This is a genomic window from Xanthomonas sp. CPBF 426, from assembly GCF_903989465.1.
Classification (GTDB): Bacteria; Pseudomonadota; Gammaproteobacteria; order Xanthomonadales; family Xanthomonadaceae; genus Xanthomonas; species Xanthomonas euroxanthea.
In genome coordinates this window covers 4,825,172-4,882,842 of the sequence record NZ_LR861805.1, presented here as the reverse complement: position 1 = coordinate 4,882,842, position 57,671 = coordinate 4,825,172, and the positions used below count along the sequence as shown (strand labels likewise).

Below are 57,671 nucleotides of genomic sequence, written 5' to 3'. Positions count from 1 at the left end.
GTCCCTAACGTGAACGCATCGAACCCGTGCAGGCGATTTCCTCGCTCTGCGCGGGTTCGTACGCGTGCGCAATATACGGTCGTTTTCGATACGGCACGTCGTACCTCGGACCCGTTGCTCAGCCTGCACTGGCGGACCGGCGATACGCCGCCGCGCCTGGGCATGGCAGTGTCGCGCAAGGTCGATACGCGTGCGGTGGGCCGTAACCGGATCAAACGCGTCCTGCGCGATGCCATGCGCCATCTGCTGCCCGAGCTTGCCGGCGGCGACTACGTGATTGTGGCGCGCTCGGCGGCCGCAAAAGCGACCAATCCACAGATTCGCGATGCCTTCGTGCGTCTGCTGCGCCGTGCTGGCGCATTGCCCCTGCCTGCCGCGCCCGGCACAATGCCGCCCGCCAGGACGATGCACCCATCCTCCCTTTCCCCGACAGAGCCGGAACCCAGTTCCGACTGAGCGAGTTGCTGCCCGATGAACCAGACCCGTGTTTTCCTGATTTTTGCCTGGCTGATGGTCGCGGCGCTGCTGTGGATGGAGTGGGGCAAGGACAAGGCGGCCGCCAATGCGCCGGTGGCCGCGGCGACCCAGTCGGTGCCGGCCGCGCGTGACCTGGACGCAGCTGCGACCGCGGCCAATGTGCCGGCGGCACAGGCCATTCCGCAGGCAGGCGTGCCGGGCGCCGTGCCGGCGACCAGTACCACTGCTGCGACGCCGGCCGCTGCCGGCGCTGCGCCGGTGATCACCCTGACCTCGGACGTGCTGCGCCTGAAACTGGACGGCCGCAGCGTGCTCGATGCCGAATTGCTGCAGTTTCCGCAGACCAAGGACGGCACCGCGCCGGTCAGCCTGCTGACCGAAGATGCCGCACACCCCTACAACGCCACCAGCGGCTGGGCCAGCGAGCATTCGCCAGTGCCTGGCGTGGGCGGCTTCCGCGCCGAACAGCCGGGCACCGCGTTCGCACTGGCCAAGGGCCAGAACACCCTGGTGGTGCCGTTCGTGTGGAATGGCCCCAACGGCGTGTCGATCCGCCGCACCTTCACCCTGGAACGCGGGCGCTACGCGATCTCGATCAAGGACGAGGTGATCAACAACAGTGGCGCGCCGTGGAACGGCTACGTGTTCCGCAAGCTGAGCCGGGTGCCGACCATCCTCAGCCGCGGCATGACCAACCCGGATTCCTTCAGCTTCAACGGGGCGACCTGGTACAGCCCGCAGGAAGGCTACGAGCGTCGCGCGTTCAAGGACTACATGGACGACGGCGGCCTCAATCGCCAGATCACCGGCGGCTGGGTGGCGCTGCTGCAGCACCATTTCTTCACCGCGTGGATTCCGCAGAAGGACCAGGCCTCGCTGTATGTGCTGAACCAGGACGGCCCGCGTGACGTGGCCGAACTGCGTGGCCCGGCCTTCACTGTCGCGCCGGGTCAGACCGCCACCACCGAGGCACGCCTGTGGGTCGGCCCGAAACTGGTCAGCCTGATCGCCAAGGAAGACGTGAAGGGGCTGGACCGTGTGGTCGACTACAGCCGCTTCTCGATCATGGCCATCATCGGCCAGGGCCTGTTCTGGGTGCTGAGCCATCTGCACAGCTTCCTGCACAACTGGGGCTGGGCCATCATCGGCCTGGTGGTGTTGCTGCGCCTGGCGCTGTATCCGTTGTCGGCGGCGCAGTACAAGTCCGGCGCCAAGATGCGCCGCTTCCAGCCGCGCCTGGCGCAGCTGAAGGAGCGCTACGGCGATGATCGCGTCAAGTACCAGCAGGCGACGATGGAGTTGTTCAAGAAGGAAAAGATCAACCCGATGGGCGGCTGCCTGCCGCTGCTGATCCAGATGCCGATCTTCTTCGCGCTGTACTGGGTGCTGGTGGAATCGGTGGAACTGCGTCAGGCGCCGTGGCTGGGCTGGATCCAGGATCTGACCGCGCGCGATCCGTACTTCATCCTGCCGCTGCTCAACATCGCCATCATGTGGGCCACGCAGAAGCTGACCCCGACCCCGGGCATGGACCCGATGCAGGCCAAGATGATGCAGTTCATGCCGCTGGTGTTCGGCGTCATGATGGCCTTCATGCCGGCCGGCCTGGTGCTGTACTGGGTAGTCAACGGCGGGCTGGGGTTGCTGATCCAGTGGTGGATGATCCGCCAGCACGGCGAGAAGCCGAGCAAGATCATCCAGGCCAACGCCAAGTAAGCAGTTGCACAGAGCCCGCCGCAAGGCGGGCTTTGTGTATGTGCGCCCGGATGGCGTTTTTTTAGCTATGCCACGGATGCTGTCGTGATGTCATCGCTGTTGCATCGCTTGCGATGCACCTCGTTGCGCCAGCGTGTTGGCGTGGCCGGCTATCGCAAGCAGCGTGCAGGCAACACTGGATCGTGTCTTGAAGATCGATCCATCGTGCGCAAGGCTTACGGCATATCCGTGAAATGCAGCCATACCGCCGCCACGCCCGCAGGCGCATGCAAGCCACGTCTTTGACCACACGCCTTACCATCTGCCTATGTCTTCTTCGCCATCGACCATTGTTGCCATCGCCAGCGCCGCCGGAACCGGAGGCATCGGCATCGTGCGTCTGTCCGGGCCGCAGGCCGCGCAGATCGCCGCCGAGTTGGGTGTCCCGACTCTGCAACCACGGCAGGCGAGATACGCACGCTTTCGCGATGCGCGGGGCGAGGTGATCGACGATGGCATCGCCTTGTGGTTTCCGGCGCCGCACAGCTTCACCGGCGAAGCGGTGGTGGAGTTGCAGGGCCATGGCAGCCCGGTGCTGCTGCGGCAGCTGGTGAGCCGCTGCATTGCGCTGGGCGCGCGCCAGGCACGCGCGGGCGAGTTCAGCGAACGGGCCTTTCTCAACGGCAAGCTCGATCTGGCGCAGGCCGAGGCGATCGCCGATCTGATCGCCGCCGGCGATCTGCGTGCGGCACGTGCTGCGCGCAGATCGCTGGACGGTGTGTTTTCGCAACGTGTCGATACGGTCAGCGACGGCCTCACCCGGCTGCGCATCCACGTGGAAGCAGCCATCGACTTTGCCGACGAGCCGCTGGACACGCTGGGCGGGGCGCAGGTGCGCGATGGATTGACCCAGGCTCGCAGCCTGCTCGCGCAGTTGCTGCGCGATGCCGAGCGCGGGCGCAAGCTGCGCGACGGCCTGCATGCGGTGCTGATCGGCCCGCCCAACGCCGGCAAGAGTTCCTTGCTCAATGCACTGGCCGGCAGCGAGCGCGCCATCGTCACCGATGTCGCCGGCACCACCCGCGACACCTTGCAGGAAGCCATCCAGCTCGATGGCTTCGACCTGACCTTGGTCGACACCGCCGGCTTGCGCGAGGGTGGCGATGCGATCGAGCGCGAGGGCATGCGTCGCGCACGTGTCGAACTGCAGCGCGCCGATCTGGCGCTGGTGGTGCTGGACGCACGCAACCCGCAGGCCGCACGCGACGCGATCGGCGATGCCATCGATGCGGTGCCGCGTCGGCTGTGGATCCACAACAAATGCGATCTTCTGGCCGAACCCGCAGCGCTCGATCGCGACGCGATCGCAGTATCGGCAGTGACCGGGCAGGGACTGGAGCAGTTGCACGCCCGGTTGCGCGAACTCGCGCTGGGCGATGGAATGGAAAGCGTGGAAGGTGAATTCTCCGCACGCACGCGGCATGTCGACGCACTGCGTCGTGCCGAACAGCACGCAGATGCGGCGGATCTGGAGCTGGGTTTCGAACAACTCGAACTGGCCGCCGAGGAACTGCGTCTGGCACAGGAAGCCCTCGGCGAGATCACCGGCAAGCTGAGCGCCGACGAGTTGCTGGGCAAGATCTTCTCGAGTTTTTGTATCGGCAAGTGAGGCAGTACGGCGCAACGTGCCGCGACTTCGCTACATCGGTTGATAAAAAAAAACCGGCCCCTTTCGAGGCCGGATTTCGTAATGCCATCGTTGAACCAGCGAACAATCAGAAATCGTACCGTGCAGTCAAACGGAACGAGCGCGGCGTCTGATAATTGACGTCGTTCAGATAGTTCGGGCTGATCACGTCGCGAGATGCTTCACTGAACTCGTTGTACTCGGTAACCCTGTCGTTGTTGAAAAGGTTGAAGACATCGAGCTTGATACGCAGCTTGTTGTCGGCCCAGTTGGGGATGTACGCCGCTGCCAGATCGAACGTCCAGGTCCAGGGTGTCCGCCCCTCGTCGCCACGCTGCCGCAGCACGCGCGTGCCTTCAGCGTTCAAGCAATAAAAGCTCGAGCCGCTGTAACCGCTGAGGTTGCCCTGGTCAGGCTGAGGGATGTCGTCCAGCGGGATATAGCCCTGGCAATTGATCGGGCGCCCGGACTGCAGGACCAAATTTCCGCCAAGCTGCCATTCCGGCGTGATCGTATAAGCACCGAAAAGCTTGAGCGTGTGCTGACGATCGTTCGGGGTCGGCCCATAGGTGCCATCGGTGAACAGACGGTGGTCGAAGTCCTGGGTGAGGCCGGCATCCTCCTGTTCCAGCGTGGAATTGACGTAGCCCTCGACGTTGCCGCGTGTCCTGGCAAACGTATAGGAGCCCTGGAAGTTGAACTTCTCGCCGGTGCGCTCCCAGAAAAATTCCAGAGCGGTATGCAGGCGGCGATATTCCGGCAGGCCAAGATACGAGGCCGGCAAGGTTGCCAGTTCCAGTTCGCCATCGCCATTGAGATCGACGTTGATGGTCACGTCGCTGCCCGGATTCAAGAAGTAGCAGCTAGGCACAGAGCCCGGATCGAAATCGGGGTAGCCGTTGTCCGCCGCCCAGTCGATCCAGGGATTGGTGGTGCAGGTGTCGTCCATCCCGGACTTCACTTCGCGGCGGATCATACGCACACCCGCCATCCAGTTTTCCGTCAACTGCAGTTGGCCACCGAGAATGACCTCGTCCTGGTACATCGGCGACAGGTTGGTGGACGCGACAGAGGCTGGATTCGGCGCAGTGAGCGAGCCGTTGGTCTGGGTCTGGCCAATCTGCGCACCTTGGCCAACCGGCGTGCCATCGGCTTCGCTCCAGCCATTGACGAAGTACCAGCTGGACACGGTCGATTCGGCGCCGGTTGCGCGGATACTGGAGTTTGTCGCCACCGGGATGTAGTAGCGGCCTGCGGTACCGAACAGCTTCAAGCTGGAATCACCCAGCACGTCCCAGGAGAAGCCTAAGCGCGGCGCCATTTTATAATCGGATTCGATCCAGGCAATGCCGTCGCCGTTCTTGTTTTCGAACTTCTCACCGCGCAAGCCGAGCACGGCGAGGAAGTTTTCGGTGACCTGCCAGTTGTCTTCCAGATAAAACGCGCTATTGGTGTTTTCGTACGTGGAGCTGCTGCTCTGGAACACGCGCGAACGCGCGTACAGCGCATTGCGCGGCACCAGTTGGCCGTTGACCGTGCGTCCAGGCAGGCCTGCAAACGCGCCGGTGGCTACCGAATTGCCGGGCACCGTGTAATACGCCCAGTTGATGCCACCGGCGTAGGTCTGGCCACGGTGGCTGGATTCGTACTTTTCCTGATCCACGCCGAAGCGCAACCGGTGATCGCCCAGCACCCATTCGCCATCGACCCGGAACGCTTTGCGGATGTCCTCGTCCGGCTCCGCATCGCGGTCGGCGATCATGGAGATCGTGCCCGGGTTGCAGCCAATGTATCGGTCGACCACGCTAGTGGTCAGGCCGAAGCTGTAGGCCCAAGGGCATTCGCTCCCAGCCGGATCGGCCGGCAGGCGGGAGTCGATCAGATTGCTCAGGTAGCCGTACTGCGCCGACAGCGTGAAGTTATCGGTGAAGTAACCGGTGTATTTGAGGATGCCGATCTTGCCGCCATTCTCCATCTCGTACTGCTCGATCGGCACTTCGTGCCGGCCGACGTTGTAGCGGTTATCGCCATTGGCGTCGGGGGCGTATTCGTAGGTGCGGTACTTGGTCTTGGCCTGGTTGTAGATGCCGGTGAATTCGACCAGGTTGCTGTCGTTGATATACCAATCGAGCTTGACCAAGCCCTGGGGGGTCGTGTCACTGACGCGCCGGCTGGTCAGCGCGTAAAAGTTGTCTTCAGTTTCCTGGCGGCCTTCCACCATTGCAAAGAAGAACAAGCGGTCCTTGACGATCGGGCCGCTGGCATACGCAGAGTAAATGGTGCTGTCGAACTGATCGTCGCTGCGGTATTGGTACAGCGGGTCTGACGCATCGGGGTCGCGTTCGCGGACGTTTTTACCTGCCGCCGCGCCCCAGTCCGGTGCCCACTCCACGCTGCCGCCGTAGTGCCATTCGTTGGAGCCGGCCTTGGTGACGATGCTGACGATGCCGCCCAGCGAGCGGCCGTATTCTGCACCATACCCGCCGGTCTTGATCTGCAGCTGACCAATGCTCTGGAACGGCAGATTGGCGAACGACAGGAACGTGCGCATGTTCGTGACGTCGAAGCCATTGATGTAGTAGCCGTTCTCGGCCACCGACGATCCGCCGAACGAGGCAAGATTGCCCGCACCGAGCCCGCTGTCGCCCCGGACCGCGCCAGGCGCGAGTAGCGCGACCGAAGACACATCGCTGGCCACCGGCAGCGAGACCATCTGGTCGGCAGTGAATACCGTGGTCGATTCCACCGAAGAGACGTCGATGGGGTTGAACGCCTGCGCGCCGACCACTTCCACCCGATCCAGCGTAGTGGCATTGCTACCCAGCGAGACCTGCGCGCCGCTGCCCACCTTGACCTCGACCTCTCGGGTCAGCCCGTTGGAGGTAATGATGTATTTGCCCGGAGGAAGTTGGCTGAAGCTGAATCTGCCATCTGCAGCGGCGGTGGCCGAGCGGCTCACGCCCGTTTGCGGGCTCTGGATGGCGATGGTGCTGCCAGGCTGCCCACTACCGAAAATGGAGCCGACCGCGCTCTGGGCCTGGACACCGCCGGCAACGCACATGCTCAGCGCAATGCTCAAGGCACTGCGTGTGATGTTCTTGGACAAAGACCTACGAACCCCTGGACGTGTCATTCCTCTTTCTCCTGATGAAGTACCTTCACAACGCCTGCAAACCGTGGGACCCAACTGCACTGCGGCGCAGTTGAGGTGGGGAGCCACTTCGAGGGAACGCCGACCAGCCCGGCGCATCACTTTCCTGAAGGGAGTCTGAATATTAACCCAAGATTTACAGATATGTCATTTTCCGGGAACTTTTTTATGAAACAGGGCTATCGGACCAGGACCTGGTCAGCTGTTTCGTGTAGGGATGCTTATCTGATCGAACACAACCGGTTGCGATTCGCGCCTGGTGAGGGCGATGAGCACGCGTCTGACCATCCCGATAGGGAGGGCGGCTCGATCAGCAGGCGCAGCTTTGCCGCGACGGGGTCTTCGCGGTGCGGGCAGGGAGTGAGATGGCGGTCGCCGTGAACAGGCAAGCGCTACGCCGGCTGTCAGGGCTGGCGGCTAAGGGCCTGCATCGGTCATGCAGAGCGTATGCAAGCAACCGGCGGCGGGCGGACGCATAGAGTGATCCAGACCAGATGGTCTCAATCGGCGCGTGGCCGAGTTACCCGATGCGTTTGCGGCCACTCAGTATCCAGCCAGGAGAGACGTGGCCAGGGACTCGGAGAAAAACGAATGATGTACAGGCGACAGATCGCTGGCGCACGTTGTTTGTAGCAGGTGCAGGAGCCTGACTTGCTACATCACCCCAGGCAGGACGGTCTGCAGTGCAGCGTTCTCTGCCGCGCAGGCTGGCGATTCCGCCAGCGCGACCGGCTGCTTCGCACGTGCCTTGGCGATCTCGCGACGTGCGGCGGTGAGATCCTTCTGGAACTCGGCATTGTCGTGCAACGCGGCGACGGTGGCGGCGCCCATGATGCGGCCCTGCAGGACATCACTCTGCCAGTGCACGTTGCAGACCAGGCGGCTGTCGCCGAAGGCGCGGCCGCGGGCGAGCAGGGCATCGCGTTGTGCGGGGGCCAGCTCGGCCAGGATCAGGCCCCAGCTCCAGCCGATGGCAGTGTGGCCGGAGGGATAGGAGCCGTTCTTGCGCAGTGCCGCGTCGTCGTCGGGCGTGCACATCGGTTGGTCGTTGCGCATGAACGGGCGCGGGCGTTGGTAGCGCGCCTTCGCCGCGCTGGTGCTGGTACTGGCATCGCGCATGCTGCGCTCCAGCAGGCGCAGCAGGTGCGGGGTGTGGGCCTGGTCGATCTGGATGCCGAGCGCGCAGCTGAAGTGGGTGGCGGCTGCGGGAAACCCCAGCGCGGCGTCCCGTGTGGCCAAGTCCCAGCGCGGTGTGCCGCGCAGGGCGAGCATGGACGTGGCGATGGCCTGATCGTTGGCGAGCGCGGCGCTGCCGTCCTGCGGCGGCGGCGGCACCAGGCGCAGGCTGTCGGGCACGTGTGTCTTTTCCAGGTAGCCATGTGCATCGGTGGCGATCACCGAGCCTGTCGCGGCGACGTTATCCCGCGCGCTGGCGATGCCGCATCCCCAGGCCAATACGGCGATGGCGGCGCCGGTCAGCGTCCGGGAACAAGCGCGGGCAATGCGATGGGACATGGACCAACCCTCGGACAACACAGATGGATGAGGTCGCAGATTACGACGCGCAGATGACATCTGCATGCAAGCGCGGCGCAGCGCTTTCGAGGGATGCACTGCGACTGTCGCGGCACTGTCACCTGGCCGTCGCATCGGCGCAAGACAGCTGTCGCACGCTTGCCGTCATCTTTTGACTCGTTCCCTGCCGCCCATGCCCAAGACCCATCTCTTAAGTGCCGCTGTCCTCACCGCGCTCGTGCTGTCGCCGGCCGCCCATGCTGCCGACCCCGACGTGACTGCCGACACCGGCACGACCGTGCAGCAGCTCGATGCGGTCTCGGTGATCGGGCAGGGCGAAACGCGTCAGGTGCAGCGCATCACCCAGCAGGACATCCCGGTGTTGCCGCCGGGTACCAGCATCCAGAAGCTGCTCAACCGCATGCCGGGCGTGAACGTGCAATCCAACGATGCCTTCGGTGCCAACGAGGAGTCGCAGACGATCAGCCTGCGCGGCTTCAACGGCACGCGCCTGGGCTATACGCTGGACGGCCTGCCGCTGGGCGACAACGCCTACGGCAACTACAACGGCCTCAACATCAGCCGCGCCCTGATTGCGGAAAACTTCGGCGGCGTGGAGCTGGCCTCGGGCATCGGCGCGCTGGGCACTGCATCCACCAGCAACCTGGGCGGCACCATCCAGTACTACTCGGCGGATCCGTCCAGCGTGTTCGGCGGGCAGCTGTCGCAGACGGTGGGCTCGGACGCCAATCGCCGCACCTTCCTGCGTGTGGATACCGGCGACTACAACGGCTTTTCGGCCTATCTGTCCGGCATCAATGCCGAAGCCGACATGTGGACGCGCCCGGACTCGCCGACCACCACGCGGCAGTTCAATGCCAAGGGCGTGTACCAGTTCGACGGCGGCAAGCTGACCGCATTTGCCGATACCTCGCGCACCTCGCAGGCGGACTATGCGTATCTGTCCAAGAGCGGCATGGCGCGTGGCCTGGGCTGGGACTGGAACCTGTACGCACCGGACTGGAACCGCGCGTTGGCCGCGGCGTACTGCGCACCGGCCACGCGCAATGCGGCGCGCTGCGGTTTCAGCGGTGGCGTGGACAATGTCGACGATGCCTACTACCAGAGCCGCGCGTTGCGCGACGACGATCTGTTCTACGTGGCCGGCGACTTCCAGCCCAACGATGCGATCAGCCTGCACACCCAGGTCTATCACCACGAAAACAAGGGGCAGGGCCACTGGTGGTCGCCGGGCCAGGCATCCAATCCGGGGACGCCGCAGGCGCTGCCGATCTCGATCCGCAGCACCAACTACTGGATCAACCGCACCGGCGGCATCGCGTCGCTCGGCTGGAACCTGGGCGCGCATCACCTCGAAGCCGGGCTGTGGTACGAGCGCAATCATCACGATGTGGAGCGCAATTTCTACTGGATCGACGGGCCGGTCAGCGACGACAAGTTCCTGCAGGATCCGGATCGCCGGCTGTTCTCGCAGAACTACATCATCACCACGCGGCAGTTCTATGTGCAGGGCAACTTCAAGTTCCTCGACGAGCGCCTGAGCGTGGATCTGGGCATCAAGAGCCCCAGCACCGAAATGACCGCGCGCGAGACGCCGGGGCTGGCGGTGGAAGCACCGGTGGCGACCGGCTCGATCAAGGCCAGCGAGTCGGTGCTGCCGCAGGTCGGCCTGGGTTATCGCATCGCCGACGGGCAGGAGGTGTTTGCCTCGTACGCGGAAAACATCGCCGCGTTCCAGGGCGGCGGCGCCGGTGGCCCGTTGCTGGTGACGCAGGCCTCGTTCGATGCCAGTGTCGGTGCGCTGGAGCCGGAAAAGTCGCGCACCATGGAGGCCGGTTATCGCTTCGTGCGTGACCGCTTCGAAGCCTCGCTGGTCGGCTACGACGTCACCTTCGACAACCGCCTGCTCTCGCTCAATCCCTGCGCCAGCATCCAGCAGGGCACCACGCCGGCCTGCACCACACGCTTCTTCAACGTGGGTTCGGTGAGCAGCCGCGGTGGCGAACTGACGGTGATCTGGAAGCCGACCAGCTACCTGCAGTGGTACAACTCGGCCTCGATCAACCGTTCGACCTACGACGACAACTATGTGCAGAACGGGGTGACCATCCCCACCGCCGGCAAGACCACGGTGGATACGCCCAAGCGCATGTTCGCCAGCGAAATCGCGTTCAACTACGCCAACTGGAACATCAATCTGCGCGGCAAGTACACCGGCCAGCGCTACTACACCTACACCAACGATCAGGGCTTTGGCGGCTACACCTCGTTCGACGCAGGCGCCGGCTACGACTTCGGCCAGGCCGGCGTGCTGCAGGGGCTCAAGCTCTCGCTCAACGTCACCAACCTCACCGACAAGCGGTACGCGTCCAACCTCACCGCGTTCGCCAACAGCGATCCGACTGGCCGCCAGCTGGCGTTCCATGCCAGCGCGCCGCGGCAGGTGTTTTTGACGCTGGATGCCAAGTTCTGAGGATGGGAATTGGGAATCGGGATTCGGGAATCGTAAAAGCGGGTCTTGTTGCTGTTTAGGAATTCCCGATGCCGGATGATGCTGGGCGTCTTCGTGGTTGGCAAACGTTGTGACGCGTCGTTAGGTGGGCATCGACCGTGCTCGGCAACGCAGCGCATCAGCGATCCATGAGACGGTAACCAGCACCTGCCACGCCGGCTTGACGATCAGGGCCAGCGTTTGATGGCAACACTCAGTTGGAGAAAGGCATGATGCAGTTCCACCGTATCTGGCTGTTGGGGGCAATGATGGTCGGTATGAGCGGGCCCGCGTTGGCAGAGGCGCCGTTGGCGAAGACGGTGCGGATCTTTGCGCACCGTGGCGCCAGCGCACTGCGCCCGGAACACACCTTGGCCGCGTATGCCAGAGCGATTGTCGATGGCGCCGATTTTGTCGAGCCGGACCTGGTGTCCACCAGGGATGGCGTGCTGGTGGCGCGCCATGAGAACGAGATCGGCGGTACGACCGACGTGGCCAGTCACCCGGAGTTCGCTGCGCGCAAGACCCGCAAGACCATCGATGGCCAGGCGATGGAAGGCTGGTTCACCGAGGATTTCACGCTGGCCGAATTGAAGACGCTGCGCGCGCGCGAGCGTCTGCCGCAGTTGCGCGGCACGCGCTGGGATGGGCAGTTTCAGATCGTCACCTTCGACGAGATCATCGATTTTGTCGCAGCCGAATCGGCGGCAACCGGGCGCAGCATCGGGCTGATTCCGGAGATCAAGCACCCGAGCTATTTCAGCCGGCTGCATCTGGCGATGGAAGACAAGTTGCTGGCGAGCCTGCGTGCGCATGCCTACACGCAGACCGCGCCGGTGGTGATCCAGTCGTTCGAGACCGGCAACCTGCGTTATTTGCGCGGCAAGATCGGGCGCAGCAGCAACATTCGCCTGCTGCAGTTGCTGGCCGGCGCGCAGATGGCGTTGCCCGATGCGGGCGTGGGCAGCGCGCCGCGGACCTACGGGCAGATGATCACGCCCGAGGGGTTGACGCAGGTCGCCAGCTACGCCGATGCGATCGGCCCGGACATCCGCAGCATCATTCCGCTGGATGCGCAGCAACGCCTGGGCACGCCGACCAGCCTGGTGCACGACGCGCATGCGGCAGGACTGCAGGTGCAGCCGTACACGTTCCGCCCGGAGAACTACTTCTTGGCTGCCGAAAACCGCAGCAGCGGCGCGGTGACCGAGCGTAACGACGCCGGTGCACTGGCCGAACTCAAGACCTATCTGGACGCCGGCATCGATGCCTTCTTCGCCGACGACCCGGGCCTGGCACGGCGCGCATTGCAGGGGCAAGCATCGCGCTAGGCAGCGCTTTTGTAGGAGCGTGCCTGCGCGCGATGGGGCGGTCCCGGTGATGCCCTGTCGCGCGCAGGCACGCTCCTACGGGAACCAGCGGCCGTTTTGGTCGTTGCTCCATGCAGGCACTAGCTGCCCGGTGGGCGCTCGCGCGGTTGGAAGTGCAGCACCACGTTGTGCGAGCCGTCTTCCTGGCGCTGCCACAGCACCGGCACCTGGCGCGGCGGTGGCGGTTCCAGCACGTCGTGCTCGCCATTGCTCACTTCCCACGCAGCATCTTCGTCTTCGTCCTCCCAGCTGTAGCGCGGCCTGGCCTGTTGCGGGTCGCGCAGGCGCAGCAGCAACGCGGCGATCAGGCCGGCCACCGCGCCGCCCAGATGCGATTGCCAGGACACGCCGGCTTCGTGCGGCAGGATGGTCAGCAACATGCCGCCATAGAACAGGAAGGCGATCATGCTGGTGGCAATCGCCGGGCGGTCGCGGCGCAGCAGGCCCAGCACGAACACCAGGAACATCAGCCCGTGGGTGACGCCGCTGGCGCCCAGATGCCGGCTGCCGGGCTCGCCCAGCAACCACGCGCCCAGGCCCGAGCCCAGCCACAACAACGGCAGCGCCAGGGCGGTGGCACGCGGATACACGCTGCCGGCCAGCGTGCCCAGGATCAGTAGCGCGGCGGCGTTGGCGCCCAGATGCGCGAGCGAGCCATGCAGCAGCGGTGCGGTGAGGATGCCGAGCAGGCCGTCTGCCTGCAGCGGTGCCACCGCCCAGGCGCGCCAGTCGAACATGCTCTGGGCGGTGAACACCGCCACCAGCAGCAGCACGGCGGCCAGGCTGAAGTTGAAGGCACGCAGCACCCGGGAACGATCCAGGCGGTCTTGCGCGGTGGCGTCGGCGGCGGCAACAGGAGGCGGTGTCATACCTTCACGGATGGCGTCGCGCGGATTTTTTACAAGTTATCCGCCTCGGGATAAGCAGGCCCGACGACGGGATAATCCAGCCCCGCCGCCGAACATTGGCGCAGCGGCCGCACGGCACCATGCAGGTGACCGGGGCGCGACACGAACAAGCGCGGCATCACGCCCTCGCCAGTTCGGCCCGGGAACGCCCCAGCGACCTGGCGCCTGAAATCCCGGCGGCCTTGAGAGGGGATTGAACGGTGTGGATGCCTCGGTCGTAGGGCAGACGATCTGCGGCTTGGCTGCAGGGCCCTTGCCCGCCCACCGTCGCGGGACACGCCGCAAGTACGTCCATGTAGGCTCTTACGCGGCATCCATGCCGCGTAAGGTCCCGCGACGGTGAGCAGGCAAGGGCCCGTCGAGTTGGTCGGTGCGCTTGGTTGTGAGCAGTGCATGCAGCGCGGCCGTTCCCGAATCCCAATTGCAGACTCCGGACTCCCAGCCCGTCAATGCGGGGGCCGGCTTGGGTGGCCGCACCAAACTCAGCAGATGGTGACGACCAGGATCTCGGGTAGCCAGGCTCTGGCGCGGCATCCATGCCGCTCAAGGGCCCGCGACGGTGAGCGCAGGGACCTGTCGAGATGGTCGGTGCGCTCGGATGCCAGCAACACACGCGGCGCTACCGTCCCCGAATCCCGATTCCCGAATCCCGAATCCCGAATCCCGAATCCCAGCCCCTCAGTGCCTGGCCGGCTTGGGCGGCCGCAGCAGGCTCAGCACGATGGTGAAGACCAGGATCACGATCACCACTGCCAGCGAGACCAGCACCGGGATCTTGTACAGATCGATGATCATCATCTTGGTGCCGATGAACACCAGGATCACTGCCAGCCCATACGGCAGCAGGTGGAAGCGGTCGGCCATGCCGGCCAGCAGGAAGAACATCGCACGCAGGCCCAGCACCGCGAACACGTTGGAGGTCAGCACGATGAACGGGTCGGTGGTGATCGCGAAGATCGCCGGGATGCTGTCCACCGCAAAGATCACGTCGATCACCGCAATCAGGATCAGCACCACGAACAGCGGGGTGAACCAGCGCTTGCCGTCCTTGATCACGCTAAGCGCATGGCCGTGGTATTGCGGACTCAGGCGCAGATGCCCGCGCATCCAGCGCAGCACCGGGTTGGCTTCCAGATCCGGCTCCTTGCCGGCGGAGAACCACATCTTGATGCCGGTCAGCAGCAGGAACGCGCCGAACACATACAGCAGCCAATGGAACTTGGTCAGCAGCACCGAGCCGGCAAAGATCATGATCGCGCGCAGCACGATCGCGCCCAGCACGCCGATGATCAGCACGCGCTGGCGCTGTTCCTCGGGCACGCCGAAGTAGGTCATCACCATCAGGAACACGAAGATGTTGTCGACCGCCAGCGATTTCTCGACCAGGTAGCCGGTCAGGAACTCCAGCCCGATGCGGTCGGCTGCCGCGTCGCCCATGCTGCCCTGCAGGTACCACCACAGGCCGGCGTTGAAGGCCAGCGCCAGCAGCACCCAGCCAATGCTCCACCAGGTGGCTTCCTTGAAGGTGACCTTGTGGGCACCGCCGTGGCGCATCAGCACCAGATCGACCAACAGCGCCACGATCACCACGATCGCGAAGCCGCCCCATAACCAGACATTGCCAATGGTTTGCATAAAAGAATCCCGATAGTGAAACGACCTGGACAGCCGGTGGGCTGAGGCCTTGTGACACGGAAATCGTGGATTCCGGGTGACGGACCTTCGCCTGCGCGGCGAAGGTCTCGCTCACAACCGGCCGGGCCGGTTGCCGTTGCACCGGAGCCTGGCTGGCAGGACTCGTCATGACGGCGACAACGCTGGGAGCTACTCCCCTTCTGCGCCTGATTCTGCGTGCCGGAGGGCAGGCACGTCAATCCAGCCGGATACAATGGGCGGATGAATACTCCAGTCCCCGTCGTCCGACTCAAGAATGCCTGGCGCTCCAGCCACCCGTGGATCTTCCAGAAGCTGGTGGAAAAGCCCGCCGCCAAGCCCAAACCCGGCACCATCGTCGATGTGGTCGGCGTGGACGGGGAGTGGGTCGGCCGCGGCTTCTACAACGGCCACTCGCGCATCGCCGTGCGCATCCTGGAAACCGACCAGTCGGTGCCGGTGGATGCGGGCTGGTTCTCGCGCAAGATCGCCGCGGCAGTGAGCCTGCGCCGCGACTGGCTCAAGCTCGACGCGGTGTCCGATGCCTGGCGCGTGGTGCACAGCGAAGGCGACGGCCTGTCCGGCCTGGTGGTGGACCGCTATGGCGACCTGGTGGTGGTGGAGTTCTTCGCCGCCGGCATGTTCCGCCACCGCGAGTGGATCTACGAGGCGCTGCGCGCGCAGTTCCCGGGCTGCCGCTTCCACAGCTTTGCCGACGAACACGTGCAGAAGCAGGAAAGCTTCGATTTCCACGGCAATACCACCACCGAAGCATCGGTGATCACCGAGTACGGCATCAGGTTCCGCGCCGACCCGGCCGGTGCGCACAAGACCGGCTTCTTCGCCGACCAGCGCGAGAACCGCCAGTGGTTGAGCGAGCAGGTCGAGGGCAAGAGCGTGCTGGACCTGTGCTGCAACACCGGCGGCTTTGCGGTGTATGCGGCCGCGCGCGGTGCGTCCGAGGTGCTGGGCGTGGACATCGACGAGGACGTGATCGCCATCGCCAAGGGCAACGCCAAGCTCAACAACGTACGGCCCAAGTTCGTGCAGGCCGACATCTTCCCGTGGCTGCGCGATGCGTCCAATCGCGGCGAGCAGTTCGATGTGGTGATCCTGGACCCGGCCAAGATGACCCGCGACCGCGAGCAGGTGATCCCGGCGCTGAAGAAGTACCTGGACATGAACAAGCTGGCGCTGGGCGTGGTCAAGCCCGGCGGCCTGTTCGCCACCTTCTCGTGCACCGGGCTGGTGGCCGAGCAGGAGTTTCTGGACATGCTGCGGCGCGCCTCGTATTTCTCCGGGCGCACCATCCAGATCCTGAAGGTGGCCGGTGCCGGTCCGGATCACCCGTTCATGGCGCACGTGCAGGAATCGCGCTACCTGAAGGCTGTTTTCTGCCGCGTGATCTAGCGCGGCGACCAATCCGTGGAGCGGCCAGTCGATGACACCGGACGATGAGGAACGCAAGGCGCTGACCCGGTTGCTGCGCGAGATAGAGCGGCCCCATGCCAGCCTGCTGGCCAGCAACTGGCCGGTGTTCGGCGTGTGGCTGCTGTTTTCCGGGGCCTTCATGTATCTGTTCCAGACCGGCAGCGGCTCGCCGTTGCATCCGTTGACGCTGGCGCTGGGCTCGACCTGTCTGGGCGTGTTCGGTGCCTGGATCGTGTTGCGCTCGGTGTGGGCGCGGCAGTGGCTGCACCTGCGCGAGCACGTCGATGTGGAGAGCGTTCGCGCGCGCCTGTCCGAACTGGGCGACTGAACACGGCGCGTGCGATGGATTTCTTGCAGGCCAGATCAAATCGTTTGCGTGCTGCGTGCTGCCAACTGCGCACGCCCGATCGCTTCTGCCAGCCGCTCGAAGGACCACCGGCCAGGCCATCTTCGGCCTGCGCGTATCGGGCCCATCCGCCGATGACCTGCGGCTGGTTGCAGCGGCAACCGATCACCAACCCGCCGGCCCTGCGGTGATGTCCGGCACCGCAGGGCGCAGATCGGCCCCCGAAGCGGACTTTGTCACGGTCTCCGGATCGACATCGCCACAGCACGCCCGGCCCCCATAAACACCGTACTCGCTAGCGCATCGGCGCCGCTCGTCGTGGCCGGATGCCACACAGTCGGACCGCCAGATACTGCAGTGCCCTGCACGGCGGCGCCCACCGCCGTGGAGTTGCCATTCGCGTTGCCATTGGCGTGGCGGCGCGCCCGTGTGCGCGGCGCGCCTGCATAACCCAAGGCAGTCAGGTCATTGCCAGCGGTCATTTCGTTGGCCGCATCCGACCGGACATCGTCGATGTCCGGCGCGCGCTGCGCGGGTAGTGCCATCGCAGCGGGCCACCCGTCGGAGGGCATGGCGGAGTTGCGCCGCTGGCGCATCGTGACTTCAAGAGCAGGCCCTTCGCTCGAACCCCCGGAGAACGCAATGACTTCCTCACTTCGACGTGCGGGCACGTCAGCGGCCGCGTCCTAGATGCCGGCCATCGATTCCCAGCGCGCCGCCTGGCTGGCGACGCAGGTCCTGCCGCACGAGCCGGCGCTGCGGCGCTGGCTGCGCAAGCACGCCCCCGGCAACGTCGATTGCGACGACGTCATCCAGGAGACCTACGCCATCCTGGCCGGGCTGGGCGAGGTGGGTCATATCGCCAATCCGCGCGCCTATCTGTTCACCGCTGCGCAGTCGGTGCTCCTGCAGCAGGTGCGCCGCGCCAGGATCGTGTCGATCGAGAGCGTGGCGGAAATCGAGCGCCTGGACATCACACAGGACGAGCGCTCACCCGAGCGCCACGCCATTGCCGGTCAGGAGCTGCGCCGCATCGGCGAAGCGCTGGCGGCACTGCCGGACAAATGCCGCCAGGTGTTTCTGCTGCGCAAGGTCGACGGCCTGTCGCAGCGCGAGATCGCCGCGCGGCTCGGAATCAGCGAGAACACCGTGGAAAAACACATCGTGAAGGGATTGCGTCTGCTGATGGCACGCATGGGCCGCACGCCCGCATCGGCACCGGCCGCGGGCCACGCCGCGCCGGCCACGCGCCTGGCCGATCCGCAGCGCGGCAGCTGAGCATGCGCAGCATCGACGACATTGCCGCCGCCTGGGTGGGACGCGAGGACCGCGATCCGCTCACGCCGGCCGAGCGCGTGCAGCGCGACCGCTGGTTGGCCGAAGACGTGCGCCATCGCGGCGCCTATGCACGGGCGCACGCGGTGCATCTGCATTTCGATCGTGCGCGCGCGCTGGGGCAGGACTTTGCCGCGGAAGCGACGTGTTCGCGGCGCACGCATCGACGCGGCAGGTGGCTGGCCGCACTTGCCGCCTGCGTGGTCGCTGCGGCTACCGGCATGCTGGCATTGCAGCCCGCCGTCCCCGACACCGGCGCGCCCGGCAGCGGCCATCACCTCACCCGCATCGGCGAGGTGTTGCGCCTGCCGTTGGCAGACGGCTCGGCGGTGACGCTGAATTCCGGCTCGGAAGTGGTGGTGGAGTTCAGCGCCGACCGTCGCCAGATCCAGTTGCTGCGTGGCGAGGCCTTGTTCGATGTGACCAAGGACCGTCATCGCCCGTTCGTGGTGATGGCGGCCGGCGCGGAAGTGCGCGCGGTCGGCACCAGTTTCAGCGTGCGTCGGCGGCAGGACGATGCGGTCAAGGTCGTCGTGCGCGAAGGCACCGTCGACGTGGAGGCCGACCGGCGCGCACCGCAGCGGGTGGCCGCCAACATGCTGGCCATGGTCAGCCCGACGCAGGCGGTGCAGGTGCAGCCGCTGCCAGCACGGCGCGTGCAGCAGTTGCTGGTCTGGCGCGAGGGCATGATCGCCTTCGACGGCGACACCTTGGCGCAAGCCGCGGCCGAATTCGCCCGCTACAACGACATGCGCATCCTGATCGACGACCCCGCGGTGGCGCGGCGCACCGTGGTCGGCCTGTATTCGGCCAACGATCCGGAAGGCTTCGCACGCTCCGTTGCGCTGAGCATGGGCCTGCAGATCGAACACACCCGTGGCGGCATCCACTTGCGCGGCGCGCTCGCGCAGTGAGGTGCACCGCTGTACGTCACCACCCGCGATGTCGATGGCGGAAAAGCGGCGGCCACGCATCCAACAGACAGGGGGCCACACAGCAACGGTGACGACGACCGGACAGCGGCGCACGCGCGCCAGCGGAGAGCAGTGATGCAGGCAGCAAGCAGGCGTTTGAGCAAGGCCATCGGCACGGCCGTGGCGATGATGGCAGCGGGAGTTTCCTTGGCAGCCTCGCCGCAGGGGCGCACGTTCTCGCTCCCCGAGAGCAATGCGGTGGTGGCGTTGCCGGAATTTGCGCGGCAGGCCGGCGTGCAGATCGTGGCACCCGGCGAATACCTGCAGCAGGTACGCACGCCGGCGGTGCAGGGCACGCTGGAATCGCGCGTGGCATTGCGGCAGTTGCTGGCCGGCACCGGATTGAGCGTGGTTCAAGACGATGGCGAACGCATCACGCTGGCCTCGGCGCAGCCGATGACGGCCGCGTTGCACGGATATCCCGCTGTGGGCTACGCACAGGTGGACGCATCCGCACCGACGCCACCAGCCGCTGCGCCGCCAGCCGATGCCGCAGTCGGCAACCTGGATGCGGTGGTGGTCACCGGCGCACGCGGCGTGCAGCGCACCGTCACCGAAAGCCCCACCCCGATCGATGTGATCGGCGCGGCGGAACTGGAAAAGACCGGTCGCCCAGGCCTGCTGTCGGCACTCAACGATCTGGTGCCCTCGTTCAATGCACCGGCCAAATCCGGCAACGGCACCTCGTATGTGATCGCCACCGGCGGGCTGCGCGGGCTCAATCCGGATCACACCCTGGTGCTGGTCAACGGCAAGCGCCGCCACCGCACCGCCAGCATCAACATCGCCGGCATCGTTGGGCGCGGTTCGGTGCCGGTGGACATGAGCCTGATCCCGGTCTCGGCGGTGGACCACATCGAGGTGCTGCGCGACGGCGCCGCCGCGCAGTACGGCTCGGACGCAATCGCCGGCGTCATCAACATCCTGCTCAAGTCCGATGCCGAGGGCGGCAAGGCCGACCTGCTGTGGGGCCAGAACATCGACCGCGCCGATGGCGACAGCAGCAGTGCCAGCATCGGCAAGGGTCTGGCGCTGGGCAGCGACGGCTTCGTCTATCTGGCCGCCGACGCCAGGTACCAGCAGACCTCCAATCGCGCAGTGCCGGTGGCCGACGACTACCGGCTGTACTACCCGGTCAACGGCCAGCCGGACCCGCGCGAGGCCACCGCCAACCGCCTGATCACGCGCAACTTCGGCCAGCCCTGGCAGAAGGGCGCCAACCTGTCCTACAACGCCGAACTGGGCCTGGGCGGCGAGCTGCGTGGGTATTCCTACGCCACCTACAGCCGCCGCCTGAGCGACCTGGAATGGTCGTTCCGCAATCCCAACGCCAACAACACCCTGCAGGAGATCTATCCGGACGGGTACAGCCCGCGCCTGCGCATCGACGAGACCGATTACGAGTTCACCGCCGGCATCAAGGGCCTGTGGGGCCAATGGGATTGGGACCTGGCCACCAGCTACGGCAGCAACGCCTCCGAACGCGACGGCCTGCACACGCTCAACGCCAGCCTGGGGCCGACCAGCCCCACAGCGTTCTATCTCGGCCAGCTGACCTCCACCGACTGGACCACCAGCCTGGACATCACCCGCGGCCTGCAACTGGCCGAGCGCCCGCTGCAGGTGTCGTTGGGTGTGCAGCATCGCTACGAAAAATACGAGATCCAGGCCGGCGAGCAGGCGGCCTATGCGGCCGGCAACTACGTGTTCCCGGCCGGGCATCCGCGCGCCGGGCAGGCGCCGCCGCCCGGCGCGCAGGGCGCGATCACCTTCCAGCCCGACGAAGCCGGCAGCCTGGATCGCAACAGCGGCGCGGCCTATGTCGACCTGACCTGGGACGTGGCCGACAGCGTGTCGCTGGGCCTGGCCGGCCGCTACGAGCGCTTCGACGATTCGGCCGGCGACACCGCGGTGGGCAAGTTCACCGCGCGCTGGGCCATTACCCCGACCTTCGCGCTGCGTGGCGCGGCCAGCACCGGCTTCCGTGCGCCGGCCCTGGCGCAGGCCCTGTACGCGGCCACCAACAGCAGCTGGCGCACGCTGGACAACGGCGACCGCGAGCTGTTCCTGGCCAAGACGCTGCCGGTGGATTCCCCCGCCGCGCTGGCACTGGGGGCCGAACCGCTGAAGCCGGAAGAATCCACCAACACCAGCATCGGCTTCACCTATAACCCCACGCGCGCGCTCAGCCTCACCGTGGATGCCTACCGCATCGATCTGGACGACCGCATCGGCATGACCGGCTACATCACCGGTGCGGCGATCACCGACCTGCTCACCCGCGCCGGCGTGTCCGGCGTCGACAGCGCGCAGTACTTCACCAACGCCATCGATACCCGCACCGACGGCGTGGACGTGGTGGCGACCTGGCGCATGGAGGCCGGCGACTGGGGCCGGGTCAACTGGAACCTGGGCTACAACTACAACAAAACCGAGATCACCCGCATCGCCGACAACCCGGCCGCGCTGGACTCGCTGGGCGCCGGCTACGAATTGTTCGACCGCGCCTCGCGCGGCTATCTGTCGCGCACCCCGCGCAGCAAGCTGCTGCTGGGTGGCAACTGGGTGATCGGCGACTTCGCGCTCAACCTGCGCGTCAATCGCTTCGGCAGTTTCGACGTGCTGGAGAACAACCCGGCCAACGACGAGCACGTGCCGGCCAAATGGATCACCGATCTGGAAGCGTCCTACGCACTGTCCGGGCGCATCACCTGGACGCTCGGCGCCAACAACCTGTTCAACCAGTACCCGAACAACATCGGCGCGGTCGCCAGTACCGGCAGCGGTTTCTATGTGACCAGCGTGCCGTACGGCTTCACCGGCGGGTCCTACTACACCAAGTTGACCTACACCTTTTGAGGAGTGATCCAGTGCCGCGACTTTCTTCGATGCGGGCGCATGCGCGCAGCGCTTCCATCTGCGCAGGGCTGTTGATCGCAGTGCTCTGCGCTCCGACGGCGGCGCTTGCCGGCGCCGGCAAGGACACCGGCGAGATCCTGTGGGACCGCTACGGCGTGCCGCATGTCTATGCCAGGACCGAAGCGGGCACCTTCTACGGCTTCGGTTGGGCGCAGACCCACAGCCATGGCAATCTGCTGCTGCATCTGTATGGCGAAGCGCGCGGCCGCGCGGCCGAATACTGGGGCGAGAAGTACGCCGAGCAGGATCGCTGGCTGGTCAGCAACGATGTCTACCCACGCGCGCAGCAGTGGTACCGGCAGCAGGCCCCGGGCTTTCGTGCCGACCTGGACGCATTCGCCCAAGGCATCAACGCCTACGCGGCCGCACACCCGGAGGCCCTGGACGCCAACGTCAAGGTGGTGCTGCCGATCACCGGCGTGGACGTGGTGGCGCACGCGCACCGGCTGATGAATTACGCCTACATCGCCTCGCCGGCCAAGGTGCTGGGCGAGCCTCCCAAGGACGGCCAGGCCCGCGATGGGTCCAACGCCTGGGCGCTGATGCCGAGCAAGACCCGCGACGGCCACGCCATGCTGCTGGCCAACCCGCACCTGCCCTGGGGCAGCGGCTTTTTCACCTACTACGAAGCGCATCTCAACGGGCCGGGTGTGGATCTGTACGGCGCCACCCAGGTCGGCCTGCCGATCCTGCGTTTCGGCTTCAACAAGCAGCTGGGTTTCACCAATACGGTGAACACGCTGCTGGGCCAGACCACCTACAAACTCACGCTGTCGGGTGAGGGGTATCTGCTGGACGGCAAGGTGCTGCCGTTCAAGCGTGAGACCAGAACGCTGAAGATCCGTCAGGCCGATGGCACGCTGAAAACCCAGACGCTGGAAGTGCGGCAGTCGGTGCACGGCCCGGTGTTCGAACGCTACGACGGCAGCACCGTGGCGCTGCGCGTGGCTGGCCTGGATCGCCCCGACATGCTCAAGCAGTACTGGGACATGGGCAAGGCGCAGGACTTTGCGCAGTTCCAGCGTGCGCTCAAGCAGCTGCAGGTGCCGATGTTCAACATCGTCTATGCCGACAACGCCGGCAATGTGCTGTTCCTGGACAACGGCATCCTGCCCAGGCATGCGCAAGGCGATTTGAAGTACTGGAGCGGATTGGTGCCAGGCGATACCGCGTCCACGCTATGGAGCGATGTGCACAGCTACGACGAGCTGCCCAAGGTGATCAACCCGGCCGGCGGTTTCGTGCAGAACACCAACGATCCGCCGTGGTTGGCGAGCTGGCCGCGCGTGCTGGAACCGAGCGCCTTCCCCGCATATGTCGCACCGGTCGGGCCGATGTCATTGCGTGCGCAGAACTCGGTGAAGATGCTGGCCGAACACGACAAGATCGACTTCGATCAGCTGGTTGCGCTCAAGCGCACCGCGCAGGCGTTGGCGGCCGATCGCACGTTGCCGCAGCTGTACGCCGCAGCCGCAGACAGCACCGACCCGGACATTCTCGCCGCGGTCAAGGTGCTCAAGGCCTGGGACCGCCACTTCGAAGCCGACAGCCGCGGGGCGTTGTTGTTCGAGGAATGGGCGCGCTTGTTCACCGGCGATGCGCGCTACCTCTCGCAGGCCGGTTATGCCACGCCGTGGTCGCTGGACACCCCGCTGACCACACCCAGCGGCCTGAAGGACCCGGCGCTGGCGCTGCGCCAACTCAAGCAGGCCGTCGCCAGCACCAAGAAGACCTACGGCGCCATCGACCGGCCGTACGGCGAGGTGTCGCGCTTCCACCTGGGCGCTGTCGATGTGCCCGGCCGCGGCGGTTTCGGCAATCTCGGCGCGTTCGACGTGATCACCTGGAACCCGCCCAATGCCGATGGCCAACGCCTGCCGCAGCACGGCGAAACCTGGGTCTCGCTGGTGGAGTTTTCCACGCCGCTCAAGGCCAAGGGCCTGATGAGCTACGGCAATGCCAGCCAGCCTGGTTCGGCGCACATCAGCGACCAGCTTCCACTGCTGTCCAAGGGCGAGTTCCGCACCTTGTGGACCACCCGCGAGCAGGTCGAACAGCACCTGGAATCGCGCACCGACTTCTGATGCCCAGCTTCCGACGATCGCCCGACGCCAAGCAGCTCCCCGACAGCACCGCCCACTATCCCAGCCTCCAAGGACACCGCCCATGCGCACCTTTCTGACCGCCGCCCTGTTCGCCGTCTCGGCGTTGACTGCCACGTTCGCCGCATCGGCGGCCGATCCGCACGACGGCGCCTGGACCCTGGTGGAATCCAAATCCAACTGGAGTGACGGCAAATTTCCCAAGGGCATGCGGCTGACCATCAATGTGCAGTTCTCCGACAACCGCATCGAATACCACTCCATCAACACCACCCGCCCGGACACGCCGTACAAGGTCGATTACGTCACCACGCTGGATGGCAAACCCAGCCCGCTCAACGAGCAGGCGCGCTTCAACCGGATCGCGGTGAGCAAGACCGGCGCCGATACCTACCAGATCCTCAAGATGAAGGACGACGACGTGATCGTCGGCGAGTTCTGGACGTTCTCTGCAGATGGCAAGACGCTGATCCGCAATGGGGTGGGCAAGTCGCCGGAAGGCAAATCCAAGGCCTATCACGAGTTCTTCGAACGCAAGTGAGCGCCGGGGCGTGGTCGGCGACGACGCCCCGGACCACGCAGGCGAACCTCCTGATCGTGCAGCGGCTGAGGCCAGCGCGGCTATGATCGATACACCCCCAACTTCTGCGAGCTGCCATGACCCTGCATCGCCTGTGCACCGCCACCGTGCTGAGTCTGGCCGTGGCCGCACCCAGCCACGCGCTGGAGTTTTCCAAGGCCGAACTGGCGCGCGCCACCGCGCTGCAACAGCGGCTGGTCACGCTGGATTCGCATCTGGACACGCCGGCCAATCTGGAGCGCCCCGACTTCGACGTCCTGCAGGCGCATGCCGGTAACCGGCTGTCGCAGGTGGACTACCCGCGCATGGTCGAAGGCGCGCTGGATGGCGGCTTCTGGGCGGTCTACACCGGGCAGGGCAATCGCAGTGCGGCCGCGCACCTGGACGATCGCGATGCCGGCCTGCAGCGGTTGTTGAAGATCCACACACTGCTGGCCGCGCAACCGCAGCGCTTCGCCTTCGCCACCGCGCCGGCCGATGCCGCCCGCATCAAGGCCGTCGGCAAGCGCGTGGTGTACATCAGCATGGAAAATGCCAGCCCGTTGGTGGCCGACCCCACGCTGCTGCGGTTCTATTACGCGCAAGGCCTGCGCCTGATGAGCACCGTGCATTTTCTCAACAACGAATTCGCCGACTCGGCCACCGATCCCAAGGGGCCGGAATGGAAGGGCCTGAGTCCGGCCGGCAAGCAGCTGGTGCAGCAGGCGCAGGCATTGGGCATCGTGATCGATCAATCGCATGCCTCCGATGCGGTGTTCGACCAGTTGATCGCGCTGTCGCCGGTGCCGATCGTGCTCTCGCACAGCGGCGCGCGTGCGGTGTTCGACCATCCGCGCAATATCGACGACGCGCGGCTGAAGGTGCTGGCCGCACACGGCGGGGTGATTCAGGTGAATTCCTATGGCGGCTACCTGGTCGACAGCGGCGCCAGCCCCGAGCGCAAGGCCGCCGAGAAGGCGCTGACCGAACAATACGGCGGCTGGGAGCACATCAAGATCGCCGATGGCACTGCCCTGAGCGCCGCGCTCAAGGACCTGGATGCGCGCTACCCGATCAAGCGCGCCACCGAGGAGGATTTCTTCGCCCATCTGGAGCATGTGCTCAAGGTGGTCGGGCCCGAACACGTGGGCATTGGCATGGACTGGGACGGCGGCGGTGGCGTGGTCGGCCTGGAAGACGTCTCCGACCTGCCGCGCATCACCGCCTGGCTGCTGCGCAAGGGCTACACCGAGCCGCAGATCGCCGGCATCTGGGGCGGCAACCTGCTGCGGGTGATGGGGCAGGCGCAGGCGTATGCGGCGGGGAATGGGGAATCGGGAGTGGGGAATCGTTAGAGCAATTGGTGCCGGGATTGGGGAGTCGGGAGTCGGATTCGCAAAGCCGAGGCGGCCTGTCGTGCGTGCGCTCCGAGTCCGACATGTGCCTCGCGTGCCTCCTGGGGAAGTTGGGCGTTTGCACAAAAACTAGCGCCGATCTGCCATGGACTGGCAGCAGGCTGACGATGCTTCCGGGAAAAAGCACCAACTAGAATGCGCCGACCCCCGTGTGGCGTCGGTGCCAACGCACTGCGCACCGGTGGGCTTACCCACTGCTGGAGCGTGCGATGACCCAAGCCTCCCGGCCTCTGCCGCCCTCCGACGGCCTGGGCCCGACCTACCGCAGGATCCTGTGGCGGCTGATCCCGTTCCTGTTCGTCTGCTACCTGTTCAACTACCTGGACCGGGTCAATGTCGGCTTCGCCAAGCTGCAGATGCTGGACGACCTGGGCATGAGCGAGACCGTGTATGGATTGGGCGCGGGCATCTTCTTCATCGGCTACCTGGCCTGCGGGGTGCCGAGCAACCTGATCCTGCAGCGCATCGGGGCGCGCCGCTGGGTGGCGATCATGATGGTCAGCTGGGGCCTGTTGTCGACCTGCCTGATGTTCGTGCGCACGCCGGCCGGCTTCTACACCCTGCGCCTGCTCACCGGCGCGGCCGAGGCCGGCTTCTTCCCCGGCATCGTGCTGTACCTGACGCGCTGGTTCCCGCGCGCCCAGCATGGCCGGGTCATGACCGTCTTCATGTCGGCCATTCCGATCTCCGGGGTGCTGGGCGGGCCGTTGTCGGGCTGGATCCTCAGCCATTTCTCGGCCGGGCAGGGCGGGCTGGCCGGCTGGCAATGGATGTTCCTGCTGCAGGGCCTGCCCACGGTGCTGCTGGGTATCGGGGTGTGGTTCCTGCTCAGCGATGGCGTGCAGCAGGCGCGCTGGCTGGACCCGCAGGAGAAGCAGGCACTGACCCGCGCGCTGGCCGCCGACGAAGCAGGCAAGCCGGCCGGCGCCTCCACCTCACTGGGCGCGGTGCTGCGCAACCCGGCGGTATGGCTGCTGGGCACGGTGTACTTCTGCATCCAGAGCGGGGTGTATGCGATCAACTTCTGGCTGCCGTCGATCATCCAGGGCAGCGGTGTCACCGACCCGACCCGGATCGGCCTGATGAGCGCCATCCCGTACCTGGCCGCGGCGGTGTTCATGGTGCTGATGGGCCGCTCGGCCGACCGCCGCGGCGAGCGCCGCTGGCACCTGGTGATCCCGTTGCTGATGGGCGCGGCGGGGCTGTGCATCGCCGCCAGCGTCACCGACAACCTGGCGCTGGCCCTGTTCGGCATGACCCTGGCCACGATGGGCGCAGTCAGCGGCTTGCCGCTGTTCTGGCCGCTGACCAACGGCTTTCTCACCGCCGCTGCGGCGGCCGGCGGGTTGGCGCTGATCAACTCCACCGGCCAGGTTGCCGGCTTCGTCAGCCCGTACCTGGTGGGCTGGATCAAGGACGCCACCCACAGCACCGAGCTGGCGCTGTACGTGCTGGCCGGGGCCATGCTGCTGGGCGCGGCGCTGGTGCTGCGGGTGCCGGCACGCGCGGTGAACCAGTGATGCGTCCGTCCCAGCGAGTGTGCCCATGAAGATCGTCATCGCGCCCGATTCCTACAAGGAAAGCCTGTCCGCGCTGGAGGTGGCCACCCAGATCGAGGCCGGCTTCCGCGAGGTGTTCCCCGACTGGCAGTACCGCAAGGTGCCGGTCGCCGATGGCGGCGAAGGCACGGTCGACGCCCTGGTGGCGGCCACCGGCGGGCGGGTGATCGCCTGCACGGTCAGCGGCCCGCTCGGCACCCCGGTGCAGGCGTTCTTCGGCCTGACCGGCGACGGCCGCACCGCAGTGATCGAAATGGCCGCCGCCAGCGGCCTGGCGCTGGTGCCGCCGGCCGAGCGCGCGCCGCTGCGCACCAGCACCGCGGGCGTGGGCGAGTTGATCCTGGCCGCGCTGGATGCCGGCGCGCGGCGCTTCATCATCGGCATCGGCGGCAGTGCCACCAACGACGGCGGCGCCGGCCTGGCGCAGGCCCTGGGCGTGCGGTTGCTGGATGCGCGCGGCGAGGCGATCGGCCCCGGCGGCGGCGCGCTGGCGGCGCTGGCCCGCATCGAGACCGACGGCCTGGACGTTCGCCTGCAGGACTGCCACTTCGAAGTGGCCTGCGATGTGGACAACCCACTGATCGGCCCGACCGGTGCTTCGGCGGTGTTCGGCCCGCAGAAGGGCGCCACGCCCAGCATGGTGCGCCAGCTCGATACCAACCTGCAGCATTACGCCAACCTCCTGCAGCGCGACCTCGGTGTGCGCCTGCACGACCTGCCCGGCGGCGGTGCGGCCGGCGGCCTGGGCGCGGCGCTGGTGGCGTACCTGGGCGCGCAGTTGCGGCCCGGCGTGGACATCGTGGCGCAGGCGCTGGGGCTGGATGCGCTGGTCGCCCAGGCCGATCTGGTCATCACCGGCGAAGGCCGTCTGGACAGCCAGAGCCTGCACGGCAAGACGCCGGTGGGCGTGGCGCGGGTGGCACAGCGGCACGGCAAGCCGGTGATCGCCATCGCCGGTTGCCTGGGCAACGGCGCCGCGCGGCTTCATGGGCACGGCATCGCTGCGATGTTTGCGGTGGTGCACCGCGCCTGCACGGTGGAGCAGGCGCTGGCCGAAGCCGCCAGCAACGTGCGCATCGCCGCACGCAATGTGGCGGCGACATTGCAGGTGGGGCAGACGATGGCGTGTACGTCGGGAGGCGCTGACCTGCAGTGATGGCCGCACGCAGCTGCCTCGCACGGATCCTGCTGCTGCAGAGCGGCGTGCGTTGCATGGCTGCCGCATGAGGGCATGGCCCACGCAGCGCGGCGCGTCGGCGGAAAGGACAGGGTAACCACGTCGTTGCCTGCAGCTTCGGACGCGCACTGCCGTGCAGGCGGGTGAGCGCAGCGTGCCGGTGGCGTGCCCGGTTCACGGCCCGGACGCCGCGCAACCGCAGCATGGCCGCGACGCGCGCTCATCGGCGCGCCTTGGCCTCATGCTTGGCGACGTGCATGCCGACCATGGCACCGCAGCCTCCCTCACCCCGTCAACAGACCCCAGCCCATGCTCACGCTCGACCGCACCCTGGCGCAGTCCATCGTCGACCGCGCGATGACCATCATCGACGGCAACGTCAATGTGATGGACCACACCGGCGTCATCATCGCCAGCGGCGAGCCGGCACGCCTCGGCCAGCTGCACGAAGGCGCGCTGCTGGTGCTGTCCAGGCAGGGCCGGGTGGAGATCGATGCGGCGCTGGCCCGGCAGCTGGATGCGGTGCGCCCGGGCGTCAACCTGCCGCTGATCGCCGATGGCCGCATCGTCGGCTGCGTCGGGCTGACCGGCGAGCCGCAGCGGATCGGGCAACAGGCCGAACTGGTGCGCATGGCGGCCGAAGCGATGCTGGAACAGGCCGGCCTGCTGCGCCTGCTGGCCCGCGATGCGCGCCTGCGCGAGGAAGTCACGCTCGGCCTGATCCGCGCCGACGGACCGACCCCGGCACTGGCCGGCTGGGCCGAACGGCTCGGCATCGCGCTGGACCTGCCGCGCGTGGCGGCCGTGATCGAAGTGGAAAGCGGCACCCTCGACCTGGACGCCATGCTGGTGGAACTGCAGCGCCTGCACACGCTGCTGGCCACGCCCGAACGCGGCAACCTGATCGCCGCCACCGCGCTCAACGAACTGGTGGTGCTCAAGCCCGCGCTGGACCGCCGCGGCCACTGGGACGTGGGCGAACAACGCCGTCGCGCGCATACCTTGCTCGAGCGCATGCGTGCCAGCAGCCCGCTGCGCATCCGCCTCGCGCTGGGGCAGTACTTCCCGCAGCCCAACGGGCTGGCGCTGTCGCACCAGATCGCGCGCACCACCATGCGCATCGGCAAGGCGCGCGCGCCGCAGGCCGACGCGTTCTTCTACGACGACCATCGCCTGCCGGTGCTGGTGGACGACCTGCGTCAGGCCTGGCAGGCCGACGAATTGCGCAAGCCGCTGCAGGCACTGCTGGCACAGGACCGGCGCGGCGACCTGTTGAAGACCTTGTCGGTCTGGTTCGGCGCCGGCATGCGCATGGCGCCCACCGCCAAGGCACTGGCCATCCACCGCAATACGCTGGATTACCGCATGCAGCGCATCGCAGGACTCTGCGGCATGGACCTGGGCAACACCGACGACTGCGTGCGCCTGTACCTGGCCCTGCAGATGGACGACACCAGCGCCTCCAGCGGCGCCGACCCCGCTGCCTAGGACGCCGCCTAGGGCGCCGACACGCCGGTGCCGCCGGGCAGGCCGCAGCGCCGGCGCACACCCCATCCTGTGTCGCGGCGCACGAAACCAGCGTCAGGCAGGTATGCCCGGTCCGCTAGACTGAGCGGATTGTCAGGGGAACAAGCGAGCATTCCGTTGAGCCACTGCGACACCGTCGCGTCATCCACTTCCCGCGAAACCGATCGGCTGTCGCGTCTGGCGCTGTTGCAGATCGTCGATACCGATGCCGAGCCGTTCTTCGATGCGTTGGCCGCCGCCGCGCAGGCGATTGCCGGCACGCCGATCGCGCTGGTGTCGTTGGTGGACGAGCATCGTCAATGGTGGAAGGCCAATATCGGCCTGCCCGGCGCCAGCGAAACCCCACGCGAGCTCGCGTTCTGCACCCACGCCATCGAGGACGATGCGGTGATGGAAGTACGCAATGCGCCGGCCGATCCGCGCTTTTGCGACAACACGCTGGTCACCGATGCGCCGGGGATCCGTTATTACGCCGGCGCGCCGATCGTGTTGTCCGACGGTCTGCGCATGGGCACGGTGTGCGTGATCGACCAGCGCCCGCGCGCGCTGGAGCCGGCGCAACTGGCCGCCTTGCAGCAGCTGGCCAGGGTCGCCGCCGAAGGGCTGGAGCAGCGCCGGCTGATGCTGGAGCGCGAAGCTGCCAACGCACAGCTGCAGCAACGCCTGCGCGAGAGCGAAGCGTTTCTGGAACGCACCGGCCGGGTCGCCGGTGTTGGCGGCTGGGAGGTGGATGTGGCCAGCGGCGTGCTGACCTGGTCGGACCAGACCTGCCGGCTGCACGATCTGCCGCCCGGCTACCGGCCGACCCTGGCCGAGGGGATCGGCTTCTATCCGCTGGATGCGCGCGCGGTGATCACCGAGGCGGTGGACAGCTGCGTGCGCGACGGCACGCCCTGGGACCTGGAACTGCCGCTGGTCAGCGCCACCGGCCGGCGGCTGTGGGTGCACAGCACCGGTTCGATGGAGCATGTGGATGGGCGCATCCGCCTGATCGGCGCGATCCAGGACGTCACCGACCGCCATCGCGCGGTGGATGCGCTGGCTGCCAGCGAGCGCAAGTTCCGCAACATGTTCCAGTACAGCCTGGGCCTGATCTGCACCCACGAGATGGATGGCCGGCTGATCAGCATCAATCCGGCCGCGGCGCGCTCGCTGGGCCGCAGCGTGGACGACATGGAAGGGCGCTCGTTGCTGGAATTCATCCGCCCCGAGCTGTACGCCGCCTTCCAGGGCTATCTGTCGCGGATGGTGCTCGACGGCCAGGACGCCGGCGTGATCGAGCTGGTCGCCAGCGATGGCAGCCTGCGCCACTGGCAGTACCGCAACGTGCTGGACGTGGAGGCCGACGCCACCGTCGTGCTGGCGCACGCTCAGGACATCACCAACCAGTACCAGCAGGAGAAGCAGCTGCTGGAATGGTCGTTCACCGACCCGCTCACCAACTGCTACAACCGCCGCTTCCTGGACGAACTGGACAAGCGTGACCCCAGCGTGCGCTGGGGCTGCATCGTGGTGGATCTGGACAAGTTCAAGCTGGTCAACGACACCCATGGTCACCAGCGCGGCGACGAGGTGCTGGTGCAGATGGCCTGGTTCCTCAACCAGCCGCTGCGCACCCAGGACCGTCTGGTCCGCCTGGGCGGCGACGAGTTCCTGGTGCTGCTGCATCAACCCACCCAGTCGCAGCTGGCGGCATTGGCGCGCGACTACGTGGCCGCCACCGACGACGCCCCGATCCAGTTCACCCTGGGCACCGCCCTGCGCCACGACGGCGAGGCGCTGGCGGCAGTGGTCGATCGCGCCGACCGTTCGCTGTACGCGCTGCGCCGGGCGCGCCGCGGCACCGGTGTCAGCGACCAGCGCGAGTAACGCGCGCTGCGGCCTGCAAGCGGCCACGGCTGAAGCTGATCGGCGGCTGACCCTCCGCGTCCGACCGGTGCCGAAGAACGTGCCGATGAATACGCGATCGCCTATCATGTAATCGTTTTCAACTACATGGTTTGGAATGGATACCTTCGATCGCACCCAGCTCAGTCCCAAGTGGCAGTTCCGTTTCGATTTCTTCGACCGTCACGGTGGCCCCAAAGACCCCAGTTACAAGAACGCACTGAAGACCCTGAGCTTTGGCGAGAAGGTCAAGGTCGGCATGAACTTCTATGCCTTCTTCTTCGGCGTCATCTATTTCTTCATCATCGGCCTGTGGCGCAAGGCGTTGAGCCTGATCGGCATCAGCGTCGTGGTGAGCATCGTGGCCTCGTTCCTGCCGGCCGCGTTTCAGAACGTGCTGTGGCTGCCGCTGTCGTTGTTGACCGGCATGATCGCCAACTACGCCTACTACCTGGACAAGGTGAAGGGCAGCACCAGCTGGAACCCGTTCGAGGGCATGCGCTGGATCTGAAGCAACTGCGTCACCGGCGCGTCGGCCCCTCCCGCCGCCACGCCAGCGTCGCCAGGCCCGGTCACTGACCGGGCTTTTTTTATGGGCCATCAAGCCCCGTGGACCAAGTCCCTCCCCCGGGGCGATAAGGCACAGCTTGCGCGCCACTGGCGCGCGTGCCTGGGAGCGCCCGCGCTGCTAGCGCGGGCCGGGGCGCGGAGCGGGGGTTGGGGTGAGGGTTCGGCCCCCGACGCGCAACACGCCCAAGAGCGGCACCTTCAACCAACCGCACGCAGCGCAGACGGATCAATCCCGAGCCAACTCATCCGTCAGTGCCTCTGACACGCCTCAGAATGGCAGTACCTGACAGCGCGCAACAGATCGCCTCAAAAGTCTAAAACACCCGCAAAACTGCCAGCACCCGCACACTTTGCTGCGCCGCGGTGTGCAGCAAGCGGTCGAGAATGCTTAATCTTTGCCGACACATGGCCCATGACCGCATCGAATTTAGATCGATCCAAACAAGCCAGGTCGGGCGCCAAATCGCGCTGCCGGTCGCCGTTTGAACGCGGTCGTTGTGCGTCGATCGCTGCGTGGTGCAGCGATCGGCATGGATCCCCACCTGCGGCTTCGGTCGCCCTCTCCTCCGAGGTGTCTTGCATGCTCTCCGCAGTCTGGTCCGATCGTTCCGTTTCGCAGGGCGCTCCGGCGCCGTTCTGGCGCCGCGCCGCCGCCGGCCTATGCCTGCTCGGCATGGCGGTGTCCGCGCCGCTGGCCGCGCAGGACCCGGCGCAGGTCAACACCTTCATCGGCAGCAAGGACGACGGCAATACCTTCCCCGGTGCCTCGGCCCCGTTCGGCCTGGTCCAGGTCAGCCCGATCGGTGCGCACTACGCCGGCTGGCGCTATGACGACCCCAGCATCCGCGGCTTCGGCCATTCGTTCCTGTCCGGGGCCGGCTGCTGGGAGCAGGGCGGCCAGGTCTCGGTGCTGCCGGTCACCGGCCGCATCGGCCCGGGCGGCGACTTCGACACCGCCGACGCCAAGGCCTTCGACCAGAAGCGCTATGCCGCGCGCTACACCCATGACGGCGAAGTCGGCCAGGCCGGCTACTACAAGGTGCGGCTGACCGACTACGGCGGCATCGACGCCGAAGCCACCGCGCTCACCCGCGCCGCCGCCGAGCGCTACAGCTTCGCGCCCGGCGCCGACACCGGCCATGTACTGGTCAACCTCGGCCAGGCCAACGACCGCCACGTGGTGATCGGCAGCCAGCTGCAGGTGGTCGGCGACCGCGTGGTCGAAGGCAAACTGACCACGCAGAGCTTCTGCGGCGGCCACGAATACACCACCTGGTTCCGGCTGGAATTCGACCGCCCGTTTACCGCGCACGGTGTCTGGGGCGAAGACGGCGGCGTGCCCGGCGCGCGCCACGGCATGGGCGGCGAACTCAAGCCCAACGGTGCCTGGCTCAGCTTCCCGCTGGGCAAGAACAAGACCGCGCGCGCAGTGACCGTGGTCAGCGCCATCTCGCATGTGGACGCCGACGGCGCGCGCAACAACCTGCGCGCCGACGGCATGCAGGGCGGCAAGCTGCTGGGCCTGGAGCAGATGCGCCAGCGCGCGCAACAGGCCTGGCGCACGGAACTGGCCGGCATGCAGCTGGCCGGCGCCAGCGCCGACGATCGCACGGTGGCCTACACCGCGCTGTATCACGCGCTGCTGCAGCCGCTGACCGGCAGCGATGCCGATGGCCGCTATCGCGGCTTTGACGATGCGATCCACCGTGCCGAGGGCTGGACCTACTACGAGTACTTCTCGCTGTGGGACACCTATCGCTCGCAGAACCAGCTGCTGGCCTTGCTGCAGCCGGCGCGCGCGCGCGACATCGGTCGCTCGCTGTTGGCCATCCACCAGCAAGGCGGCTGGCTGCCGCGCTGGGGGTACGCCAATTACGACACCAACATCATGACCGGCGACCCGGTGACGCCCTTCATGGTCGACCTGTGGCGCTTCGGCGCGCTGCAGGGCAGTGAAACCGAGGCCTACGCCGCGCTGCGCCAGAACGCCTTCGGCCAGCCGCCCATCAATTCGCGCCACGCCGGGCGCTCGGGCAACGCCAGCTACCTGGCCAACGGCTACGTGCAATATGACCGTGCCTTCCCCTCCAAGGGCATGGACGTGGACCCGCACCACGGCGGTTCGGCCACGCTGGAATACGCGCTGGCCGACTGCGCGCTGGCGCAGATGGCGCAGGCGCTCGGCCACCCCGACGACAGCGCGCTGCTACGCAGACGCGGCGGCAACTGGCACAACGTCTGGGACGCCGGCGTGCGCGATGCCGACACCGGCTTCAGCGGCTTTCCGCGCCCCCGGCTGGAAGACGGCAGCTGGTATGCCCCCTCGGACGATCACTACAGCCCACGCTCGCAGCATGGCTTCCACGAAGGCACCGCCTGGCAATACCAGTGGCTGGTGCAGCAGGACATCCCCGGCATGCTGCAGGCCATGCATGGCAGCGAGCAGGCCGGCAAACGCCTGGATGCGTTCTTCGCCTACGACGACCTGCTCAAGGACCCGCTCAACGCCGCGCGCACGCACTGGGTGGTCGGCCCGTACAGCTACTACAACCAGTACCGCTACAACCCCAACAACGAACCGGACCTGCACGCCCCGTGGATGTACACGTTGATCGGCCAGCCGTGGAAGACCGCCACCGTGGTGCGCGCCGCCCAGCAGCTGTTCACCAACGCGCCCAATGGCGTCACCGGCAACGACGACCTCGGCACGATGTCGGCCTGGTACCTGTTCAGTGCCCTGGGCCTGTATCCGGCGGTGCCGGGCAGCGGGCAGTTCCTGCTGCATGCCCCGCGCTTCAAGCGGGTCACGCTGGCGCTGGGCAACGGCAAGCGCCTGCGTATCGACGCCCCCGGCGCCGACGGCCGCGCGCTGCAATACGTGGACAGCGTGCGTTTCAACGGGCAACCGCAGCGGCAGGTGTTCCTGGACTGGGCCCAGCTGCAGCAGGGCGGCACGCTGTCGTTTGCACTAAGCAAGCAGGCGCCGACCCAGGGCTGGGGCACGCAACCAGAGGCATTGCCTGCCTCGTTCTGCGCCACGCCTGCGGCGGCACCGTGATTCAAGCGCCGGTACCGCGAGCGCGGGCCGGCGCGCAGCCTGAAAGCTTGAAAGCCCTTCTCCCGGCGGGAGAAGGGCACAGCTCGCCTGTGTTGATTCGTTCTTGAAGGCGCGTGGCGACGCGTTCGTCATCGCTGGCACCTGCCGGGTGTCCGAGGCGCCCCTCATCCGTACTGCGAGCCCCTTCTCCCGCTGGGAGAAGGGCACACTCCCGCTGGGAGGAGGAACTACCCCACCTTCGCCAACCGGCTATTGCGCCGGCCATAGGCCACATACACCACCACGCCCAGCGCGTTCCAGGCCAGGAACCACCCCTGCGTCGTGCTTGGCAGACTCCAGAACAGATACAGGCAGCCCAGGATCGCCACCGGCCCCACCACCCATGCCAGCGGCGTCCGGAAGGAGCGCGCACGCGTGGGCTCGCGCACGCGCAGCACCAGCAGGCACGCCGCCACCGCAGTGAACGCCGCCAGGGTCCCGGCATTGGCCAATGCGGCAATTTCATCCAGGCGCGCCACGCCTGCCAACGCCGCCACCAGCACCGCCGTGAACAGGGTGATCGCCACCGGCGTGCCGGTGCGGGCATTGACCTTGGACAGGCCGCGCGGCAACAGGCCATCGCGCGACATGACGAAGAAGATGCGGCTCTGCCCGTACAGGAACGCCAGCAACACCGTCGGCAGCGCGATGATCGCCACCGCACCGATGACCAGCGCCGCCTTGCCGTGGCCGAGTTCGCGCATGATCAGCGCCAACGGCTCCGGGCTCTTGCCGAACACGGTGAAGCTCATCGCGCCCACCGCCGACAACGCCACCAGCACATAGATCAGCGTGCAGCCGATCATCGAGCCGACGATGCCGATCGACAGATCGCGCCCCGGGTTCTTGGTCTCTTCGGCCGCGGTGGAGATCGCATCGAAGCCGTAGAACGCGAAGAAGATGATCGCCGCCGCGGCCATCACCCCGCGCTCCACGCCATCGGCACCTTCGGTCTTGGGGAAGCCATACGGCATGAACGGCTGCAGGTTGGCGCTGTCGAACGCCGGCAACGCAATCGCCACGAACACGCCCAGCGCCACGATCTTCAGCACCACCAGCACCGCGTTGAGCGTGGCGCTTTCCTTGGTGCCGGCCATCAGCATGCCGGCGACCAGGAAGGTGATCACCACCGCCGGCAGGTTGACGATGCCGCCGGCATGCGGCCCGGCCACCAGGGCATGCGGCAGGTTGACCCCCAACCACTGCAGGAAGCCGACGAAATAGCCCGACCAGCCCACCGCCACCGTGCTCACCACCAGCGAGTATTCCAGCACCAGGCTCCAGCCCACCACCCAGGCGATGCTCTCGCCAAGCGCGGTGTAGCTGTAGGTGTAGGCGCTGCCGGCAGCCGGCATCATCGTGGCCATCTCCGCATACGCCAGCGCCGCGCAGGCGCACACGATGCCGGCCGCCACGAACGACAGCAGCACCGCCGGGCCGGCCTTGTCCGCGCCCACGCCGATCAACGTGTAGATGCCGGTGCCGACGATCGCGCCGATGCCCAGCGCGACCAGATGCGGCCAACTCAGGCTGCGGACCAGCTGCCGGCCGGCCTCGTGCACGGTGACCTGATCGATGGATTTGCGCCTGAGCCAAGACGACATGCGGACCTCGCGGGAACAAAAGAAGGCGCGAGTGTCGCCCAACGCGCCGCAGCAAAGCTATCGGTCCAAGGTCATGCGTCGGCGCCAGCATGGCTGCGCACGCGCGCCCACCGCATCAGCCGGGTGCGGGCCGCCCGCCGGTCTCCGGCCAAGCGACCACCACCCGCGATCCCGCTTTTGCGAATCCCCAATCCCCAATCCCCAATTCCCGCTCACTCCACAGACGGGCGATGCGGTGGGCGCACATTGCGATAGACCAACTGCACCGCCCACGCGCCGATCAGGCCAACCGCACCGGCAGCGAAATGGGTCCAATCGAGTACCCGCGGCGCCGCGCCATTGGCGTCGTGGCCCCAGAAGTTGAACCACAGCAGCACCAGTGCGGTGACCCCGATGCCGATCCAGAACCACAGCCGTGTTCCACCAATGGCATAGAACAAAAACGGCAACGCGGCGCCGATCAAAAAATGCACCGGGAAGAAATACGCCGTGCCGTACGGCCGCATCAGGTACCAGACGATCGCGGCAAAGCTGCCCAGAAAAACGAACAGGCCCAGCGCGAACAGACGGGTTTGGTTGGTGGCGGTGGTCATCGGGTGGCCTGGCAGGAACGAAGCCTCACCCTAGCGATGCGCAGGTCACGTTGAGGTCAATGCGATGCGATCCGCATGCAAATCCAGCATCGCCGCACTGTCTTGCTCGCTTTGCGTAGCGGCTGCTCGCCTGGTCTACGGCGCATTGCAGCCATGACGTCGAAAGCCGGCACGCGTCTTCAGGCAGGCGTGATACGCCACCACCGCCGGCAACGCCGGCCGCGCGATCGGGCTGGCAAGCCAGCGCTGCGTGGATAAGCCCAACACGATATCGGCCAGGGTGAAGTCGGCTCCGAGCACGAACGGGCCGCCGCGTTGCAGCTGTGCCGCGAGGATGGCCATGTGCCGGTTCCACTCGCGCACGCTCGCCGCAATCGCCTGTGGATCGGCATGCGCCGCGCTGCCGCGCACGCTGGCCATGAACGCGTAACGCCAGGCGTTGTTGAGTTCGGTGGCCTGCCAATCCATCCATTGCTCGACCAGCGCCCGGGCAGCGGGCGCCGTCGGCAACAGGTCGGCGCGCCCTGCACGCGCGGCCAGATACCGGCAGATCGTGTTCGACTCCCACAGCACCAGATCGCCATCGCGGATCACCGGCACCAGTGCGTTGGGGTTGAGCGCGCGAAAGGCCTCCGTATCCAGCGATGCAAACCCGCTGCCATACGCGTGCAGCGTGTAGTCCAGCGCCAGTTCCTCGCACAGCCACAGCACCTTGCGCACGTTGATCGATGTCGGCTTTCCGTAGATGTCCAGCATATGTGCCCGGGGGTGGAGGTGGTGAGTGCGTGCAGACGACTGCGCCAGTGACTGCTCTGCGTCTTGCGCGTGCGTCGATGCATCATTGCAGCAGCACGGCTGCCGCGTCTGCGTTCAACGGAGCGGATGCTGCAATGGGCATGTGTATGTTCGTGCAGCCATGCAGATCGACGCGTGCAACCTGCTCCGTCGCCGCTTGCCTACACCGTCAGCTTGCCTGCGTAAGCGTCGCGCACGCTCTGGCTGATATACGTGCTCAAGCCGCGCCCTGCCTTGGCCAGGCGCTGCATGGTCGCGACCACGTCGGCGCCGGCACTGGCGGCGGTATACACATAAGACGCCAGCGGGTACAGCGCCGTCATCGCCTGGCAGCGTTGCGCAAACAGCGCGTGCAGCTGCCGCACCGCCGGCGAAAACTGCTTGCGATGCGGGCACACCAGGTGCAGAGGCAGGCGGTCGCCGCACTCCGGGAACAGCACCTGCAAACGCCCGGCCTGCACGTCGGTGCAGACATCCAGCCAGGATTTATAGGCGATGCCTTCGCCTGCCACTGCCCAGCGCCGCACGATATCGGCGTCGTCGCACAGCATCGCGCCACGCACCGGCACGATGTGGCGGCGGCCCTCCAGCTCGAACTGCCAGCGGTCGTAGGCGCGCCCGGCCAGCAGATACAGCAGGCAGGCGTGCTCGCGCAGCGCGTCCAGCGTGGCCGGTTGCCCGTGCCGTTGCAGATAGGACGGCGCGGCGACCAGCACCCGCCGGTTGTGCGGCGCCAGTGGCAGCGCCACATGCTCCGCATCGTCGATACGCCCCAGCCGGAACGCCACATCCACCGGCGCGCGGTACAGGTCCGCCACCTGGTCGGACAGATGCAGGCGCAGGCGCAGGCGCGGATGCGCGGCGCGGAACTCGGTCAGCCACGGCAGCAGCACATTGCGGCCCAGGTCCGACGGGGCGGTTACCTGCAGCACGCCCTGCAGTTCGGTGTCGTGCCCGCGCACCTGCTCGCGCCCATCGCGCAGCAGCTCCAGCACCTGGCGTGCGTAGGGCAGGTACTGCTCTCCCTCGGCGGTCAGCCGCAGGCTGCGCGTGGAGCGCGCAAACAGGCGCAGGTCCAGGGCCCGCTCCAGCCGCGCCACTGCCGCGCTGACCTGGCCGGGCAGCAGGTCGGCCTCGCGCGCGGCATTGGAAAAACTGCCCAGTGCCGCCGTGCGCACGAACAGCGCCAAGTCGTCGAAGCGGACCATCTTCCCTCCAGCTGTGAAAGTGCTTGCGCAGTTTGCCGGTTTTTCTCGCAATGCCGGCGGCCGACCATGCAGTTCCCTCCCCGCAGGACGCCCGCCATGAAAGCCATCGCCTATCCCCAGCACGGTCTGCCCATCGACGACGCGCGCGCGCTGGTCGCGCTCGACCTGCCGCTGCCCGAGCCCGGCCCGCGCGACCTGCGCGTGCGCATCCATGCCATCTCGGTCAATCCGGTCGACACCAAGGTGCGCGCCAACGCCGCGGTCGACGCACCGCGCGTGCTCGGCTGGGATGCCAGCGGCGTGGTCGATGCGGTGGGCAGCGAGGTCAGCCTGTTCCAGCCCGGTGATGCGGTGTACTACGCCGGCACCTTGAACCGCCCGGGTACCAATGCCGAATACCACTTGGTGGACGAACGCCTGGTCGGGCGCAAGCCGGCCACGCTCGATGACGCCTCGGCCGCCGCGTTGCCGCTGACCGCGATCACCGCCTGGGAGCTGCTGTTCGACCGCCTGCGCATCGCCGAAGACGGCGGGCAGGGCCAGACCCTGCTGGTGGTCGGCGCCGCCGGGGGCGTCGGCTCGATCCTGGTGCAGCTGGCGCGCACGTTGACCAAGCTGACCGTGATCGGCACCGCCTCGCGACCGCAGACGCAGGACTGGGTGTATGCGCTCGGTGCCCACCATGTCATCGACCACACCCAGCCGCTGAGCGAGAGCCTGCAGCGCATCGGCATCGCCCAGGTTGAGCATGTCGCCAGCCTGACCCATACCGACCAGCACTTCACCCAGCTGGTCGACGTGCTCGCGCCGCAGGGCCAGCTGGCCCTGATCGACGACCCGGCCACGCTCGATGTGCTGCCGCTCAAGCGCAAGAGCGCGTCGCTGCACTGGGAATTCATGTTCACCCGCTCGCTGTTCGACACCGACGACATGATTGCCCAACACCACCTGCTCAACCGCGTCGCCGCGCTGGTGGACAGCGGCACGCTGCGCAGCACGCTGGGCGAGCACTACGGCCGCATCACCGTCGACAACCTGCGCCGCGCCCACGCCGCACTGGAATCGCATCGCACCCGCGGCAAGCTGGTGCTGGAGGGGTTCTGACCGCGGCGACGTTGCGACTGCGCAGCCCCGGCCCGGCTCGCCACGCCGTCAGCCGCGTCGGAGGCGCTTGATGCGCATTGCTGCAGGCGCACCGTCCCAGGCGCCCGCGCCCTGAGCACCGGCCGCCCAACCGGCGTCGCACTGGCGCAGCCCCTGCGACCGGCCCGGCTACACTGCGCGCATGTCATCCCAATCCCTGATCCTTCTCGGACTGCTTGTCGTAGTCCTCGTGTTGCAGCTGATCGCGCTGCTGCGACGTCCTTCCACCAGCGGCCTGGAGCTGGCGCTGCGTGCCGAGCAACGCGACGGCCGCGGCGAATTGCGCGAGCAGCTCGAAGGCCTGGCGCGGCAGCAGGACGGCCGCCTGGAAACCTTCGCACGCAATCTCACCGAACTGTCCACGCGCACCGACCAGCGCCTGGACCTGTTGCGCGACGCACTCGGCGAAGATGCACGCAAGGCGCGCGAGGAAAGCGCCCTGGCGCAACAACGCACCGGCGAACTGCTCACCCTGCGGCTGACCGAATTGCGCACCCAGCTCGACGGCTTCGGCCAGCAGCAGGAAACCCGCATCCAGGTGTTCGGCCAGCAGCTGACCGAGCTGATCGCGCGCACCGACACCCATATGGCCGCCCTGCGCGAAGCGCTGGCCGACGATGCCCGCAAGGGCCGGCAGGAGGCCGGCGAGTCGCAGCAGCGCTTCACCGAGGCGCTGGGCCAACGCCTGACCGAACTCACCCAACGCAACGAGCTGCGCATCGGCGAAATGCGCGCCACGCTGGAACAACAGCTGGCCAACCTGCAGAACGACAACGCCAGCAAGCTCGAACTGATGCGCGCCACCGTCGATGAAAAACTGCAGACCACGCTCAACACGCGGCTGGATGCCTCCTTCAAGCTCGTCTCCGAACGCCTGGAACAGGTGCAGCGCGGCCTGGGCGAAATGCAGCAGCTGGCTACCGGCGTGGGCGATCTCAAGCGTGTGCTGAGCAACGTCAAGGACCGCGGCGGCTGGGGCGAAGTGCAGCTGGAGAACATCCTCGAACAGACGCTGACGATGGAGCAGTACGCGCGCAGCGTGCGGGTCAGGCCCGACAGCGCCGAGGCGGTGGATTTCGCGATCCGCCTGCCTGGGCGTGGCGACGACACGGTGGTGTGGCTGCCGGTCGACGCCAAGTTCCCGCGCGAGGATTACGAACGCCTGATCGACGCGCAGGAAAAGGGCGACCTCGACGCGATCAAGACGTCGACGGCGCAGCTGGAACGCGCCATCCGCATCCAGGCCAAGTCGATCAGCGACAAGTACGTCTGCCCGCCGCAGACCACCGACTTCGCGGTGATGTTCCTGCCCACCGAAGGCCTGTACGCCGAAGTGATCCGTCGCGCCGGCCTGGTCGACCTGCTGCAGCGCGAACATCGCGTGGTGCTGGCCGGCCCGACCACCTTCACCGCCCTGCTCAACAGCCTGCAGATGGGCTTCCGCACGCTGGCGATCGAAAAGCGCTCCAGCGAGGTCTGGCAGGTGCTGGGCGCGGTGAAGAGCGAGTTCGGCAAGTTCGCCGGCATCCTCGAAAAGGCCGAGCGGCAGATCAGCACGGTCGGCAAGAGCCTGGGCGAAGCCAGCCGCAAGACCCGCACCATCGAACGCCGCCTGCGCGGCGTGGAAACCCTGGCCAGCGAACACTCCCAGGCGCTGCTGGACGATGCCGGCAACGACGACACCGCCAGCAGCAGCGACGACGACAGCAACGACGAGCAGGAATGATCCGCCGCCCAAGGCGACCCAACAAACCACAACGTAGGAGCGCACCCGGGCGCGACCAGGCATTACCGATAACGCCCCATCGCGGCCAGGGCCGCTCCTACAAAACGCAGGTCTCCGGCATGGCTTCTTGCCGATAGCGAGCACGCCACGCAGACATCGCCACCGCGATGCTTGCAGCCACCTGATGCAAGACGAGAGTGTCAACATGGCAACCCGATGGATCCATGCAGTGGTCTGCGCGCTGCTGCTGACCGCATGCAGCACGCCTCCGGCGACCAGGCCGGGCGCTGCGGCGGGCACGCCGCAGCCACCGCACGCCGGTTCCGCCGACGCTGCCGAATGCACGGCAAAGGGCGGGCAACTGCGCCCGGTCGGCCGCATGCAGACGGTGCGTTGCGTGGTGCCGTATGCCGATGCCGGCAAGACCTGCAGCGACAGTTCCGACTGCAGCGGTGATTGCCTGGCCACCAGCATCGTGCCGACCGGCACCGCGACATCCGGCACCTGCCAGCGCGACAGCGACCGCTTCGGTTGCCGCCAGGAAGTGATCGGCGGCATGGGCCAGGCCGCGTTGTGCATCGATTGACGTCAGCGAACGTGGTGAAGCGCCTGCACGGGTCGATCAGCCGCTTGGTCCGTGCGCGTCGCTGGAGATCACTGCAAGCGCCATGAGTCAGCCGTCTCGCTCGCGCCATCGTGGCGGTTTATGCTCTCGGCTCTACCTGTCCAGGACGTATCGATGAGCCAGACGCTTTACGACATCCCGGTTGCCCGCATCGACGGTGAGCCTGCCACGCTGGCCGACTATCGCGGCAAGGTGCTGCTGGTGGTCAACGTCGCCTCCAAGTGCGGACTGACCCCGCAGTACGAGAGCCTGGAAGCGCTGTATCGCGACAAGCAGGCACAGGGGCTGGAAGTGCTGGGCTTTCCGGCCAACGACTTCAAGGGGCAGGAGCCCGGCAGCGAGGCGGAGATCGCGCAGTTCTGCCAGCTCACCTACGACGTGACCTTTCCGATGTTCTCCAAGATCGCCGTCACCGGTGCCGAGATCCATCCGCTGTATCAGCAGTTGACCAGCGCACAGCCGCAGGCCACCGGCGATGGCCCGATGCGCGAGAAACTGGCCGGCTACGGCATCGCACCCAACCCCGCACCGGGCGTGCTGTGGAACTTCGAAAAATTCCTGATCGGCCGCGACGGCCAGGTCATCGACCGCTTCGCCCCCGACGTGCCGGCAGACGATGCGCGCCTGCGTGCGGCGGTGGATGCAGCGTTGGCAGCGGCTGCCTGAAGCTCCTCTCCACCAGGACGAGACGCCACGCGTGCGCGCCAGTGGCACGCGTGGCCTGACGTAGCAAGCTGCATCCACCGTGTCGGTGCACGCATCGCGAAGGTGACTCAACAAGGACCCTGTCGATGCGTCTGCTCTTTGTCCTCCTGATGCTGCCTGGCAGTTCGTCATTGCATGCTGCGGAGCTTTGCCGCGACCTGCAGACAACCCCGGAAAGTAACGCTTGCTGGAACGAGCAAGTCGGCATCGCGCAGGCACGTCTGGATGATTATCTGGCGACCGCGCGCGACCGGGCCGTTTCCACATTGGGTATTGCCGCCGACGCTTTCGACAACGCACAGACGGCGTGGACGACGTACCGGGATCTTCAGTGCGGCAATGTGCAAACGCGCTGGCGCGATGCGACAGTCCGGCCGGCCAAGGTGGCGCGCTGCATCGTCGACCTCGACGATCAGCGCGCGCACGATCTATGGAAGCACTCTCTCACCTATATCGACCGTACGCCGTCTATCAGGCCCGAACCGGAGTTGCGCGCCGGCAAGTGACCTGGCAACTGCACCTTCGATCCTTCGGTCTGGATTGCCTGAGGCAAGCCTGCGCCTAGGCAGCCTGGTCCTTGGTGCCACTTCGCATGCTGGTGGCGGAAAATAAAAAGCCCGGGATCGCTCCCGGGCTTTCATAGTTACGCCAAACCGCATGCTAGATCGATCAACGAATCCACTGCGGGATCGGCATCGCATCCACCGGCACGGTGCTGTCCTTGTCCTCGCGCAGGTAGTCGGGCAACTCGTTGTCCTTCTGGCGATGGCTGCGCAGGTCGCGCACGATCTGGTAGTTGCGGCGCTGCATCCATGCATCGCGGGTCAGTGCGTATTCGTCCGGTGCCTGGTCGCGCAGCGAATCCAGCGACATCAGCTGCGCGCGCGTATCCACCAGCTGCAGGCCCTGCAGGGCGAAGCGCGCGCCGCTGTCGTCGACCTGGCGCAACGGCGAGAGCGGAATGTCGCCGCCCAGGCCGAAGGTGTCGCGCACCGTGCGTGGGCCGAACAGCGGCAACTCGAAGTAGCGCGAATTGCGCCAGCCCCACACACCCAGGGTCTGACCGAAGTCCTCGCTGCGGCGCGGAATGCCGGCTGCGGAGGCCGGATCGAACAGGCCGGCCACGCCCAGCGTGGAATTCATCACGAAGCGGCCCAGCGACTGCATCGCATACACCGGGTGGCCCTGCAGCAGCTGGTTGACCATGGTCAGCGGCGTGCCGAGGTTGTCGAAGAAGTTGGTCACGCCCAGGCGTGCCGGACGCGGCACCACCTTGGTATAGCCGGTGGCCAACGGACGCGCCACGCCCCGGTCCACGGCCAGGTTGAAGCGGTGCATGCCGCGGTTGTAGCGCTCCCACGGATCGTAGGGCGGCGCATCACCGGGCTGGCCCGGTGCACCGTGGGCGCCGGCCTGCGGGGTGGTGGGGCCGTAGAGCGCAGCGTAGTCGTCCTCGGCCGAGGTGGCGGCACCTGCGGTCCCGGCGCTGGCATCGGCGCCGGTCTGGTCGGCCGGGGCTGCTGCGGCGGTGGTCGGCAGGGCGTCCGGGGCGGCAAAGCCGGCAGTGGCCGGCTGCGCCGTCACCCCGGCATCGTCACGCACCGGGGCCGGGGTCGCGTCCGGGGCAGTCTCGGCCGCGGACGCAGGCGGCGCGGATTTCGGAGCGTGGCTGGCGCAGGCACCAAGCAGCAGGCAGGCAGCCAACAGGGAAATGGGGCGAAGCTGGGTCATGGGGTGGCGCTCAGGCCTGGAAATCGAAAGTAGGGGACAAACGGTAGGCGGCGCGTAATTCGTCCAGACCGGACGCCTCACCCACCACCGTGACGGGACCGGCACCGGTGGCGCGTAGCCGCGCCGCCAGTTCGACCAGCATTGCAACGCCGGCACTGTCCAGGCGTTGTACACCCGACAGGTCCAGCGTGCGAATGCCGTCCAGTTGCGCAATCGCCTGCGGCCAGGCCGCCGTGACCGCGTCGCGGTCGAGCACGCCGGTCAGTGCCAGCGTCTGGCCATTGCGTTGCACGGAATCGTTACTTGCCATTGGCCGGTGCCGGACCGACCTGCAGATTGCCGCTACGCAGCTCTGCGGCGACCTTGGCAATGCCCTTTTCGCGCAGCGGGGCGTCGAACTGGGTCTTGAAGGTCTGCACGTAGGAGATGCCTTCGATCATCACATCGAAGATCTTCCACTGGCCGCCGACGTTACGCATCATGTAATCGACCGGGGTCGGGTCGTTGCCGGCGCGCAGCAGGTCGGTGGACACCTTGACGCCGCGGTTGCCCGGCAGCGCGCTCTCGGACTTGGCGCGGAAGGTCGGCTTGCCTTCGAAGTTGAGCAACGCGGTGCCGTAACGCTGCATCAGGTTGTCGGCCAGCGCATCGGCAAACAGCTTGACGTCCGCATCGGAGGCACCACGGCCGTTGACGCCCAGCACCAGGCGGGCCGAGTAGTCGCGGTCGAAGGCCTTGTTCAATTCGCCATTGATGTACTGGCGCAGCGCGGCCGGGTTGCTGCGGAACTCGGCGCGCCGCTGGTCCAGCGTGCTCAGGATGCGGGTGCTGCTGTCGATGACGGTCTTGGTGGCCGCGCCCTGCGCAGGCGCGCTGGCGGCAGCCGGCTGCGCCAGCACGGTGGCCGGTGCGCACACCAGCAGGGTCGAGGCCAGGACAGCGGAGAGCAGGGTGGTTTTCATTGGTGCGGTTCCGTAGAGGGAGAAGCGGGCTGGGCAGGCGGGGCGGCCTGACCCTCTGCGGCGGATTTATCACCGCCGCCACTGAACATGTACTTGCCGACCAGCTGCAGCAGGTCCACCGCCGGCTGGGTGAAGCCGATTTCTTCGCCCGGCTTGAGCGTTTCCGGGTCACCGCCCGGCTGCAGTCCGATATAACTCTCGCCCAGCAGGCCGCTGGTGAAGATGCCGGCCGAGGTGTCGGCCGGCAGATCCTTGTACTTGTTGTCCAGCGACAGGGTCACCACCGAGTCGAACCTGGTCGGATCCAGGCTGATGTCGGACACCTTGCCGATGGTCACCCCGCCGATCTTCACCGGTGCTTGCGCACGCAGCTGGCCGATCTGGCTGAAGCGCGCGGTCAGCGTGTACTGGCTGGAGCCGAAGCCCCAGCGCTGGTTGGTCGAGGCCACCGCCAGCACCAGCAGCGAGGCCAGGGTCAGCAGCAAAAAGGCGCCGACGGCGAATTCGAGTCGTGGTCCACGCATGGCCATAGTTATTCCACTCACCTAAACAACATTGCAGAAAGGACGAAGTTGAACATCAGCACCAGCAGCGAGGCGTTCACCACCGCGCGGGTGGTGGCGATCGAGGTGCCTTCGATGGTCGGTTCGGCGTGGAAGCCCACGTAGGCAGCGACCAACGCGGCGGTGCCGCCGAAGATCGCCGACTTGAGCATGGCCACGCCAAAGTCGTCCCAGAAGTCCACGCTGTTGCTCAACCCCGACCAGAATGTGCCGTTGTCGATGCCCAGCACGTGCACGGCTTCGAAATAGCCGCCGGTGATGGCCAGCGAACAGAACACGCCGGTCAGCAACGGCACCGTCAGCACCGCCGCCCAGAAGCGCGGCGCCACCGCCTTGGCGACCGGATCGATGGCCATCAGCTCCAGCGCCTTGATCTGGTCGGTGGCGCGCATCAGGCCCAGCTCGGCCGCGATCGAGCTGCCGGCGCGGCCGATGAACAGCAGCGCGGTCAGCACCGGTGCCAGCTCGCGGTACAGCGACAGCCCCAGCAGCGTGGACAGCGCATCCGACGCACCGTAGGTGGTCAGCGTGCGATAGCCCTGCAGGGTCAGCACCAGGCCGACGAAGGCGCCGCCGACGGCGATGATCGGCAGCGACCGCGCGCCGACCTTGTAGATCTCGCGCACCAGCTCGGCGATGAAATCGCGCGTGGGCACCGAGCCGCGCAGCACGGTCAGCGAAAACAGCCCGGCGCGGCCGAAGGCGCGGATCGACTCGACCATGGCCATCAGGCGGCACTCCGGTCGCGCCGCGGCGCCGCATCGAAGGCGATCGGCCCATCCGGCTGGCCATGCAGGAACTGCTGCACCAGCGGATCGGTACTGTCCTGCAGCTGCTCCGGCGTGCCGGCGAACACGATGCCGCCATTGGCGATGACCACGGCCTGGTCGCTGATCGGCAGGGTTTCGTGTACGTGGTGGCTGACGATGATGCTGGTCAGGCCGAGGCTGTCGTTGAGGCGCTGGATCAGGCTCATGATCACGCCCGAGGCGATCGGGTCCAGCCCGGTCAGCGGTTCGTCGTAGATCATCAGCGGCGGGTCCAGGGCCAGCGCACGCGCCAGCGCCACACGCCGCGCCATGCCGCCGGACAATTCGCGCGGCCAGGCATCGGCGGCGGCCAGCAGGCCCACCGCATGCAGCTTCATCTGTACCAGGCGCTGCAGCACCGGCGCCGGTAGGCGGGTGTGGGTACGCAGCGGCAGCGCGACGTTGTCGGCCACGCTCAGGTCGGTCAGCAGGCCATTGCCCTGCAGCAGCACGCCGACATTGCGACGCATCTCCAGCAGTGCACGGTTGCCATGCGGGATCGCGTTGCCGAACAGGGTGACCGTGCCGGCGACCGGACGCAGCTCGCCGGTCAGCGCGGCCAGCAAGGTGGATTTGCCGCTGCCGGACGGACCGAGCACGGCAGTGATGCTGCCGCGTGGCACCTCGAGCGAGACGTCGCGCAGGATCGTGCGACCGCCGCGATCGATGCGGACACCGGACAACTGCACGACAGGGGATGCGGACGCCGTCATCGAAGCCTTTAACAGAATTCCAACGCGATAGAGTAGCCGTCACACGGCTGAACATAACCGAACCGGTGCGTCCAGTATTATCGCATGACGCCTGCACCGCAGCGGACGCGCTGCAGCCGGCATGCATGCAACAAGCCGTCTCATGCATGACCCAACGCAATCTGCGAGCGCAGGGGTGTTGTGGCAGGTATGCCCTAGGTGGATGATCGGAGTTCCGGCCGACCACGAGTACGTAATGGATATACTGACCCTGGAGCACTTTGCAGGCAGCGTCAATGAAACGTTCTCTGCCGCATTGAACGAAGGCGAGGTGCCATTCGTGCTGGTCGAGGCGCGGCCGCTGCCCACCACGCATGCCGTCCACCGGGCGCCATTCTCGCTGCTGTTCCGCAACAGCTCGGCGTTCCTGTTTCCGCAGCAGACCTATCAGCTGCGACACACGCGGCTGGGCGAGATCGGCGTGTTCCTGGTGCCGGTGGCGCGCGAGCGCGACGGGTTTCTGTATCAGGCCGTTTTCAACTGAGTGCGTTCAACCGCGGTGCTCGGGAAAATGCCAGTGCATCTGCAGATGCGTCTGGTTGCTCATACCCGCGACGAAACCGTGGCGGATATACAGTCGTTGCGCGGCGGGGTTTGCGTGCAGCACGTGCAATGACAATCCGCATCCCGCCTCGCGCGCCACCGCCTGCGCGTAGGCGAGCAGTTGCGAGCCGATGCCTTGGCCGCGCCAGTCCGGCATCAGGCTGATATCCACCAGCGTATGTTGCGCGGCAGCGCGGTGCAGATACAGGCGCCCGATACGCAGATCCTTGGCCTGGACGATCAGAAAGTCGCCGCCTTCAAAATGTTGCTGGTAGTGCGCGCGCTGCAGCGCAAACTGCTGCTGAAGAAAGGCACGTTTGCTCGCCTCCGGCCACGGTACCGGTGCCAGCTCGTCGCTGCGGGTGCTGGCATAAAGCGCCTGCAGCCACGCGATGTCGGCTGGCTGCTCGGGGCGCAGGGCAAGATCCACCGCGCCCCGATTAGCGGTAGCGCTCGTTACGAACTGCATCTTCATCGCCGCCTCTGCAACGCGCCCGGGTGACGGCAGCGCTCAGTTGAACGCCGGATAGTCGCCCTGCAGCGCGATGCAGAAGTTCACGGCCAGATAGGGCTGGCGGTTCTCGTGCGCCTGTCCGCTGCCGGTAGGCAACAGCATGGTCGGGGAGAATTGCTTGTCCGGCGCGACCGCCAGGAACGGGCGCTCGGTGTTGACGTTCAGCGACGACAGCGCCACACCGTTGGCTGGCGTGCCCGTCTTCTTGGTCACGTCCGGCTGCGAGAGTATGTTGACGCCATGCTGGTGCATCGGGATCTGCGTGCTGAGCAGGCTTTCCGACGCGGAGCCGAAGTTGCTACCCAGCGAGTGCGGGGTCAGGCCCGGCCCCGCGCCCTGCTGGCAACCGGCGCGTGCGGAAAAGTTCGGTAACTGGAAGGTGCTGTTACCGTTGCCGCCATAGGCCACGCCGAGCAGGGAGTACAGCGTGGTGTTCTGCGCGATCGGCAGTGTGGCGCCATTGCAGAACGCCCAGCCGTAGGGGTTGTAGTCGAAGCCGAACAGCTGGATTTCGCCGATATAGGGTTCGGTCATGAACAGAGTCTCCGATGAAGCGGATGCATACCGCGGCCTGCCGGCGCGGCGCGGGGATCAGGCCTGCTGCGGAAAGATGCCCGTGGTGGCGATGCAGTACTGCACCGTCAGTGTCGGCATGAGGTTGTCGTGCGGCTGGTTGCCGCCGGCGAACGAGGTGCTCTGCGTGGACATCGCCAAGGTGGTGCCACCGGTTGCATCGCTCACGTAGAACGTGCTGCCGTTGACCGCCGCCGGCAATAACCCCGCCGGTGCGGTCGCCGTCGCTGCGGTGGTGGTGGCCTGAGCGGTATGCGTGTGCGCCGGCATCTGCAGGTCCGTCAACGTCACCGTCTCGGTGCCGGCGTGCTGGGCGAGCACGTAGTTGCTCAGGCCCGGTCCCTGGCCCTGGTGGATCGGCAGGCGGCCGCGCAGATCCGGCACGCCGAACGTGCTGGTGCCATTGCCACCGTAGACAGTGCCGAGCAGGACGTACAACGGTTCGTATTCGGAAATCTGCAGCAACGAGCCGTCGCACGCCTGCCAACCCTGGGGAGTGCGGCCAAAACCGAACATGCGGATTTCGCCAATGAAGGGAGTACCCATGAAATTCTTCCTGGTCGATGGGGTGCTCTACACAAGGTGCGTGCGCTGGGCGCCCGGGATACGGAGGCGCCTAGCTGCGCGAAGGGAAGATGCCGGACAGCGCGATGCAGAAATTGATCGCGGTATAGGGCTGCAGGTTCGGATGCGCCTGGCTGCCGCCGCTGTTGGCGATCGTGGACTGGGACAGCGGCACCATCGCGCCAGGCGCGGCGTACAACGCGTGCGCAGTCCCGGAGGCGACGTTGTTGTTCGCGAACAGACGGCCTGTCGGTGTGCGGTTGTCGCCGTTGGCGCTACTGCAATCCATCAGGTGGCTGTGCGGGGGCAGGTTGTCTGCCACCAGCGTCACCGTCTCCGCGCCTGCCGCCTGGCCCATGGGAGCGGCAGGCGGCTGCCAGTTCGGATCCGCCGACGGCCCATAGCCCATCGGGGTGCGCCCACGCATGTCCGGCAAGCCGAACGTGGTCCTGCCATCGCCGCCGAAGCGCGTGCCGAGCAGACTGAACAGGGCCTGGTTCTGATTGACTGGCAGCAATTGCCCGTTGCACTGCGCAAAATACTTCGGCGCGAATGCGAAACCGGTCAACATGATCTGGCCGATGAAGAACTCACTCATGCAGCTCTCCTACGTAGGTGCGCCGCCGACCGACTGTCGGAGGCTGACGTAGTCATACCTGCCGACATTGCATACCACAAGCCACCAAGATCCTAATTGAGATGAAGTATTAATTTTTCATTCTTTAACTGGCAGTCAGTTCCAGTTCAAATAGCGCTATAGTTGAATCACATGCCTCTTAAGGCATTGCGTTGCGCTGATCCGAGGCACCAGGACCGCTGCCGACGCCATTGGGGTGGCGTGCTTTTTCGGGGAAAACTTATGTCTACGACCTTCGCCGCCTCGGGTGGCGTGCGCCTGCTGCTGCGTTGGATGCTGGCGCTGTTGCTGTTGGCGACCTCTCACGTCGCCCTGGCTGCCTACTGCCCGACGCCGAAAAGCGCCACCGTCAACTCAGGTGGCTCGGTGTCCTTCGAAGTCGGCGATTGCGACGGGCCTTCCAATATCGGCATGACCGATCCCGGCGTGCCCCCGGCGCATGGCACATACAGTCTTCCCGGTCAGAATCCTGACAGCACCGAACAGGTGACCTATACCAATAACGGCGATGGTGCGACATCGGACTCGTTCTATCTATTGGACGAAGACAACAACCAGATCGTCTTCAACATCACCGTCAACCCCTCGCGCACTGCCAGCATCGCGGTGAGCCCGGCCAGCCTCAACGAAAATAGCGGCGCAGCGTTCACCTACACGGTGACGCTGAGCCAGAGCAGCAGTTCGGCGACCACGGTAAACCTTGGTCGCAGCGGCACCGCCACCAGCGGCACCGACTACACGGGTGCGCCGAGCAGCATCGAGGTGCCCGCCAACGCCACCACGGCCACCTTTTCCGTCACCCCGGTCGCCGACACCACGGTGGAGGCCGACGAGACGGTGGTGATCAGCGTGGCCAGCGGTAGCGGCTATGGCATCGGCAGTCCGTCCAGCGCCACCGCCACCATCGTCAACGACGACTTTCCGACCGCATCGATCACGGTGTCTCCGTCCAGTGTGCCCGAGGACGGCGCGGCCAACCTGATCTACACCGTCTCGCTCGACCAGGCCGCGCCGAGCGCGGTATCGGTCGCCTTCAGCGTCGGTGGCAGCGCGACCTCAGGCACCGACTACGCGGCCGTGAGTTCGCCCCTGGTGATCAACGCCGGCCAGACCACCGGCACCATCACCATCAATCCGACCGCCGATGCCACCATCGAACCGGACGAGACGGTGGTGATCAGCCTGGCTGCGGGCAGCGGCTACAGCGTGGGGTCGCCCAACAGCGCCACCGGCACCATCCTCAACGACGACCAGCCGGCGCTATCGATCAACGACGTGTCCGTGAGCGAAGGCAACGCCGGCACCACCAATGCCACCTTCACTGTCTCGTTGAGCCAGCCGGCCGGCGCCGGCGGCGTCAGCTTCGATATCTCCACTGCCGACGGCACTGCCACTGCCGGCGTGGACTACGTCGCCTCCAGCCTGGCCGGGCAGACCATCCCCGCCGGCAGCAGCAGCGCCACCTTCACCGTGCAGGTCAACGGCGACTCGCTCAGCGAGCCCGATGAGACCTTCTTCGTCAACGTCAGCAACGTCACCGGCGCGACAGTGGCCGATGCGCAGGGCCTGGGCACCATCGTCAACGACGATGCGGTGCCGTCGCTGTCGATCGACGATATCAGCGTGAACGAAGGCAATAGCGGCACCACCACGGCCACGTTCACGGTGAGCCTGAGCGCGGCCAGCGGCCAGACCGTGTCGGTCAATTACGCCACCGCCAACGGCACCGCCACCGCAGGGAGCGACTACGTCGCGCGGTCGGGCACGCTGACATTTCCGCCGGGTACCACTGCGCAGGGCGTGGCGATCACCGTCAATGGCGACACCGCGGTCGAGGCCAGCGAGACCTTCAGCGTCGGCCTGTCCGGTGCCAGCAACGCCAGCATCGCGCGCGCCACCGGCACCGGCACCATCCTCAACGACGATGTGGTGGTGATTGTCGGGCCGGCCACGCTGCCGGCAGCCACCGCCGGCAGCGCCTACAGCCAGAACCTGAGCGCCAGCGGCGGCACCGCGCCGTACACCTTTGCCGTCACTGCCGGTGCGCTGCCGCCCGGGCTGACCCTGAGCGCTGCCGGCGTGCTGTCCGGCACACCCACCGCCACCGGCAGCTTCAACCTCACCGCCACCGCTACCGATAGCGGCGGCAGCCCCACCAGCGGCAACCGTGCCTACACGCTGACCGTGGCCGGCGCGACGGTGACCCTGCCGGCGACCAACCTGCCGGCCGGCACGGCGGGCCAGGCCTATTCGAGCGCGCTCACTCCGGCGACCGGCGGCATTGCCCCGTATACCTACGCCGTTACCGCCGGCGCCCTGCCGGCGGGCATCACGCTCAATGGCAGCAGCGGCGCCCTGACCGGTACGCCCGGCACCGCGGGCAGCTTCAGCTTCAACGTGACCGCCACCGACAGCACTAGCGGCACGCCATCGCAGGCAACGCAGAGCTACTCCCTGACCATCGCCGCGCCGCCGATCGTGGTTGCGCCGTCCACGCTGCCGGCCGCCACCCGCGGCACGGCCTACAGCCAGACGCTGAGCGCCAGTGGCGGCACCGCGCCGTACACCTACACGCTAGCAAGCGGCACGCTGCCGGCAGGCCTCACCCTGGCCAGCAACGGCACGCTGTCGGGTACCGCGACGGTGGAAGGCAGCTTCAACTTCACCGTGACCGCGACCGATGCGGGGAGCTTCACCGGCAACCAGGCCTACAGCCTGACCGTTGCCGGCCCGAACGTTGTACTGCCGGCCAGCACCTTGCCCGCAGGTACGGCCGGGCAGGCGTACGCGGCGACGATCACGCCCGCCAGCGGCGGCACCGCGCCCTACAGCTATGCACTGACCGGCGGCGTCCTACCGGCGGGTGTTGTCGTGGACGCGGCCACCGGCAGTCTCAGCGGCACGCCGACCGTGGCAGGCACCTTCACCTTCACCCTGACCGTGTCCGACAGCACGCCCAGCCCGGCGGCGCAGGCCAGCCGCAGCTACACGCTGACCATCGCGGCACCGGTGATCGTGGTCGCGCCCACCACGCTGCCCGCCGCCACCCGCGGCACGGCCTACAGCCAGGCGCTGAGCGCCAGTGGCGGCACCGCGCCGTACACCTACACCCTCGGAAGCGGCACGCTGCCGGCTGGCCTGACCCTGGCCAGCAACGGCACGCTGTCCGGCACCGCAACAGTGGAAGGCAGCTTCAACTTCACCGTGACGGCGACCGATGCGAACGCCTTCACCGCTGCGCAGGCCTATGCGCTGACGGTGGCCGGCCCGAACCTGACGTTGCCGGCCAGCACCTTGCCGGCAGGCACGGCCGGGCAGGCTTACACTGCGGCGATCACGCCCGCCACTGGCGGCACCGCGCCCTACAGTTATGCACTGACTGGCGGCGCATTGCCGGCGGGTGTCGCCGTGGACGCGGCCACCGGCAGCCTCAGCGGCACGCCGACCGTGGCAGGCACGTTCACCTTCACCCTGACCGTGTCCGACAGCACGCCCAGCCCGGCGGCGCAGGCCAGCCGCAGCTACACGCTGACCATCGCGGCACCGGTGATCGCGGTCGCGCCCACCACGCTGCCGGCCGCCACCCGCGGCACGGCCTACAGCCAGACGCTGAGCGCCAGCGGCGGCACCGCTCCGTACACCTACAGCCTCGGAAGCGGCACGCTGCCGGCTGGCCTGACCCTGGCCAGCAACGGCACGCTGTCCGGCACCGCAACAGTGGAAGGCAGCTTCAACTTCACCGTGACGGCGACCGATGCGAACGCCTTTACCGCTGCGCAGGCCTATGCGCTGACGGTGGCCGGCCCGAACCTGGCGTTGCCGGCCAGCACCCTGCCGGCAGGCACGGCCGGGCAGGCGTACGCGGCGACCATCTCGCCTGCGACCGGCGGCACCGCGCCCTACAGCTACGCACTGACGGCCGGCACGTTGCCGAACGGCATGGTGCTGGATGCTGCGACCGGTGCGCTCAGCGGCACGCCGACCTTGTCGGGCAACTTCGCCTTCACCCTGACTGCCAGCGACAGCACGCCCAGCCCGGCGGCCCAGGCCAGCCGCAATTACACGCTGACGATTGCAGCCGCCACCCTGGTGCCTGGCCAGCCCACGCTGCCGCCAGCGGTGCGTGGCAGGCCCTACAGTCAGGTGCTGACGGCGTCCGGCGGCGTCGCGCCGTATACCTACAGCGTCGCCAACGGCAGCTTGCCTGCCGGTCTGACCCTGTCCGGCAACGGCACGTTGTCCGGCACGCCGACCGCTGAAGGCGTCTTTTCGTTCGCCATCGCGGTGGCCGACGCCGGCAATGCCAGCACCACCCAGGCGTATACCTTCACGGTGGACGGCCCGAACCTGGTCCTGCCAGCAAGCACCTTGCCGGCCGGCACGGCCGCTCAGGTCTACGCCGCGACCATCGCGCCCGCGACCGGCGGTATCGCGCCTTACAGCTATGCACTGACAGCCGGCGCCCTGCCGAGCGGTATCGTCCTCGATGCGGCGACCGGTGGACTCAGCGGCACGCCGACCTCGTCGGGCACGTTCAACTTCACCCTGACCGCCACCGACAGCACGCCCAGCCCGGCGGCCCAGGCCAGCCAGCGCTATACGATCACCATTGCCGCGGCGACGCTGGTGCTGGCGCAGCCCACCCTGCCACCGGCGACGCGCGGCAGCGCGTACACCCAGGTGCTCACGGCCAGCGGTGGCGTCGCGCCTTATCGCTACAGCATCGCCAGCGGCACCTTGCCGGCTGGCCTGACGCTGGCCGGCGACGGCACGCTGTCGGGCACGCCGACGACGGAGGGCACCTCGTCCTTCACCATCACGGTGGCCGATGCCGGCAATGCCAGCGCCACCCAGGCCTACAGCTTCACGGTGAGCGATGCGGCGCCGGTGGCGGTGGCGGATGTGGCGGCGACCATGTCCGATGCTGCGGTGACGGTGGCGGTGACCGCCAACGACACCGGCAACATCGCATCGATCGCCATTGCCACCGCGCCGACCAACGGCACCGCCGTGGTCAACGGGCTGGAGCTGGTCTACACGCCAGCCGCCGGTTTCGTCGGCACCGACGTGGTGAGCTACACGGTCACCGGTAGCGGTGGTACGTCGGCCGCGGTCACGTTGACCATTACGGTCAACGCGCGGCCGGTGGCGGTGTCGGTGACTGCCGCAGCCGTGCCCGGCGAAGCGCAGCAGGTCGACCTGACCCGCAATGCCACCGGCGGGCCGTTCGTGGCTGCAGCCGTGGTCGCGGTGCTGCCGGCCTCGGCCGGTACCGCCACCATCACCCGGACCGGCGGCACCGCCACCGCGGCGGCGGCGCGTGCCTCCGGCCCGTCGCCGGCGGCGGCTGCGATGGCCGAGACGCCCACGTTCATGCTGACCTTCACCCCCAACCCGGCCTTCGTCGGCCAGGCCACGGTGCAGTTCACCTTGTCCAATGCGTTCGCCACCTCGGTGCCGGCCAGCGTGGTGTTCACCATCGCGCCGCGCCGCGACCCCAGCGTGGATGCGGAAGTGCGTGGCCTGATCGATGCGCAGTCTGAGTCCACCCGGCGCTTTGCGCGCGCGCAGATCGACAACTTCCAGCGCCGCCTGGAAGCCACCCACCGCGGCGGCGGCACCTTCAGCAACGCGGTGAGCTTCCAGCCGACCTCGCATTGCCGCCAGGCCGACCGCGGCATCAGTGCGCAGCCGTGCAGCCCGGACACGCAGGAGGCCGACAACGACTTCCGCGATGCGCCGGCAATGGCCAGCAGCG

The 57,671-nt window shown here is 66.9% G+C and carries 43 protein-coding genes and 2 pseudogenes (1 of these 45 cut by a window edge); 27 read left to right on the top strand and 18 right to left on the bottom strand.

Annotation, left to right across the window (positions count from 1 at the left end):
• The first annotated feature begins 9 nt into the window (after positions 1–9).
• The 3 genes from rnpA (at position 10) to mnmE (ending at position 3,841) form a co-directional block, all read left to right on the top strand.
• Positions 10–456: a ribonuclease P protein component gene (gene rnpA / locus H7A87_RS20590; protein ID WP_104650389.1), complete on the top strand. Its 447-nt coding sequence runs from the start codon at positions 10–12 to the stop codon at positions 454–456.
• Positions 457–471: 15 nt separating this feature from the next.
• Entirely contained in the window at positions 472–2,193 is a 1,722-nt protein-coding gene (gene yidC / locus H7A87_RS20585) for a membrane protein insertase YidC (RefSeq protein WP_119129980.1), read from the top strand.
• A 307-nt stretch (positions 2,194–2,500) separates the two neighbouring features.
• The gene (gene mnmE, locus H7A87_RS20580; RefSeq protein ID WP_119129979.1) at positions 2,501–3,841 is read left to right on the top strand and encodes a tRNA uridine-5-carboxymethylaminomethyl(34) synthesis GTPase MnmE; all 1,341 of its coding nucleotides are present in this window, start codon (positions 2,501–2,503) and stop codon (positions 3,839–3,841) included.
• A 106-nt stretch (positions 3,842–3,947) separates the two neighbouring features.
• On the opposite strand, the gene H7A87_RS20575 is transcribed toward mnmE, so the two are convergent.
• Together H7A87_RS20575 and H7A87_RS20570 are read right to left on the bottom strand one after the other, a co-directional pair.
• Complete coding sequence (locus H7A87_RS20575) at positions 3,948–6,992, bottom strand: TonB-dependent receptor plug domain-containing protein (protein WP_119129978.1); 3,045 nt, start codon at positions 6,990–6,992, stop codon at positions 3,948–3,950.
• Between the two features lie 672 nt (positions 6,993–7,664).
• Positions 7,665–8,525: a phosphatase PAP2 family protein gene (locus H7A87_RS20570; RefSeq protein ID WP_115678213.1), complete on the bottom strand. Its 861-nt coding sequence runs from the start codon at positions 8,523–8,525 to the stop codon at positions 7,665–7,667.
• Between the two features lie 193 nt (positions 8,526–8,718).
• Between H7A87_RS20570 and H7A87_RS20565 the strand changes: the two genes are divergently transcribed.
• Positions 8,719–11,019, top strand: a complete 2,301-nt coding sequence (locus tag H7A87_RS20565) for a TonB-dependent receptor (RefSeq protein WP_119129977.1) — start codon at positions 8,719–8,721, stop codon at positions 11,017–11,019.
• A gap of 248 nt (positions 11,020–11,267) precedes the next feature.
• Positions 11,268–12,368: a glycerophosphodiester phosphodiesterase gene (locus tag H7A87_RS20560; protein ID WP_180496826.1), complete on the top strand. Its 1,101-nt coding sequence runs from the start codon at positions 11,268–11,270 to the stop codon at positions 12,366–12,368.
• 119 nt (positions 12,369–12,487) lie between these two features.
• Here the strand turns inward: H7A87_RS20560 and H7A87_RS20555 are convergent, their stop codons facing one another.
• Both H7A87_RS20555 and H7A87_RS20550 read right to left on the bottom strand, forming a co-directional pair.
• On the bottom strand, positions 12,488–13,276 hold the full coding sequence (locus tag H7A87_RS20555; RefSeq protein ID WP_119129975.1) for a rhomboid family intramembrane serine protease: 789 nt from the start codon (positions 13,274–13,276) through the stop codon (positions 12,488–12,490).
• Between the two features lie 717 nt (positions 13,277–13,993).
• Positions 13,994–14,950: a TerC family protein gene (locus H7A87_RS20550; protein ID WP_016901852.1), complete on the bottom strand. Its 957-nt coding sequence runs from the start codon at positions 14,948–14,950 to the stop codon at positions 13,994–13,996.
• A 261-nt stretch (positions 14,951–15,211) separates the two neighbouring features.
• On the opposite strand from H7A87_RS20550, the gene H7A87_RS20545 reads away from it, so the two are divergent.
• The 14 genes from H7A87_RS20545 to H7A87_RS20480 all read left to right on the top strand — a co-directional run bounded on the left by H7A87_RS20545 (position 15,212) and on the right by H7A87_RS20480 (position 35,827).
• Complete coding sequence (locus H7A87_RS20545; protein WP_119129974.1) at positions 15,212–16,378, top strand: class I SAM-dependent rRNA methyltransferase; 1,167 nt, start codon at positions 15,212–15,214, stop codon at positions 16,376–16,378.
• 31 nt (positions 16,379–16,409) lie between these two features.
• Complete coding sequence (locus H7A87_RS20540; RefSeq protein ID WP_104650381.1) at positions 16,410–16,727, top strand: hypothetical protein; 318 nt, start codon at positions 16,410–16,412, stop codon at positions 16,725–16,727.
• Between the two features lie 708 nt (positions 16,728–17,435).
• Positions 17,436–18,023, top strand: coding sequence for an RNA polymerase sigma factor (locus H7A87_RS20535; RefSeq protein ID WP_104585912.1), 588 nt, complete (start codon positions 17,436–17,438; stop codon positions 18,021–18,023).
• A 2-nt stretch (positions 18,024–18,025) separates the two neighbouring features.
• Positions 18,026–18,994, top strand: a complete 969-nt coding sequence (locus tag H7A87_RS20530; RefSeq protein WP_119129973.1) for a FecR domain-containing protein — start codon at positions 18,026–18,028, stop codon at positions 18,992–18,994.
• 156 nt (positions 18,995–19,150) lie between these two features.
• Complete coding sequence (locus H7A87_RS20525) at positions 19,151–21,913, top strand: TonB-dependent receptor (RefSeq protein ID WP_197942523.1); 2,763 nt, start codon at positions 19,151–19,153, stop codon at positions 21,911–21,913.
• An 11-nt stretch (positions 21,914–21,924) separates the two neighbouring features.
• Entirely contained in the window at positions 21,925–24,057 is a 2,133-nt protein-coding gene (locus H7A87_RS20520) for an acylase (protein WP_232087893.1), read from the top strand.
• A gap of 82 nt (positions 24,058–24,139) precedes the next feature.
• Complete coding sequence (locus H7A87_RS20515; protein ID WP_104650376.1) at positions 24,140–24,616, top strand: hypothetical protein; 477 nt, start codon at positions 24,140–24,142, stop codon at positions 24,614–24,616.
• Positions 24,617–24,732: 116 nt separating this feature from the next.
• Positions 24,733–25,989, top strand: coding sequence for a dipeptidase (locus tag H7A87_RS20510; protein WP_119129970.1), 1,257 nt, complete (start codon positions 24,733–24,735; stop codon positions 25,987–25,989).
• 269 nt (positions 25,990–26,258) lie between these two features.
• Positions 26,259–27,569, top strand: a complete 1,311-nt coding sequence (locus H7A87_RS20505; RefSeq protein ID WP_180496825.1) for an MFS transporter — start codon at positions 26,259–26,261, stop codon at positions 27,567–27,569.
• A gap of 25 nt (positions 27,570–27,594) precedes the next feature.
• The gene (locus H7A87_RS20500; protein ID WP_119129968.1) at positions 27,595–28,764 is read left to right on the top strand and encodes a glycerate kinase; all 1,170 of its coding nucleotides are present in this window, start codon (positions 27,595–27,597) and stop codon (positions 28,762–28,764) included.
• 330 nt (positions 28,765–29,094) lie between these two features.
• Positions 29,095–30,273 (top strand): sugar diacid recognition domain-containing protein, encoded by a 1,179-nt coding sequence (locus H7A87_RS20495; protein WP_119129967.1) that lies wholly within the window; start codon positions 29,095–29,097, stop codon positions 30,271–30,273.
• 156 nt (positions 30,274–30,429) lie between these two features.
• A complete protein-coding gene (locus H7A87_RS20490; RefSeq protein WP_119129966.1) occupies positions 30,430–32,181 on the top strand; it encodes a diguanylate cyclase in 1,752 nt (583 codons plus the stop codon).
• A gap of 136 nt (positions 32,182–32,317) precedes the next feature.
• A complete protein-coding gene (locus tag H7A87_RS20485; RefSeq protein ID WP_016902101.1) occupies positions 32,318–32,710 on the top strand; it encodes a DUF2628 domain-containing protein in 393 nt (130 codons plus the stop codon).
• A 639-nt stretch (positions 32,711–33,349) separates the two neighbouring features.
• A complete protein-coding gene (locus H7A87_RS20480) occupies positions 33,350–35,827 on the top strand; it encodes a GH92 family glycosyl hydrolase (RefSeq protein WP_119129965.1) in 2,478 nt (825 codons plus the stop codon).
• 227 nt (positions 35,828–36,054) lie between these two features.
• Here H7A87_RS20480 and H7A87_RS20475 read toward each other — a convergent pair whose 3' ends face one another.
• From H7A87_RS20475 to H7A87_RS20460, 4 genes and pseudogenes are all read right to left on the bottom strand, one after another.
• A complete protein-coding gene (locus H7A87_RS20475) occupies positions 36,055–37,470 on the bottom strand; it encodes an amino acid permease (RefSeq protein WP_119129964.1) in 1,416 nt (471 codons plus the stop codon).
• A gap of 212 nt (positions 37,471–37,682) precedes the next feature.
• Complete coding sequence (locus tag H7A87_RS20470) at positions 37,683–38,063, bottom strand: hypothetical protein (RefSeq protein WP_104585894.1); 381 nt, start codon at positions 38,061–38,063, stop codon at positions 37,683–37,685.
• Positions 38,064–38,198: 135 nt separating this feature from the next.
• On the bottom strand, positions 38,199–38,819 hold the full coding sequence (locus H7A87_RS20465; protein WP_119129963.1) for a glutathione S-transferase: 621 nt from the start codon (positions 38,817–38,819) through the stop codon (positions 38,199–38,201).
• Between the two features lie 341 nt (positions 38,820–39,160).
• Positions 39,161–40,066, bottom strand: a pseudogene (locus tag H7A87_RS20460) (LysR family transcriptional regulator); the annotation flags it as partial.
• Between the two features lie 96 nt (positions 40,067–40,162).
• Between H7A87_RS20460 and H7A87_RS20455 the strand changes: the two are divergent.
• The 5 genes from H7A87_RS20455 (at position 40,163) to H7A87_RS20435 (ending at position 44,771) form a co-directional block, all read left to right on the top strand.
• Positions 40,163–41,170, top strand: a complete 1,008-nt coding sequence (locus H7A87_RS20455; protein ID WP_119129961.1) for a zinc-binding alcohol dehydrogenase family protein — start codon at positions 40,163–40,165, stop codon at positions 41,168–41,170.
• Positions 41,171–41,351: 181 nt separating this feature from the next.
• Positions 41,352–42,935, top strand: a complete 1,584-nt coding sequence (gene rmuC, locus H7A87_RS20450) for a DNA recombination protein RmuC (RefSeq protein WP_104585880.1) — start codon at positions 41,352–41,354, stop codon at positions 42,933–42,935.
• 181 nt (positions 42,936–43,116) lie between these two features.
• Positions 43,117–43,521 carry a hypothetical protein gene (locus H7A87_RS20445; protein ID WP_180497057.1) on the top strand — a complete coding sequence of 135 codons (405 nt, stop codon included), beginning with the start codon at positions 43,117–43,119 and terminating at the stop codon, positions 43,519–43,521.
• 153 nt (positions 43,522–43,674) lie between these two features.
• Positions 43,675–44,226, top strand: coding sequence for a glutathione peroxidase (locus H7A87_RS20440; protein WP_104650364.1), 552 nt, complete (start codon positions 43,675–43,677; stop codon positions 44,224–44,226).
• Positions 44,227–44,351: 125 nt separating this feature from the next.
• On the top strand, positions 44,352–44,771 hold the full coding sequence (locus tag H7A87_RS20435; protein WP_119129960.1) for a lysozyme inhibitor LprI family protein: 420 nt from the start codon (positions 44,352–44,354) through the stop codon (positions 44,769–44,771).
• A 163-nt stretch (positions 44,772–44,934) separates the two neighbouring features.
• Here H7A87_RS20435 and H7A87_RS20430 read toward each other — a convergent pair whose 3' ends face one another.
• From H7A87_RS20430 to H7A87_RS20405, 6 genes are read right to left on the bottom strand one after another with little or no spacing between them, the layout of a single operon-like run.
• Entirely contained in the window at positions 44,935–45,996 is a 1,062-nt protein-coding gene (locus H7A87_RS20430) for a VacJ family lipoprotein (RefSeq protein WP_119129959.1), read from the bottom strand.
• 10 nt (positions 45,997–46,006) lie between these two features.
• Positions 46,007–46,306, bottom strand: coding sequence for an STAS domain-containing protein (locus H7A87_RS20425; protein ID WP_119129958.1), 300 nt, complete (start codon positions 46,304–46,306; stop codon positions 46,007–46,009).
• Positions 46,296–46,958: an ABC transporter substrate-binding protein gene (locus H7A87_RS20420; RefSeq protein ID WP_104586194.1), complete on the bottom strand. Its 663-nt coding sequence runs from the start codon at positions 46,956–46,958 to the stop codon at positions 46,296–46,298. Before H7A87_RS20420 ends, H7A87_RS20425 begins: the two co-directional genes overlap by 11 nt.
• Positions 46,955–47,488, bottom strand: a complete 534-nt coding sequence (gene mlaD / locus H7A87_RS20415) for an outer membrane lipid asymmetry maintenance protein MlaD (protein WP_104586196.1) — start codon at positions 47,486–47,488, stop codon at positions 46,955–46,957. The genes H7A87_RS20420 and mlaD overlap by 4 nt, the downstream gene beginning before the upstream one ends.
• Before the next feature lie 11 nt (positions 47,489–47,499).
• Positions 47,500–48,249 (bottom strand): MlaE family lipid ABC transporter permease subunit, encoded by a 750-nt coding sequence (locus tag H7A87_RS20410; protein WP_104535395.1) that lies wholly within the window; start codon positions 48,247–48,249, stop codon positions 47,500–47,502.
• Positions 48,249–49,043, bottom strand: coding sequence for an ATP-binding cassette domain-containing protein (locus tag H7A87_RS20405; protein WP_104535396.1), 795 nt, complete (start codon positions 49,041–49,043; stop codon positions 48,249–48,251). Before H7A87_RS20405 ends, H7A87_RS20410 begins: the two co-directional genes overlap by 1 nt.
• A 235-nt stretch (positions 49,044–49,278) precedes the next feature.
• Here H7A87_RS20405 and H7A87_RS20400 point away from each other — a divergent pair, with 235 nt between their 5' ends.
• Complete coding sequence (locus tag H7A87_RS20400; protein ID WP_119130010.1) at positions 49,279–49,566, top strand: hypothetical protein; 288 nt, start codon at positions 49,279–49,281, stop codon at positions 49,564–49,566.
• Positions 49,567–49,572: 6 nt separating this feature from the next.
• Here the strand turns inward: H7A87_RS20400 and H7A87_RS20395 are convergent, their stop codons facing one another.
• From H7A87_RS20395 to H7A87_RS20380, 4 genes are all read right to left on the bottom strand, one after another.
• Complete coding sequence (locus tag H7A87_RS20395) at positions 49,573–50,100, bottom strand: GNAT family N-acetyltransferase (protein ID WP_119129957.1); 528 nt, start codon at positions 50,098–50,100, stop codon at positions 49,573–49,575.
• A 36-nt stretch (positions 50,101–50,136) separates the two neighbouring features.
• On the bottom strand, positions 50,137–50,673 hold the full coding sequence (locus tag H7A87_RS20390) for a tail fiber protein (RefSeq protein ID WP_104650358.1): 537 nt from the start codon (positions 50,671–50,673) through the stop codon (positions 50,137–50,139).
• A 57-nt stretch (positions 50,674–50,730) separates the two neighbouring features.
• On the bottom strand, positions 50,731–51,258 hold the full coding sequence (locus tag H7A87_RS20385; protein ID WP_115678192.1) for a tail fiber protein: 528 nt from the start codon (positions 51,256–51,258) through the stop codon (positions 50,731–50,733).
• 70 nt (positions 51,259–51,328) lie between these two features.
• On the bottom strand, positions 51,329–51,874 hold the full coding sequence (locus tag H7A87_RS20380; RefSeq protein ID WP_104650356.1) for a tail fiber protein: 546 nt from the start codon (positions 51,872–51,874) through the stop codon (positions 51,329–51,331).
• Between the two features lie 171 nt (positions 51,875–52,045).
• Here H7A87_RS20380 and H7A87_RS20915 point away from each other — a divergent pair.
• Both H7A87_RS20915 and H7A87_RS20375 read left to right on the top strand, forming a co-directional pair.
• Positions 52,046–53,038 (top strand): annotated as a pseudogene (locus H7A87_RS20915) (Calx-beta domain-containing protein); the annotation flags it as partial.
• Between the two features lie 45 nt (positions 53,039–53,083).
• Positions 53,084–57,671, top strand: the 5' portion of a protein-coding gene (locus tag H7A87_RS20375; RefSeq protein ID WP_232087987.1) for a putative Ig domain-containing protein. Its footprint extends 857 nt past the window's final position; only the first 4,588 of its 5,445 coding nucleotides appear in the window; its start codon is at positions 53,084–53,086; the stop codon falls past the right edge of the window.

Bases quoted from the DNA above. Each gene is read 5' to 3' on its own strand.
- yidC (WP_119129980.1), top strand. From the start codon at position 472: ATGAACCAGACCCGTGTTTTCCTGATTTTTGCCTGGCTGATGGTCGCG.
- mnmE (WP_119129979.1), top strand. From the start codon at position 2,501: ATGTCTTCTTCGCCATCGACCATTGTTGCCATCGCCAGCGCCGCCGGA.
- H7A87_RS20575 (WP_119129978.1), bottom strand. From the start codon at position 6,992: ATGACACGTCCAGGGGTTCGTAGGTCTTTGTCCAAGAACATCACACGC.
- H7A87_RS20570 (WP_115678213.1), bottom strand. From the start codon at position 8,525: ATGTCCCATCGCATTGCCCGCGCTTGTTCCCGGACGCTGACCGGCGCC.
- H7A87_RS20565 (WP_119129977.1), top strand. From the start codon at position 8,719: ATGCCCAAGACCCATCTCTTAAGTGCCGCTGTCCTCACCGCGCTCGTG.
- H7A87_RS20560 (WP_180496826.1), top strand. From the start codon at position 11,268: ATGATGCAGTTCCACCGTATCTGGCTGTTGGGGGCAATGATGGTCGGT.
- H7A87_RS20555 (WP_119129975.1), bottom strand. From the start codon at position 13,276: ATGACACCGCCTCCTGTTGCCGCCGCCGACGCCACCGCGCAAGACCGC.
- H7A87_RS20550 (WP_016901852.1), bottom strand. From the start codon at position 14,950: ATGCAAACCATTGGCAATGTCTGGTTATGGGGCGGCTTCGCGATCGTG.
- H7A87_RS20545 (WP_119129974.1), top strand. From the start codon at position 15,212: ATGAATACTCCAGTCCCCGTCGTCCGACTCAAGAATGCCTGGCGCTCC.
- H7A87_RS20540 (WP_104650381.1), top strand. From the start codon at position 16,410: ATGACACCGGACGATGAGGAACGCAAGGCGCTGACCCGGTTGCTGCGC.
- H7A87_RS20535 (WP_104585912.1), top strand. From the start codon at position 17,436: ATGCCGGCCATCGATTCCCAGCGCGCCGCCTGGCTGGCGACGCAGGTC.
- H7A87_RS20530 (WP_119129973.1), top strand. From the start codon at position 18,026: ATGCGCAGCATCGACGACATTGCCGCCGCCTGGGTGGGACGCGAGGAC.
- H7A87_RS20515 (WP_104650376.1), top strand. From the start codon at position 24,140: ATGCGCACCTTTCTGACCGCCGCCCTGTTCGCCGTCTCGGCGTTGACT.
- H7A87_RS20510 (WP_119129970.1), top strand. From the start codon at position 24,733: ATGACCCTGCATCGCCTGTGCACCGCCACCGTGCTGAGTCTGGCCGTG.
- H7A87_RS20505 (WP_180496825.1), top strand. From the start codon at position 26,259: ATGACCCAAGCCTCCCGGCCTCTGCCGCCCTCCGACGGCCTGGGCCCG.
- H7A87_RS20500 (WP_119129968.1), top strand. From the start codon at position 27,595: ATGAAGATCGTCATCGCGCCCGATTCCTACAAGGAAAGCCTGTCCGCG.
- H7A87_RS20495 (WP_119129967.1), top strand. From the start codon at position 29,095: ATGCTCACGCTCGACCGCACCCTGGCGCAGTCCATCGTCGACCGCGCG.
- H7A87_RS20485 (WP_016902101.1), top strand. From the start codon at position 32,318: ATGGATACCTTCGATCGCACCCAGCTCAGTCCCAAGTGGCAGTTCCGT.
- H7A87_RS20480 (WP_119129965.1), top strand. From the start codon at position 33,350: ATGCTCTCCGCAGTCTGGTCCGATCGTTCCGTTTCGCAGGGCGCTCCG.
- H7A87_RS20475 (WP_119129964.1), bottom strand. From the start codon at position 37,470: ATGTCGTCTTGGCTCAGGCGCAAATCCATCGATCAGGTCACCGTGCAC.
- H7A87_RS20470 (WP_104585894.1), bottom strand. From the start codon at position 38,063: ATGACCACCGCCACCAACCAAACCCGTCTGTTCGCGCTGGGCCTGTTC.
- H7A87_RS20465 (WP_119129963.1), bottom strand. From the start codon at position 38,819: ATGCTGGACATCTACGGAAAGCCGACATCGATCAACGTGCGCAAGGTG.
- H7A87_RS20455 (WP_119129961.1), top strand. From the start codon at position 40,163: ATGAAAGCCATCGCCTATCCCCAGCACGGTCTGCCCATCGACGACGCG.
- rmuC (WP_104585880.1), top strand. From the start codon at position 41,352: ATGTCATCCCAATCCCTGATCCTTCTCGGACTGCTTGTCGTAGTCCTC.
- H7A87_RS20440 (WP_104650364.1), top strand. From the start codon at position 43,675: ATGAGCCAGACGCTTTACGACATCCCGGTTGCCCGCATCGACGGTGAG.
- H7A87_RS20435 (WP_119129960.1), top strand. From the start codon at position 44,352: ATGCGTCTGCTCTTTGTCCTCCTGATGCTGCCTGGCAGTTCGTCATTG.
- H7A87_RS20430 (WP_119129959.1), bottom strand. From the start codon at position 45,996: ATGACCCAGCTTCGCCCCATTTCCCTGTTGGCTGCCTGCCTGCTGCTT.
- H7A87_RS20425 (WP_119129958.1), bottom strand. From the start codon at position 46,306: ATGGCAAGTAACGATTCCGTGCAACGCAATGGCCAGACGCTGGCACTG.
- H7A87_RS20420 (WP_104586194.1), bottom strand. From the start codon at position 46,958: ATGAAAACCACCCTGCTCTCCGCTGTCCTGGCCTCGACCCTGCTGGTG.
- mlaD (WP_104586196.1), bottom strand. From the start codon at position 47,488: ATGGCCATGCGTGGACCACGACTCGAATTCGCCGTCGGCGCCTTTTTG.
- H7A87_RS20410 (WP_104535395.1), bottom strand. From the start codon at position 48,249: ATGGCCATGGTCGAGTCGATCCGCGCCTTCGGCCGCGCCGGGCTGTTT.
- H7A87_RS20405 (WP_104535396.1), bottom strand. From the start codon at position 49,043: ATGACGGCGTCCGCATCCCCTGTCGTGCAGTTGTCCGGTGTCCGCATC.
- H7A87_RS20400 (WP_119130010.1), top strand. From the start codon at position 49,279: ATGGATATACTGACCCTGGAGCACTTTGCAGGCAGCGTCAATGAAACG.
- H7A87_RS20395 (WP_119129957.1), bottom strand. From the start codon at position 50,100: ATGAAGATGCAGTTCGTAACGAGCGCTACCGCTAATCGGGGCGCGGTG.
- H7A87_RS20390 (WP_104650358.1), bottom strand. From the start codon at position 50,673: ATGACCGAACCCTATATCGGCGAAATCCAGCTGTTCGGCTTCGACTAC.
- H7A87_RS20385 (WP_115678192.1), bottom strand. From the start codon at position 51,258: ATGGGTACTCCCTTCATTGGCGAAATCCGCATGTTCGGTTTTGGCCGC.
- H7A87_RS20380 (WP_104650356.1), bottom strand. From the start codon at position 51,874: ATGAGTGAGTTCTTCATCGGCCAGATCATGTTGACCGGTTTCGCATTC.